53 protein-coding genes (2 of these 53 running past the window's edge) are annotated in these 57,671 nt (G+C 68.7%); 2 read left to right on the top strand and 51 right to left on the bottom strand.

Going from position 1 to position 57,671, the window contains the following annotated elements:
• From ACPW96_RS17605 to ACPW96_RS17370, 48 genes are all read right to left on the bottom strand, one after another.
• Positions 1 to 1,414, bottom strand: partial view of a mechanosensitive ion channel domain-containing protein gene (locus tag ACPW96_RS17605; RefSeq protein ID WP_425884562.1) — the 5' portion only. Its footprint begins 32 nt before the window's first position; 1,414 of the gene's 1,446 nt are visible here — the first part of the coding sequence; its start codon is at positions 1,412 to 1,414; its stop codon lies beyond the left edge, outside the window.
• A 30-nt stretch (positions 1,415 to 1,444) separates the two neighbouring features.
• On the bottom strand, positions 1,445 to 3,619 hold the full coding sequence (locus ACPW96_RS17600; RefSeq protein ID WP_425884560.1) for an adenylate/guanylate cyclase domain-containing protein: 2,175 nt from the start codon (positions 3,617 to 3,619) through the stop codon (positions 1,445 to 1,447).
• A 269-nt stretch (positions 3,620 to 3,888) separates the two neighbouring features.
• Positions 3,889 to 4,965 carry a GNAT family N-acetyltransferase gene (locus tag ACPW96_RS17595; protein WP_425884559.1) on the bottom strand — a complete coding sequence of 359 codons (1,077 nt, stop codon included), beginning with the start codon at positions 4,963 to 4,965 and terminating at the stop codon, positions 3,889 to 3,891.
• Positions 4,966 to 5,469: 504 nt separating this feature from the next.
• Positions 5,470 to 6,027 carry a 50S ribosomal protein L17 gene (gene rplQ / locus ACPW96_RS17590; RefSeq protein WP_425884557.1) on the bottom strand — a complete coding sequence of 186 codons (558 nt, stop codon included), beginning with the start codon at positions 6,025 to 6,027 and terminating at the stop codon, positions 5,470 to 5,472.
• 37 nt (positions 6,028 to 6,064) lie between these two features.
• Positions 6,065 to 7,054, bottom strand: a complete 990-nt coding sequence (locus ACPW96_RS17585; protein ID WP_425884556.1) for a DNA-directed RNA polymerase subunit alpha — start codon at positions 7,052 to 7,054, stop codon at positions 6,065 to 6,067.
• A 186-nt stretch (positions 7,055 to 7,240) separates the two neighbouring features.
• Complete coding sequence (gene rpsK, locus ACPW96_RS17580) at positions 7,241 to 7,639, bottom strand: 30S ribosomal protein S11 (RefSeq protein ID WP_325484782.1); 399 nt, start codon at positions 7,637 to 7,639, stop codon at positions 7,241 to 7,243.
• 37 nt (positions 7,640 to 7,676) lie between these two features.
• Complete coding sequence (gene rpsM, locus ACPW96_RS17575) at positions 7,677 to 8,048, bottom strand: 30S ribosomal protein S13 (protein ID WP_425823175.1); 372 nt, start codon at positions 8,046 to 8,048, stop codon at positions 7,677 to 7,679.
• Positions 8,049 to 8,318: 270 nt separating this feature from the next.
• Positions 8,319 to 8,435, bottom strand: a complete 117-nt coding sequence (gene rpmJ / locus ACPW96_RS17570; protein ID WP_005050492.1) for a 50S ribosomal protein L36 — start codon at positions 8,433 to 8,435, stop codon at positions 8,319 to 8,321.
• 90 nt (positions 8,436 to 8,525) lie between these two features.
• Positions 8,526 to 8,747: a translation initiation factor IF-1 gene (infA, locus tag ACPW96_RS17565; RefSeq protein WP_047544504.1), complete on the bottom strand. Its 222-nt coding sequence runs from the start codon at positions 8,745 to 8,747 to the stop codon at positions 8,526 to 8,528.
• Positions 8,748 to 8,948: 201 nt separating this feature from the next.
• Positions 8,949 to 9,632: a DsbA family protein gene (locus ACPW96_RS17560; RefSeq protein ID WP_425884555.1), complete on the bottom strand. Its 684-nt coding sequence runs from the start codon at positions 9,630 to 9,632 to the stop codon at positions 8,949 to 8,951.
• Positions 9,633 to 9,693: 61 nt separating this feature from the next.
• Positions 9,694 to 10,524 carry a type I methionyl aminopeptidase gene (gene map / locus ACPW96_RS17555; protein WP_425884553.1) on the bottom strand — a complete coding sequence of 277 codons (831 nt, stop codon included), beginning with the start codon at positions 10,522 to 10,524 and terminating at the stop codon, positions 9,694 to 9,696.
• Between the two features lies 1 nt (position 10,525).
• A complete protein-coding gene (locus tag ACPW96_RS17550; protein ID WP_425884552.1) occupies positions 10,526 to 11,167 on the bottom strand; it encodes an adenylate kinase in 642 nt (213 codons plus the stop codon).
• Positions 11,164 to 12,486, bottom strand: coding sequence for a preprotein translocase subunit SecY (gene secY, locus ACPW96_RS17545; protein ID WP_425823165.1), 1,323 nt, complete (start codon positions 12,484 to 12,486; stop codon positions 11,164 to 11,166). The genes ACPW96_RS17550 and secY overlap by 4 nt, the downstream gene beginning before the upstream one ends.
• 96 nt (positions 12,487 to 12,582) lie before the next feature.
• Positions 12,583 to 13,014: a 50S ribosomal protein L15 gene (gene rplO, locus ACPW96_RS17540; protein WP_425884607.1), complete on the bottom strand. Its 432-nt coding sequence runs from the start codon at positions 13,012 to 13,014 to the stop codon at positions 12,583 to 12,585.
• Between the two features lie 206 nt (positions 13,015 to 13,220).
• Positions 13,221 to 13,406: a 50S ribosomal protein L30 gene (gene rpmD / locus ACPW96_RS17535; protein WP_325484776.1), complete on the bottom strand. Its 186-nt coding sequence runs from the start codon at positions 13,404 to 13,406 to the stop codon at positions 13,221 to 13,223.
• Positions 13,406 to 14,095 carry a 30S ribosomal protein S5 gene (rpsE, locus tag ACPW96_RS17530; protein WP_425884551.1) on the bottom strand — a complete coding sequence of 230 codons (690 nt, stop codon included), beginning with the start codon at positions 14,093 to 14,095 and terminating at the stop codon, positions 13,406 to 13,408. The genes rpmD and rpsE overlap by 1 nt, the downstream gene beginning before the upstream one ends.
• 17 nt (positions 14,096 to 14,112) lie before the next feature.
• Positions 14,113 to 14,472: a 50S ribosomal protein L18 gene (rplR, locus tag ACPW96_RS17525; RefSeq protein ID WP_425823159.1), complete on the bottom strand. Its 360-nt coding sequence runs from the start codon at positions 14,470 to 14,472 to the stop codon at positions 14,113 to 14,115.
• 2 nt (positions 14,473 to 14,474) lie between these two features.
• Positions 14,475 to 15,011, bottom strand: coding sequence for a 50S ribosomal protein L6 (rplF, locus tag ACPW96_RS17520; RefSeq protein WP_425823157.1), 537 nt, complete (start codon positions 15,009 to 15,011; stop codon positions 14,475 to 14,477).
• Between the two features lie 6 nt (positions 15,012 to 15,017).
• Positions 15,018 to 15,416: a 30S ribosomal protein S8 gene (gene rpsH, locus ACPW96_RS17515; RefSeq protein ID WP_325484772.1), complete on the bottom strand. Its 399-nt coding sequence runs from the start codon at positions 15,414 to 15,416 to the stop codon at positions 15,018 to 15,020.
• Between the two features lie 85 nt (positions 15,417 to 15,501).
• On the bottom strand, positions 15,502 to 16,092 hold the full coding sequence (gene rplE / locus ACPW96_RS17510; protein WP_425823154.1) for a 50S ribosomal protein L5: 591 nt from the start codon (positions 16,090 to 16,092) through the stop codon (positions 15,502 to 15,504).
• Positions 16,092 to 16,451, bottom strand: coding sequence for a 50S ribosomal protein L24 (rplX, locus tag ACPW96_RS17505; RefSeq protein WP_425823152.1), 360 nt, complete (start codon positions 16,449 to 16,451; stop codon positions 16,092 to 16,094). The genes rplE and rplX overlap by 1 nt, the downstream gene beginning before the upstream one ends.
• A gap of 2 nt (positions 16,452 to 16,453) precedes the next feature.
• The gene (rplN, locus tag ACPW96_RS17500; protein ID WP_325484769.1) at positions 16,454 to 16,822 is read right to left on the bottom strand and encodes a 50S ribosomal protein L14; all 369 of its coding nucleotides are present in this window, start codon (positions 16,820 to 16,822) and stop codon (positions 16,454 to 16,456) included.
• A gap of 31 nt (positions 16,823 to 16,853) precedes the next feature.
• Positions 16,854 to 17,120 carry a 30S ribosomal protein S17 gene (gene rpsQ / locus ACPW96_RS17495; protein WP_425884605.1) on the bottom strand — a complete coding sequence of 89 codons (267 nt, stop codon included), beginning with the start codon at positions 17,118 to 17,120 and terminating at the stop codon, positions 16,854 to 16,856.
• 89 nt (positions 17,121 to 17,209) lie between these two features.
• Entirely contained in the window at positions 17,210 to 17,521 is a 312-nt protein-coding gene (gene rpmC / locus ACPW96_RS17490) for a 50S ribosomal protein L29 (protein WP_425823148.1), read from the bottom strand.
• Positions 17,521 to 17,940: a 50S ribosomal protein L16 gene (rplP, locus tag ACPW96_RS17485; protein ID WP_425823146.1), complete on the bottom strand. Its 420-nt coding sequence runs from the start codon at positions 17,938 to 17,940 to the stop codon at positions 17,521 to 17,523. Before rplP ends, rpmC begins: the two co-directional genes overlap by 1 nt.
• On the bottom strand, positions 17,940 to 18,710 hold the full coding sequence (gene rpsC, locus ACPW96_RS17480; protein ID WP_425823144.1) for a 30S ribosomal protein S3: 771 nt from the start codon (positions 18,708 to 18,710) through the stop codon (positions 17,940 to 17,942). The genes rplP and rpsC overlap by 1 nt, the downstream gene beginning before the upstream one ends.
• Positions 18,710 to 19,132: a 50S ribosomal protein L22 gene (gene rplV, locus ACPW96_RS17475; RefSeq protein WP_425823142.1), complete on the bottom strand. Its 423-nt coding sequence runs from the start codon at positions 19,130 to 19,132 to the stop codon at positions 18,710 to 18,712. Before rplV ends, rpsC begins: the two co-directional genes overlap by 1 nt.
• 21 nt (positions 19,133 to 19,153) lie before the next feature.
• Positions 19,154 to 19,435, bottom strand: a complete 282-nt coding sequence (rpsS, locus tag ACPW96_RS17470; RefSeq protein WP_325484763.1) for a 30S ribosomal protein S19 — start codon at positions 19,433 to 19,435, stop codon at positions 19,154 to 19,156.
• A gap of 12 nt (positions 19,436 to 19,447) precedes the next feature.
• On the bottom strand, positions 19,448 to 20,287 hold the full coding sequence (gene rplB / locus ACPW96_RS17465; protein WP_425823139.1) for a 50S ribosomal protein L2: 840 nt from the start codon (positions 20,285 to 20,287) through the stop codon (positions 19,448 to 19,450).
• A gap of 23 nt (positions 20,288 to 20,310) precedes the next feature.
• Complete coding sequence (gene rplW, locus ACPW96_RS17460; protein WP_425823137.1) at positions 20,311 to 20,631, bottom strand: 50S ribosomal protein L23; 321 nt, start codon at positions 20,629 to 20,631, stop codon at positions 20,311 to 20,313.
• Positions 20,628 to 21,290: a 50S ribosomal protein L4 gene (rplD, locus tag ACPW96_RS17455; RefSeq protein ID WP_425823135.1), complete on the bottom strand. Its 663-nt coding sequence runs from the start codon at positions 21,288 to 21,290 to the stop codon at positions 20,628 to 20,630. Before rplD ends, rplW begins: the two co-directional genes overlap by 4 nt.
• 3 nt (positions 21,291 to 21,293) lie before the next feature.
• Positions 21,294 to 21,953 (bottom strand): 50S ribosomal protein L3, encoded by a 660-nt coding sequence (gene rplC / locus ACPW96_RS17450; RefSeq protein WP_425823133.1) that lies wholly within the window; start codon positions 21,951 to 21,953, stop codon positions 21,294 to 21,296.
• An 8-nt stretch (positions 21,954 to 21,961) separates the two neighbouring features.
• Entirely contained in the window at positions 21,962 to 22,270 is a 309-nt protein-coding gene (gene rpsJ, locus ACPW96_RS17445; protein ID WP_030147986.1) for a 30S ribosomal protein S10, read from the bottom strand.
• Between the two features lie 467 nt (positions 22,271 to 22,737).
• A complete protein-coding gene (locus ACPW96_RS17440; RefSeq protein WP_425884549.1) occupies positions 22,738 to 27,408 on the bottom strand; it encodes a hypothetical protein in 4,671 nt (1,556 codons plus the stop codon).
• 207 nt (positions 27,409 to 27,615) lie between these two features.
• On the bottom strand, positions 27,616 to 28,809 hold the full coding sequence (gene tuf, locus ACPW96_RS17435; protein ID WP_425823129.1) for an elongation factor Tu: 1,194 nt from the start codon (positions 28,807 to 28,809) through the stop codon (positions 27,616 to 27,618).
• Positions 28,810 to 28,964: 155 nt separating this feature from the next.
• Positions 28,965 to 31,079 carry an elongation factor G gene (gene fusA / locus ACPW96_RS17430; RefSeq protein WP_425823127.1) on the bottom strand — a complete coding sequence of 705 codons (2,115 nt, stop codon included), beginning with the start codon at positions 31,077 to 31,079 and terminating at the stop codon, positions 28,965 to 28,967.
• Between the two features lie 155 nt (positions 31,080 to 31,234).
• Positions 31,235 to 31,705 carry a 30S ribosomal protein S7 gene (gene rpsG / locus ACPW96_RS17425; protein ID WP_425823125.1) on the bottom strand — a complete coding sequence of 157 codons (471 nt, stop codon included), beginning with the start codon at positions 31,703 to 31,705 and terminating at the stop codon, positions 31,235 to 31,237.
• Between the two features lie 5 nt (positions 31,706 to 31,710).
• Positions 31,711 to 32,079 carry a 30S ribosomal protein S12 gene (gene rpsL, locus ACPW96_RS17420; RefSeq protein ID WP_029145644.1) on the bottom strand — a complete coding sequence of 123 codons (369 nt, stop codon included), beginning with the start codon at positions 32,077 to 32,079 and terminating at the stop codon, positions 31,711 to 31,713.
• A 299-nt stretch (positions 32,080 to 32,378) separates the two neighbouring features.
• Entirely contained in the window at positions 32,379 to 32,873 is a 495-nt protein-coding gene (locus ACPW96_RS17415; RefSeq protein ID WP_425884547.1) for a hypothetical protein, read from the bottom strand.
• Positions 32,870 to 34,363: a DUF5684 domain-containing protein gene (locus ACPW96_RS17410; RefSeq protein WP_425884546.1), complete on the bottom strand. Its 1,494-nt coding sequence runs from the start codon at positions 34,361 to 34,363 to the stop codon at positions 32,870 to 32,872. The genes ACPW96_RS17415 and ACPW96_RS17410 overlap by 4 nt, the downstream gene beginning before the upstream one ends.
• Positions 34,360 to 36,864, bottom strand: coding sequence for a transglutaminase domain-containing protein (locus ACPW96_RS17405; RefSeq protein WP_425884544.1), 2,505 nt, complete (start codon positions 36,862 to 36,864; stop codon positions 34,360 to 34,362). The genes ACPW96_RS17410 and ACPW96_RS17405 overlap by 4 nt, the downstream gene beginning before the upstream one ends.
• Positions 36,861 to 38,219 (bottom strand): DUF58 domain-containing protein, encoded by a 1,359-nt coding sequence (locus tag ACPW96_RS17400; protein WP_425884543.1) that lies wholly within the window; start codon positions 38,217 to 38,219, stop codon positions 36,861 to 36,863. The genes ACPW96_RS17405 and ACPW96_RS17400 overlap by 4 nt, the downstream gene beginning before the upstream one ends.
• Positions 38,216 to 39,181, bottom strand: a complete 966-nt coding sequence (locus ACPW96_RS17395; protein WP_425823115.1) for an AAA family ATPase — start codon at positions 39,179 to 39,181, stop codon at positions 38,216 to 38,218. Before ACPW96_RS17395 ends, ACPW96_RS17400 begins: the two co-directional genes overlap by 4 nt.
• A gap of 53 nt (positions 39,182 to 39,234) precedes the next feature.
• Complete coding sequence (locus ACPW96_RS17390) at positions 39,235 to 45,201, bottom strand: Ig-like domain-containing protein (protein ID WP_425884542.1); 5,967 nt, start codon at positions 45,199 to 45,201, stop codon at positions 39,235 to 39,237.
• A gap of 1 nt (position 45,202) precedes the next feature.
• The gene (locus tag ACPW96_RS17385) at positions 45,203 to 46,345 is read right to left on the bottom strand and encodes a serine/threonine-protein kinase (protein WP_425884541.1); all 1,143 of its coding nucleotides are present in this window, start codon (positions 46,343 to 46,345) and stop codon (positions 45,203 to 45,205) included.
• Positions 46,346 to 46,478: 133 nt separating this feature from the next.
• Positions 46,479 to 47,138, bottom strand: coding sequence for a hypothetical protein (locus ACPW96_RS17380; RefSeq protein WP_425884539.1), 660 nt, complete (start codon positions 47,136 to 47,138; stop codon positions 46,479 to 46,481).
• Between the two features lie 59 nt (positions 47,139 to 47,197).
• Positions 47,198 to 47,620, bottom strand: coding sequence for a hypothetical protein (locus ACPW96_RS17375; RefSeq protein WP_425884538.1), 423 nt, complete (start codon positions 47,618 to 47,620; stop codon positions 47,198 to 47,200).
• Positions 47,621 to 47,705: 85 nt separating this feature from the next.
• Positions 47,706 to 48,788 (bottom strand): hypothetical protein, encoded by a 1,083-nt coding sequence (locus tag ACPW96_RS17370; protein ID WP_425884537.1) that lies wholly within the window; start codon positions 48,786 to 48,788, stop codon positions 47,706 to 47,708.
• Positions 48,789 to 48,926: 138 nt separating this feature from the next.
• Between ACPW96_RS17370 and ACPW96_RS17365 the strand changes: the two genes are divergently transcribed.
• Entirely contained in the window at positions 48,927 to 49,562 is a 636-nt protein-coding gene (locus ACPW96_RS17365; RefSeq protein WP_425884536.1) for a hypothetical protein, read from the top strand.
• A 17-nt stretch (positions 49,563 to 49,579) separates the two neighbouring features.
• Here ACPW96_RS17365 and ACPW96_RS17360 read toward each other — a convergent pair whose 3' ends face one another.
• The 3 genes from ACPW96_RS17360 to rpoB all read right to left on the bottom strand — a co-directional run bounded on the left by ACPW96_RS17360 (position 49,580) and on the right by rpoB (position 57,262).
• Positions 49,580 to 49,738: a hypothetical protein gene (locus tag ACPW96_RS17360; RefSeq protein ID WP_425823101.1), complete on the bottom strand. Its 159-nt coding sequence runs from the start codon at positions 49,736 to 49,738 to the stop codon at positions 49,580 to 49,582.
• Between the two features lie 121 nt (positions 49,739 to 49,859).
• A complete protein-coding gene (gene rpoC / locus ACPW96_RS17355; protein ID WP_425823099.1) occupies positions 49,860 to 53,735 on the bottom strand; it encodes a DNA-directed RNA polymerase subunit beta' in 3,876 nt (1,291 codons plus the stop codon).
• Positions 53,736 to 53,773: 38 nt separating this feature from the next.
• Positions 53,774 to 57,262, bottom strand: coding sequence for a DNA-directed RNA polymerase subunit beta (rpoB, locus tag ACPW96_RS17350; RefSeq protein ID WP_425823097.1), 3,489 nt, complete (start codon positions 57,260 to 57,262; stop codon positions 53,774 to 53,776).
• Positions 57,263 to 57,568: 306 nt separating this feature from the next.
• Between rpoB and ACPW96_RS17345 the strand changes: the two genes are divergently transcribed.
• Positions 57,569 to 57,671 carry the 5' portion of an ATP-binding protein gene (locus ACPW96_RS17345; protein WP_425884535.1) on the top strand. The gene runs 2,522 nt beyond the window's last position, so only the first 103 of its 2,625 coding nucleotides appear in the window; it begins with the start codon at positions 57,569 to 57,571; the stop codon falls past the right edge of the window.

The following is a 57,671-nucleotide window of genomic DNA, read 5'->3' as shown; positions in this document are numbered from 1 at the left end:
CCTCTCCCACCGCGGCGAGCGCCGCGCGAGCCAGCCGCACCCGATTCTCGCTCTCACGCACGATCTCGCGCGCGAGAAGCGGGTGCCCGCGCACGATCTCATCGAGCATGGCGACCGGCAGGGACACGACATCCACCTCGCTCAGAGCCACCGCGCGAGAGATCGTCGTCGTGCGGGTGAGCGCGGTGATGCCGATGGCATCGTCGCGGCCGAGCGTGGTCACCTGCGCGAAGCCCTGGTCCTCGGTCGGGATGCCGAGGACCACCCGGCCGTCGAGGATGAACCGGGTCGCATCCGGCACTGTGCCCGGTCGCAGGATCACCTCGCCCTGGCAGTAGCGTTCGAGGCGGGCCGAGCTCGCGAGCGCATCGGCCTCGCCGCCTCGAAGCCCGAGGATCGGCGCGATCTGGTGCAGCGCCTTCTGAAGCCGATCAGCCGTGCGCCACTCGTCGGTGTCGTCTCCGTCGAGGTGCAGCCCGGCCCTGCGGGCCGCGTACCAGAGCCGCGTCGAGAAGGCATTCAGCGCAACCGAACGGTCGCCGGGGTTCTGCAGCGGGATACCGACCGAGTACTTCGAGCCTTCGAGCGTCGCGGCCGTCGGCTCCCGATCGGGCGAGGAGACCGGGATGTCACGGGCCACCCGCACCAGCAGCTCCCGGACCCGCCCTGGGGGGTCATCCGTGCCGAACTCCACCTCTCGCTTGGCCAGATACGGCTCGGGGCTGCGCGACAGGTTCGTGAAGGAGCCATCGGCAAGCAGGGCCGTCGGAATGACGAGGATGCCGTTGCCGGTGTCGAGGTGCACCGCGCGCCAGTTCACCTCGACGATCTGGCCGTACGCGTAACCGGTGTCCTCGTTCGTCTCGATCCAGTCGCCCATCTCGAACGGCGACTCGAAGATCAGCAGCAGGCCGGAGATGATGGAGCCCACCGCGTTCTGCAGCGCGAGGCCGACGATGATGGACGTCACTCCGAGCGCGGCGAAGACGCCGGCCACATCGGCGCCCCACACCCACCAGAACAGCAGCGCGATCCCGACGATGATGAAGACGAACCGGATCAGGTCGCTGAAGATCGTCGGGAACCGGTCGCGCCAAGAGCCCTTCTCCGCCCGGTGGAAGACGAGGTGATCGACCGCGTTGATCACGACGAGGATGACGAGCAGCCCGAAGATCGTCGCGAAGACCTTGAACCAGGACTGCTCCTCGTCCCACGCCCCCGGCTGGCTGATCAGCACCATGATCGCCGCGACCGGAACGAGGTAGTTGCGCACCATCAGCACGATCGGCGCGGCCCGGCTGCCGCCGCGCACGAGCGCGTTGTACATCTCGGTGAGGCCGATCAGCAGGAGCGGCAAACCCACCGACACGAAGACGGCCGGCCAGAACCACGCCTGCGACACGATGTCAGCCATTCTTCGATGACCTTTCCCTCGCGGCCATCCTCAGCCTTCCACCATCACCGCGGGGGACTCGACCCGCCAGACGCGCTGGGTGCCGGTCTGGGTCTCCACGTCGCCGGCCGGCTGCAGCACGAGGCTGTCGGGGATGCGGTCGGCCACCCGCTGCGTGACGTAGATGCCGGCCTCAGCCGACTCCCCCTGCACCCGGAATGCCAGATTCACGGCATCCCCCCACATGTCGTAGACCACGCGCGCCCGCCCGATCAGCCCGCTCGTCACCTTCCCCGAATCGAGCCCGGCCCGAAGTCCCAGCTCGACTCCCTGCTGGTTGGAATAGCGCTCGAGGATCTCGCTGAGCTCGAGCGCGAACTCCACGGCGCGGCGGGCGTGGTCGACGCGCGGAGTGCCGAGGCCGCAGCTTGCCAGGTAGCTCTGCCGCGTCGTGCGCACCCGCTCGACGCCGTGCCGCTCCGCCGCCTCGTCGAAGGTGCGGATGAGGTCGTTCAGCCGGGCGATGGACTCCTCGCTCGTCATGGAGAGTGCGAGCTCTTCGAATCCCATGATGTCGGCGAAGATCACCGTGACGTCGTCGCTGTCCTGGGTGATCGCGTCGTCGCCTCCCTTGTACCTGCTCGCCATCCCCTCGGGCATGAACGACAGGATCAGTCGCTCGTTCGCCTTCTCCTGCTGCTCGATGAGGCTCGATTTGACCTGCAGGCTGCGGCTCATGTCGTTGAACGCCGTCGCCACATCGGCGAGCTCGTCGCTGGATCCGGCATCCACCTGCACGCCCTCCTGCCCGCCCGCGATCATGTGGGCGGCGAGCTTCAGGCGGCGAAGGGGTCGAACGAAGACCTGCGCCAGCACGAGCGAGAGCAGGCAGACGAACACGATCATCCCGGCGGTGGAGAGGATGAGGTTGCGCGTGAAGTCCTCCACCGGCACGAGCGCCTCGGCTGTTGCCTGCTGGGCGACGATGGCCCAGGGCAAGCCGTCGATGGCGAGCGGCGCGTATGCGGTCAGGCTGTCGCGCCCCAGGTAGTCGGGGGTCACCGTCGTGCCCCGCTCGCCGGCGAGCGCCTTCGTCACGGCCTCCGTCGAGACGGTCTGGCGCAGCAGGGTGTTGCCGTCGGCGACGCCCAGGGCGGCGGCATCCGGGGAGAGCCCCGCGGCGACGGCCGCCCGCTCGTACGCCTCCGGGTCTTCGAGGAGCGACCGCGACACGCTGCGCATCAGGGTGTCCTCGCCGACGAGATAGGTCTCGCCGGTGGTTCCGAGCCCGTTGTCCTGCCACTCCTCACCCACCGTCATCACCTCGTTGATGCGGTCGATCGGCAGCTCGATGGCCAGCGCCCCGATGATCGTGCCGTTCTCGGCGATGGGCGTGACGGCCCAGCCGGATGGCGCCCCGAGGCTGGGATTGTACGGATCGAAGTCCTCGAAGACGACGTTGCCGACCAGGTTCGCGCTCATCACCTCGCGATACGCATCGGCGAGGTTCGTGAGCCGGTAAGGGCCGTCGAAGAGGTTGGTGCCGAGGTCGACGCCCTTGAAGGCGGTGTAGATGACGTTGCCCTCGGTGTCGAGCATCAGAACGTCCTCGAAGCGCTGCAGCTCGGTCATGGCGCGGTAGTACTCGTGATACTGCGCGTGAGCCGCCGACCACGCGCTGCCGTCGCCGGCATCATCGACCTGGATCGCCTCCTCCCACGTGTCGTAGGGGATGACGTACCGCTCCTGCAGGTACGCCTGAGCCGGCGACTGGGGAACGAACGCGTCGCCGTCCACCTCCTCGCCGCTGACCTCGGCGAGCTGCGGAGCGAACACGTCGCGGTAGTACTCGGTCAGCTCTGCGGATGCCGCGGCATCCGGCTCGGCGCTCTGCAGCTCGCGGAAGCCGTCCGAGAACGCACGAGCGGCCTGGATGCTGGTCGCATTCAGCGAACCGAGACGGACGGAGTTCTCGATCGACGTGAACAGCTCATCCACCTCCCGCGCGCGGTTCTCGCGGATCTCGACGAGGCGCTCGTAGGCGATGGCGCGCAGCGCCTCGGTGCCGTTGATGTAGCCGATGACGCCCACGACGATGCTGGAGAGCACGCTCACGAAGAGCAGCATCATGAGCAGGATGGAGTAGATCGAGAGTCCGGGACGCCGCCGCGCGCGCGGAACGCCCACCCATTCGGCGGGTGCCGCCGCCGTGTCCGTTCCGGACATGCGCTCCCGATCCCACGCTTCGATGACCGGCCCCGCAGCCGAGGTCATTCGCCGCCGGCTCATGCCGGAATGCGCTCAGGATAGCGGTCCGGGATTCCGTGCGCATAGAGGCGCGTGCGGTTCGTGACATACGAGGCGCGCCGGTGTTTGAGGTGGTCGAGGCGGTCGTCTGAGACCGGGATGCGCACGGGATCGCCCGTCGAGAGGCGTTCAGGGGCGAGCGACGCCGGCTTCATACCCGCAGAGGCATGGATGGCGCAGGTTCGCGGTCAGAACTCCTCGACGAGGGCGACCGTGCGCTCCGTCGGTCGGAATCCCATCCCCTCGTACAGCGTGTGCGCACCGGTCGGGCTCGCCGTGTCGACATCCAAAATCGCCCGATCCAGCCCCGCGTCGCGCGCCGCGCGCAGGAGAGCGCCGATCGCGGCCGGCGCGAGTCGCTGGCGGCGACGATGGCGAGCGACGCCGATCAGGTCGATGTAGACGCTGGAGAAGCCCTGCACCTCCCAGTCCTCTTCGTTCACCGAGCCGAGGGCGAAGGCGACGATCCGCACCGGGACGCCGAGCACGTCCGTGACACCGGTGCCGCCGGCATCCGCCCTCTCGATGATCACGAACGAGAGGTCGTCACGGAACAGCTCACCGCCCACGAACTGCTGCCAGCGCTCCGGAGCACTGGGCTGGCTCCCCCAGTGGTCACGGAAGGCGTCGTTGCGGGCGGAGCGGGCGGCCTCGGCGAGGGCCGGGGTGTACCCGATCACGCGCACGTCGTCAGGAATCGGGATGTCGGGGATCGGGTCGGCGAGGACGCGCTCCATCGAGGTGAAGTACCGCTCCACCCGCATTCCCCGGCGCTCCGCCAGCCGGATCGCGGCCACGTTGGTCTCTTCGGCATAGGTCATCAGCCAGGCGGGCAGGGTGCTCCTGGTCTCAGCCATGCGCTGCAGGCAGCGCTGCGCCGACCATTCCATGACCTGTCGGCCGATTCCGCGCCCGCGCAGTTCGGGGTGCACGCCGCCGAACGCGTAGGCCTGTACGCGGGTCTCGCGTCCGGGGGCCAGCTCCGCCCAGGCAAGCGCGACGATGCGCCCGTCCCCGTCGAGCCCGATGAGCGAGTCGACGGCGGGATCGATGAAAGGCGTGTCGAACTGGTCGGCCACCTCTTCCCGGGCGGTCGTCCACGTCGGGTGATCCGCGGTGTCGAGCGCGCGCATCAGCACCATGAGCGCGTCGATGTCGTCCTCCGTCGCGGGGCGCCATTGGGCGACATCCGGATGCCGGGGCTCGGTCGGGCGCTCGGGGGCGGAGATGCGCTGATCCAGGGGCAGAAGCTCGCTCTCGGTCACGCGACGAGCCTATCCGCGGCGCCCTTTTCGCAGGGTCCCCGCCTCCGGCGGTTCGGCGGGCCCTGGGCGCCTTCGGATCCGTCGAGCCGGTCCGGTCCCGTGCACAACGGCGGATTTCGGCCGCGACACGCCGGCCGGGGCATCCATCACCCGGCGTGTCGCCGAGGATCCCCGCCGTTGTGCACGACGACGCTCGGTGGTGCACGCCGACGCACCGCCGAGCCCGGTCCACAGGCGTGGCCGCGGGTGGAACGGACCGGCGATCCCAGGCGCTCGCCCGTGCACAACGGCGGATTTCGGCACCGACACGCCGGCCGCGGCATCCATCACCCGGCGTGTCGCCGAGGATCCCCGCCGTTGTGCCCGCCGAGGATCCCCGCCGTTGTGCACGCCGACGCACCGCCGAGCCCGGCACCACCGCCCGCCGGCACCCCGGAAACGACGGAACCCGCGGCCCGCCCGAAGGCGTGGCCGCGGGTTCGCGGTGCGCAGATGCGAGGAGAACTACTCCGACTTGGGCTCGGCGGCGTCGGCCGCTTCGGCCTCGGGAGCCTCGGCAGCAGCCTCGTCGGTAGCAACGTCGTCCGAGACGACCTCGTCCGAAGCGGCGTCATCCGAAGCAGCGTCAGCGGCCGGAACAGCGGCCGGAGCCGCGGCGGCAGCGGCCGCAGCCGTCTTCTTGGCCGACTTCGCCTTGGGCTGGACCGGCTCGAGCACGAGCTCGATGACCGCCATGGGGGCGTTGTCGCCCTTGCGGTTGCCGATCTTCGTGATGCGGGTGTAGCCACCCTCGCGGTCGGCGACGAGCGGCGCGATCTCGGTGAAGAGAACGTGCACGACCTCCTTGTCGCCGATCACGGCGAGCACCCGGCGGCGGGCGTGCAGGTCGCCGCGCTTGCCGAACGTGATCAGGCGCTCGGCGAGCGGACGCAGGCGCTTGGCCTTGGTCTCGGTCGTCGTGATCGAGCGGTGCGTGAAGAGGGCGGCGGCGAGGTTCGCAAGCAGCAGGCGCTCGTGTGCGGGGCCGCCTCCGAGGCGGGGACCCTTCGTGGGCTTAGGCATTTTCGGATGTCTCCAGGATCAAAGTGGGAAGAGGGGCTCAGACGGTCTCGTCGTCGTATCCGCCGTAGAAGTGGGCGCCGTCGAAACCGGGCACCGAATCCTTGAGCGAAAGACCGAGCGAGATGAGCTTGTCGCGGACCTCATCCACCGACTTCTGGCCGAAGTTGCGGATGTTCATGAGCTGCGTCTCCGAGAGGGCGACGAGCTCGCTGACCGTGTTGATGCCCTCGCGCTTGAGGCAGTTGTACGAGCGGACCGAGAGATCGAGGTCTTCGATCGGCATCGACAGCTCGTTGGTGAGGACGGTCTCGACCGGCGCGGGGCCGATCTCGATGCCCTCGGCCTCGACGTTCAGCTCGCGGGCGAGACCGAACAGCTCGGTGAGCGTGCGGCCGGCCGAGGCGACGGCGTCGCGCGGGGAGATCGAGGCCTTGCTCTCGACGTCCAGCACGAGCTTGTCGAAGTCGGTGCGCTCACCGGCGCGCGTGGCGTCGACGCGGTAGCTGACCTTGAGCACCGGCGAGTAGATCGAGTCGATCGGGATCTGACCGGCCTCGGCGTACTCGTTGCGGTTCTGCGTGGCGGAGACGTAGCCGCGGCCGCGCTCGATCGTCAGCTCGAGCTCGAACTTCGCCGAGTCGTTCAGCGTCGCGATGACCAGGTCGGGGTTGTGCACCTCGACACCGGCGGGGGCGGAGATGTCGGCAGCCGTGACCTCGCCGGCGCCCGTCTTGCGCAGGTAGGCGGTGATGGGCTCGTCGCGCTCGCTCGAGACGACGAGCTGCTTGATGTTGAGGATGATCTCGGTGACATCCTCCTTCAAGCCCGGGATGGTGCTGAACTCGTGCAGCACGCCGTCGAGACGGATGCTCGTCACGGCGGCGCCGGGGATGGAGGAGAGGAGGCTGCGGCGAAGCGCGTTCCCGATCGTGTAGCCGAAGCCGGGCTCCAGCGGTTCGATGACGAACCGGCTGCGGAACTCCGCGATCTTTTCCTCGGTGAGTGTGGGACGCTGTGCGATCAGCACTATGTGTTCCTTTCGATCAAGTGCCCGCTATATGACACTTGCGTGATGTGAGGTGTTGAGTTTTCGTCGGCGGATGTCTCGTGCCGAGTCATCCGGATGTCGTAGTGGTCGCTGCGCGACCCGGCTCGCGCGAGCGCGCGGGCCTGCGGGCGAAGGCGTCCTGCGGCGGACGCCCTCGCACCGGGATCAAACGCGGCGGCGCTTGGGGGGACGGCAGCCGTTGTGCGCCTGCGGCGTCACATCGTTGATCGAGCCCACCTCGAGGCCGGCGGCCTGCAGCGAGCGGATCGCCGTCTCGCGGCCCGAACCCGGGCCCTTGACGAAGACGTCGACCTTCTTGACGCCGTGCTCCTGCGCCTGGCGGGCGGCCGACTCCGCGGCCATGCCGGCGGCGTAGGGCGTCGACTTGCGCGAGCCCTTGAAGCCGACGCCACCGGAGGACGCCCAGCTGATCACAGCGCCGGACGGGTCGGTGATCGAGACGATCGTGTTGTTGAACGTCGACTTGATGTGGGCCTGGCCCAGCGCGATGTTCTTCTTTTCCTTGCGACGCGGCTTGCGCGCGGCGGTCTTGGGTGCAGCCATGTGCGGTTCTCCTGAATCCTGTAGCGCAGGCGGAGGCCTAGCGCGCCTTCTTCTTGCCGGCGACGGTGCGCTTGGGACCCTTGCGCGTGCGGGCGTTGGTCTTCGTACGCTGACCGCGCACGGGGAGGCCGCGACGGTGGCGGATGCCCTCGTAGGAGCCGATCTCGACCTTGCGGCGGATGTCGGCGGCGACCTCGCGGCGGAGGTCACCCTCCACCTTGTAGGTCTCGATGTTGTCGCGAAGTGCGATGAGCTGGTCGTCGGTCAGATCCTTGACGCGGACATCGGGGCTGATGTCGGTGGCCTTGAGGATCTCGACGGAGCGGGTGCGCCCGACGCCGTAGATGTAGGTGAGGGCGATGACCACGCGCTTGTCGCGCGGGATGTCGACGCCGGCAAGACGTGCCATGCGGTTCTCCTGGGAGTGGTGTGGAGGTGTGGAGCAGAATCGGTGCCCGGGCCTCCAGCCCGGGGTGTCCCCCGCTCACGTGGAGAGCGGGTTCTGAAACTGCCGTGTATGTGTTGAGTTGTGTGGTTCGACAGGCTCACCAACAGCCCGATCCCTGAGCAACAGCCCGGTCCCTGAGCAACAGCCCGATCCCTGAGCAACCGCCCGGTCCCTGAGCAACAGCCCGATCCCTGAGCAACAGCCCGGTCCCTGAGCCTGTCGAAGGGCGGTCTAGCCCTGGCGCTGCTTGTGGCGCGGGTTGGACTTGCAGATGACCATGACGCGGCCGTGGCGGCGGATCACCTTGCAGTGATCGCAGATCGGCTTGACGCTGGGGTTTACCTTCATGATGTTTCCTTATCGCTGTCTTCGTGCCCGTGCGCATGCGCGGCGGTGGGCCGCGGCATCCGGATCACGGGCCGTTACTTCTCGACCGGTCTAGCGGTAGCGGTAGACGATTCGTCCGCGCGTGAGGTCGTAGGGGCTGAGCTCCACGACGACGCGGTCTTCCGGGATGATGCGGATGTAGTTCTGCCGCATCTTGCCTGAGATCGTGGCGAGCACCTTGTGTCCATTGGAGAGCTCGACGCGGAACATCGCGTTGGGCAGCGCCTCTGAAATAGTGCCTTCGATCTCGATGACACCGTCTTTCTTCGCCATACACTCGCTAACGCTTGTGCAGACCGGTCGGTCTGCGGTGGGTTGGGTTTGTGGTGCCGACTTCCGCGGATCGAATCCGCGGACACGCCGAAAGAGGCGCAAGGCACCAAAGATCAATAGTACGTGATAGTGGATGCCTCGGCAACTCGGCGGCGCGGCCACGTGTCGCCGAGTTCGCCCGCGTGGATGTCTCGCCCGGCGTCAGCCCTGAAGGCGGGCGACGAGGTCCGCCTGCGGGTCGCCGGTGAGGGTGAGCACCTCGTCGTTCAGCACGACCGTCGGAGTGCCGATGCTCTGGGCGCCGGGCGCCACGGGTGTCAGCGGCGTCATGTCGGTGACGTATTTCGAGTACGTGCCGTCGTTCACGCACGCGTCGATGTCGGTGACCCCGACGCCGTCGGCGATCGCCAGGATCTCCTCGTTGCTCAGTCCGGGCGTCGTCTCGGGCGGCTGGTTCTCGTACATCGCCTTCATGAAGGGCAGCGACGCGTCCGCGTCGGCCACCGCCACGCAGTACATGGCGTTGGCGGCGCGCGTCGAGAACTGGGTGCCCTGCGACGCGCGGTCGAGGATCGATATGGGGTGGATGTCGAGGGTGATGGTGCCGTCGTCGATGAGCCCGTCGATGGTGGGTCCGTAGGTCTGCTCGAAGCTGTTGCAGATCGGGCACATGAAGTCGATGTAGGTGGCGAGAGTGTCCGGCCCGTCGCCCACGTGGATCGCCCCGGTCTCGGAGTCGATGTTCGACGCCGACGGCGCTTCGCCGGGCGCCGTCGCCTGGTTGTTCACCACGGCCACGACGATGCCGACGACGACCAGCACCACCACCACGGCCACGCTCACCCAGATCGCGAACCAGTTCGTCTTGCGTCCGTTGGCTACCATCGCTATCCGACCTTCGCTCTGCTGTTCAACGCGTTCATTCTCGCCGCCGTCGTCTCGGCCATCACTGGATGGGAGCCGGAACGACGCCGAACGGCGCCAGCCCCGCTGCCCCGCCGTCGGGCGCCGTCAGCACCCATATCCCGCCATCGTGCACGGCCACGCTGTGCTCCCAGTGGGAGCCGACGGATCCATCGAGGGTCGAGACCGTCCAGTCGTCGTCCTCCACGAACGTCGCGTCGCTTCCGGCGACGACCATGGGCTCGATCGCGAGCACGAGGCCCGGCCGCACCTCCGGCCCCGGATCGGAGACCCGGTAGTTGAACACGGACGGGGATTCGTGCATCTTGCGGCCGATGCCGTGGCCGACATACTCGCGCAGGATGCCGTAGGTGCCCGGCTGATCCTCGATGTAGCCCTGCACGGCGGCACCGACATCCGCCACGTTCGCCGCCGATGCCAGCGAGGCGATGCCCGCCCAGAGCGACCCCTCGGTCACGCGGGAGAGCTCGCGTCGCTCCGCGACCAGTTCGGGCCGCGTCGGGTCATCGAGCACGAAGGTCACCGCCGAGTCGCCGTTCCAGCCGGCGAACTCCGCCCCGCAGTCGATCGAGACGATGTCGCCCGCCTCAAGAGCGCGGTCGCCCGGGATCCCGTGCACCACCTGCTCGTTGATCGAGGCGCAGATGGTGTGGCGGTAGCCGCGCACGAGCTGGAAGTTCGACCGAGCGCCCCGGCCGGTGATGACGGCGGATGCCGCGGCATCCAGTTCGATCGTCGTCACGCCGGGGGCGACCAGCGCGCGCACCGCGTCCAGCGCGGCGGCGGTGATCAGGCCGGGTTCGACCATCGACCGCAGCTGGGCGGGCGACTTGTAGATCGAGCGACGGAGCACGTCAGGCGGCGGCCCGGCGGACGAGCCCGCGGGCCTCGAGCGCCGCGATGATCCGCGTCGTGATGTCATCGAGCGAGCCGACGCCGTCGACGGTGTCGACGATCCCCTGCTCGCGGTAGGCCGCGAGGATGGGGGCGGTCTCCCGCTCGTAGATGTCGAGCCGGCGCGCGATCGCGGCCTCGGAGTCATCGGTGCGGCCCTGCTCGGCGGCGCGGAGCTTGAGGCGCTCGATGCTCTCCTCGCGAGGCACGGCCAGTTCGATCACGGCATCCAGTGCGTCGCCCCGCCCGGCGAGGAAGTCCTCGAGGTGACCGACCTGCGTGGTGTTGCGAGGGTAGCCGTCGAGGAGGAAGCCGTGCGCCGCGTCGTCCTGCGACAGGCGATCGCGCACGATCTCGCTGGTCAGCTCGTCGGGGACGAGGTCTCCCCCGTCCACGATCTCCTTGACCTGCTTGCCCAGGGGCGTTCCTTCCGCGATGTTCGAGCGGAAGACATCGCCGGTGGAGACCACCGGGATGCCGAACTCCTCCGCGATGCGGACACCCTGGGTTCCCTTGCCGGAGCCCTGCGGCCCGACGATCAGGAGCCTGGCGGCCGTCGGGGCCTTGACCTGCCCGGGTTGCTGAGCGTGCCGAACCGTCATCGCAGGAGGCCTTCGTAGTGCCGTTGCTGAAGCTGGGCGTCGATCTGCTTCACGGTCTCGAGGCCGACGCCGACGATGATCAGGATGGACGCCCCGCCGAACGGGAAGTTCTGGTTCGCGCCCACCGCTGCCAGCGCGATGAGCGGGAGCAGGGCGATGAGGCCGAGGTAGATCGAGCCGGGCAGCGTGATGCGGGTGAGCACGTAGTCGAGGTACTCGGCCGTGGGACGACCAGCACGGATGCCGGGGATGAACCCGCCGTACTTCTTCATGTTGTCGGCGACCTCGACCGGGTTGAACGTGATCGCGACGTAGAAGTAGGTGAAGCCGATGATGAGCAGGAAGTACACCGCCATGTACACGGGCGAGTCGCCCGTGGTGAGGTACTGCGACACCCACGTGACCCATCCGGCCGGCTGCTCACCTGGCTGTGGCTGGTTGAACTGCGCCAGCAGGGCCGGGATGTACAGCAGGGACGAGGCGAAGATGACGGGCACGACGCCGGCCATGTTCACCTTGATCGGGATGTACGTGTTGGTGCCGCCGTAGGTGCGGCGGCCGACCATGCGCTTGGCGTACTGCACCGGGATGCGGCGCTGCGACTGCTCGACGTAGACCACGAGCGCAACGACGACGATGCCGACGGCGAGCACGAGGAGGAAGACCTCGAAGCCGCGGGCGGCCCAGATGGCGCCCATGGCACCGGGGAAGGTGGCGGCGATCGACGTGAAGATGAGGAGCGACATGCCGTTGCCGATGCCGCGCTCGGTGACGAGCTCGGCGAACCACATGATCAGGCCCGTGCCGGCGGTCAGCGTGATGATCATGAGCAGCTGCGCCCACCACACGTCGTTGGTGAGCAGCTGATCGCACGCGGGGATGCCGGTGTTGCCGAACAGCTGGCCGCTGCGGGCGACGGTGACGAGCGTCGTCGACTGCAGGAGCGCCAGCGCGATCGTGAGGTAACGGGTGTACTGCGTCAGACGCGACTGGCCCGCCTGACCCTCCCGATAGAGGGTCTCGAAGTGCGGGATGACCACGCGCAGCAGCTGCGTGATGATCGTCGCCGTGATGTAGGGCATGACGCCCAGAGCGAAGATCGAGAGTTGGAGAAGCGCGCCACCCGAGAACAGGTTGACGAGTGAGAGCAGACCATCGGTGGTCGAGCTGGCGCCGATGCACTCCTGCACGTTCGGGAAGTCCACGAACGGAGCCGGGACGTGCGCGCCCAGTCGGTACAGGGCGATGATCGCCAGAGTGAAACCGATCTTCCGACGGAGGTCCGGGGTGCGGAAGATCCGCGCGATAGCGCTAAACAAAAACGTGCCTCCTGACGGACGAGCGGGTGGCTCTCTGAGCGGCCGGAGTTTCGCACTCCGGCCGCTCAGGAAGCTTCACGGGATTCACCCGAAAGCTCAGCCTACTGAGCCCCCAGCTGCCACGATCTTCTGCTCGGCAGAGCCGGAGACCTTGTCAACTGCGACATTCAGCTTAACTGCGATGTCTCCGGTACCGAGAACCTTGACCTTCTCGTTCTTGCGAACGGCGCCCTTGGCCACCAGGTCGCCGACGGTCACGTCGCCGCCCTGCGGGTAGAGCTCGGCCAGCTTCTCGAGGTTGACGACCTGGTACTCGACGCGGAACGGGTTCTTGAACCCGCGCAGCTTCGGGGTGCGCATGTGCAGCGGCATCTGCCCACCCTCGAAGCCGACCCGCACCGTGTTGCGGGCCTTCGTGCCCTTGGTGCCACGGCCGGCGGTCTTGCCCTTGGAGCCCTCACCGCGACCCACGCGGGTCTTGGCGGTGTTGGCACCGGGGACGGGACGCAGGTGGTGGACCTTCAGCACGCCGGGGCGCGCCACGGGGGCGTCGCCCTTCTTCGCCGCGTCCTTCTTGGCGGGGGCCTTCTCGGCCTTGTCCGCGCTGTCGGCCTTGGCGGCCGGCTCCTTGGCGGGCGCCTTGTCGGCGGCCTTCTCCGAAGCCTTCTTGGCAGTCGCCTTGGGGGCCTTCTCCTCCGCCGGGACGGCGGTCTTCTTCTCAGCCTTGTCGGCCATTAGTCGATCTCCTCAACCTTCACGAGGTGGGCGACGGTCTTGACGTAACCGCGCGTCTGCGCGTCGTCGGGACGGACGACCGAGTCGCCGATCCGCTTGAGACCGAGGCTGCGCAGCGTGTCGCGCTGGTTCTGCTTCTCACTCACCTTGGACTTGATCTGCGTGACCTTCAGACGGTCAGCCATCAGGCACCTACCTTCTGGGCGGCAGCGGCGACAGCGTCGGCCTCCGCGCGAACGAGACGCGGCGGTGCGACCTGGTCGAACTCGAGACCGCGACGAGCGGCGACCGCACGGGGCTCCTCGAGCTGCTTCAGGGCGTCGACCGTCGCGTGCACGATGTTGATCGTGTTCGACGAACCGAGCGACTTCGAGAGCACGTCGTGGATGCCGGCGCACTCGAGCACGGCGCGGACCGGACCACCGGCGATGACACCGGTACCGGCGGCCGCGGGGCGCAGCAGCACCACACCGGCGGCGGCCTCACCCTGCACGGGGTGCGGGATGGTCACGCCGACGCGGGGCACGCGGAAGAAGTTGCGCTTGGCCTCTTCGACACCCTTCGAGATCGCGAGGGGAACCTCGCGAGCCTTTCCGTAGCCCACCCCGACGACGCCGTTTCCGTCGCCGACGACGACGAGTGCGGTGAAGCTGAAGCGACGACCGCCCTTGACGACCTTCGAGACGCGGTTGATGGTGACGACGCGCTCCAGGAACTGGCTCTTGTCGGCGTCTCGCGAACCGCGGTCGCGGTTCGGGTTGCGCTCGCGACCACCGCGGCGGGGCTCGCGCTCCGGCTGGGTCTCGGCTGCGGCCTGCGCCTCGGGCGCAGTCTGCTCGGCAGTGCCTGCCACTTCTGTCTCTCCGTTGCTCACGTTATCCACTGCTCCACTCACAGGTTCAGCCCCCCTTCGCGGGCGCCGTCGGCGATCGCCGCGACACGTCCCGCGTAGCGGTTGCCACCGCGGTCGAACACGACATCCGAGATGCCGGCGGCCTTCGCACGCTCGGCGACGAGCTCGCCGACCTTGCGGGCCTTTGCGGTCTTGTCACCGTCGAACGAACGCAGGTCCGCTTCGAGGGTGGACGCCGATGCAAGGGTGAACCCCTTGGCGTCGTCGACCAGCTGGACGAACACGTGACGCGCGGAGCGGGTCACGACGAGACGCGGACGCGCATCGGTGCCGACGACCTTCTTGCGAAGGCGTGCGTGGCGACGCGAACGAGCGTCGGACTTCGACTTGACAGCCATGGTTACTTACCACTCTTTCCGGCCTTGCGACGAACGACCTCGCCGGCGTACCGCACACCCTTGCCCTTGTAGGGCTCGGGCTTGCGGATCTTGCGGATGTTCGCGGCCGCCTCGCCGACGGCCTGCTTGTCGATGCCACTCACGGTCAGGCGGTTGTTGCCCTCGACCGTGAAGCTGATGCCCGCGGGCGGGTCGACGAGCACGGGGTGCGAGAAGCCGAGGGCGAACTCGACCGAGCTGCCCCTCTGGGCCACACGGTAACCGGTGCCGACGACCTCGAGGCCCTTGGTGTAGCCCTGGGTGACGCCGATGATGTTGTTGTTGATGAGCGTGCGGGTGAGGCCGTGCAGCGAACGCGACTCGCGCTCGTCGTCGGGACGGGTGACGAGCACCTGGCCCTCTTCGACCTTCACCTCGATGGGGCTGGCAACGGTGAGCGCGAGCTCACCCTTGGGGCCCTTGACCGCCACATCCTGACCCTCGACCGACACGGTGACGCCGGCGGGGATGTCGATGGGAAGACGTCCGATACGAGACATGGCTGACTACCACACGTAGGCGAGGACTTCCCCACCTACGCCCTTCTGCTCGGCCTGACGGTCGGTGAGAAGACCGGAGGAGGTGGACAGGATGGCGACGCCGAGGCCTCCGAGAACACGGGGGATCTCGGTCGAACGTGCGTACACGCGCAGGCCGGGCTTCGAGACGCGCTTGATGCCGGCGATCGACCGCTCGCGGTTCGGGCCGTACTTGAGCGTCAGGGTGAGGCTCTGGCCGACACGGGCGTCTTCGACGGCCCAATCGGCGATGTAGCCCTCACGCTTGAGGATCTCGGCGATGTGCGACTTGAGCTTGCTCGACGGCATGTTCACGGAGTCGTGATGCGCCGAGTTCGCGTTGCGCAGACGGGTCAGCATGTCTGCGACCGGGTCTGTCATTGTCATGGTTCTATCCTTCGTTCACCAGGTTTCGACGGCCTTTCCGAGGCCGGCGACCTGTGGTGGTGGGTGCCTTGCGGCGGGTGTGCGACTACGCCTGGGCGTCGTCGCTGCGGAACGGGAAGCCGATGTGACGGAGTAGCGCGCGGCCCTCGTCATCCGTCTTCGCGGTCGTGACGATCGTGATGTCGAAACCACGGACCCGGTCGATCTTGTCCTGGTCGATCTCGTGGAAGACCGCCTGCTCCTGCAGACCGAACGTGTAGTTGCCATTGCCGTCGAACTGCTTCGGCGACAGGCCACGGAAGTCGCGGATGCGCGGCAGCGCCAGCGAGGTCAGACGGTCCAGGAACTCCCACGCGCGGTCGCCGCGAAGCGTGACGTGCGCGCCGATGGGCTGACCCTCGCGGAGCTTGAACTGGGCGATCGACTTGCGGGCCTTGGTCACGACGGGCTTCTGGCCCGTGATCTTGGTCAGGTCGTCGACGGCGCCATCGATCACCTTGCCATCGCGGGCAGCCTCACCGACACCGGTGTTGACGACGACCTTGACGATGCCGGGGATCTGGTTGACGTTGACGTACCCGAACTCGTCCTGCAGCTTCTGCTGGATCTCGGCCCGGTACTTCTGCTTCAGGCGCGGCTGGATCTTGCCAGCCGGCGCGGCAGTCGTGGTGCTCATCACAGGTCCTTACCTGACTTCTTGGCGTAGCGAACGCGAACGGTGCGCTTCACGCCGTCCTTCGTCTTCTCCTCGACGCGGTGGCCGACGCGGGTCGGCTTCTTGGTCGAGGGGTCCACGAGCTGGACGTTGGAGATGTGGATCGGGGCTTCGAAGGTCTCGATGCCGCCGGTCTTGGTGCCGCGCTGGGTCTGGCCGACGCGGGTGTGCTTGGTGACGTAGTTGACGCCCTCGACGAGAACGCGGTTCTGCTCGGTCAGGACCTCGAGGACCTTGCCCTGCTTGCCGCGGTCGCCGCCGCGCTCGGGCTTCGCGCCCGAGATGACCTGAACGAGGTCACCCTTCTTGATTTTCGCCATGACTAGATGACCTCCGGTGCCAGCGAGACGATCTTCATGAACTTCTTGTCACGAAGCTCGCGGCCGACCGGTCCGAAGATGCGGGTGCCGCGGGGCTCCCCGTCGTTCTTCAGGATCACGGCGGCGTTCTCGTCGAACTTGATGTACGAGCCGTCGGGACGACGTGTCTCCTTGACGGTGCGGACGATGACGGCCTTGACCACATCGCCCTTCTTGACGTTGCCGCCGGGGATCGCGTCCTTGACCGTTGCGACGATGGTGTCACCGAGACCGGCGTAGCGGCGGTGTGAACCACCGAGCACGCGGATGGTGAGCAGCTCCTTCGCGCCGGTGTTGTCGGCGACCTTGATGCGGGATTCCTGCTGAATCACTTCTACTCCTTAAGGGCAAGCGGGCCGGGGCCTACTTGGCCTTCTCCAGGACCTCGACGAGGCGCCAGCGCTTGGTGGCGCTCAGCGGACGCGTCTCGTTGATGAGCACGAGGTCGCCGATGCCGGCGGTGTTCTGCTCGTCGTGGGCCTTGACCTTCGACGTGCGACGGATGACCTTGCCGTAGAGAGGGTGCTTCACGCGGTCCTCGACCTCGACGACGATCGTCTTGTCCATCTTGTCGCTCACGACGTAGCCGCGGCGGGCCTTGCGGTACCCGCGGGCGCTCACGTCGCGCACGTCGTGGGCGGCCGACTCATGACCGGACTCGACGACGGGCGCCTCGACGCTCTCGGCGGCCGCAGCCTTCTTCTCAGTGGTCTCAGCCATCACTCGGCCTCTTCCTTCACGGCCTCGTCGGCATCCGCCTTCTTGGCCTTCGTCTTCTTCGCCTTCGTCGCCGTCTCCACGGGGGCGGGCGTGGCACGGATGCCGAGCTCGCGCTCACGGATGACGGTGTAGAGCCGCGCGATGTCGCGCTTGACGGCGCGGATGCGGCCGTGGCTCTCGAGCTGGCCGGTGGCCGACTGGAAGCGCAGGTTGAACAGCTCTTCCTTGGCCTTGCGCAGCTCCTCGACGAGGCGCTGGTCTTCGAACGTGTCGAGCTCGCTCGGGGCGAGCTGCTTGGTGCCGATCGCCATTACGCGTCGCCCTCCTCGCGCTTGATGATGCGTGCCTTCAGGGGCAGCTTGTGAATGGCACGGGTGAGGGCCTCACGAGCGAGTTCCTCGTTGACGCCAGCGACCTCGAAGAGGACGCGACCCGGCTTGACGTTTGCGACCCACCACTCCGGCGAACCCTTACCGGAACCCATGCGGGTCTCGGCCGGCTTCTTGGTGAGCGGACGGTCGGGGTAGATGTTGATCCACACCTTTCCACCGCGCTTGATGTGACGCGTCATCGCGATACGAGCGGACTCGATCTGACGGTTCGTCACGTAAGCGGGCGTGAGGGCCTGGATGCCGAACTCACCGAAGCTGACCTCGGTGCCACCGGTCGCCTGACCCGAACGGCCGGGGTGGTGCTGCTTGCGGTACTTGACCTTGCGGGGGATCAGCATTACGCCGGCGCTCCTTCTGCCACGGGGGCCTCGTTGCGGGGGCCGCGCGGGGGACGACGGTCGCCGCGGTCGCCACGGTCGTCACGACCGCGGGACTTCGGCGCGTTGGCCTGCTCGCGCGCGAGCTCCTTGTTGGTGAGGTCGCCCTTGTAGATCCAGACCTTCACGCCGATGCGGCCGAAGGTGGTCTTCGCCTCGTAGAAGCCGTAGTCGATGTTCGCGCGCAGCGTGTGCAGGGGCACACGACCCTCGCGGTAGAACTCGGACCGGCTCATCTCGGCGCCGCCGAGGCGGCCGGAGACCTGGATGCGGACGCCCTTGGCGCCTGCGCGCTGAGCACCCTGCAGGCCCTTGCGCATCGCGCGGCGGAACGCCACGCGGGCGCTGAGCTGCTCGGCGATGCCCTGGGCGACGAGCTGGGCGTCGGCCTCGGGGTTCTTGACCTCGAGGATGTTCAGCTGGATCTGCTTGCCGCTGAGCTTCTCGAGGTCGGCGCGGATACGCTCGGCCTCGGCTCCACGACGACCGATCACGATGCCCGGGCGGGCGGTGTGGATGTCGACGCGGACGCGGTCGCGGGTGCGCTCGATCTCGATGTTGCTGACGCCGGCGCGGTCAAGCGTCGTCTGCAGCAGCTTGCGGATCTTGATGTCCTCGGCGACGTAGTCGGCGTAGCGCTGTCCGGGCTTCGTCGAGTCCGAGAACCACCGCGACACGTGGTCAGTGGTGATGCCGAGGCGGAAGCCGTACGGGTTTACCTTCTGTCCCATTACTTGCTCGCCTTCTTGGTCTTGGTGCCTGCGGCTGCTGAGCTTGTCGACCCTTCGACAAGCTCAGGGACCGAAGGTGTTGCCAGCACGACCGTGATGTGGCTCGTGCGCTTCTTGATCTGGAACGCGCGACCCTGTGCGCGGGGGCGGAAACGCTTGAGCGTCGTGCCCTCGTCGACGTAGACGTTCGCGATGAAGAGATCGCGCTCGTCCAGGTACTCGCTGTCCTTGTCGGCCTTCACCCGTGCGTTCGCGATCGCGGACTCGACGAGCTTGTAGATCGGCTCGCTCGCGGACTGCGGCGCGAACTTCAGGATCGCCAGTGCTTCCTGGGCCTGCTTGCCCTTGATGAGCGCGATGACACGACGAGCCTTCTGAGGGGTCACGCGGATGTGTCGCACTCGTGCGATGGACTCCACCATTTCTCTCTCCTCCTCGGTCGCCTAGCGGCGACGGCCCTTCTTGTCGTCCTTCTCGTGGCCGCGGAAGGTGCGGGTGGGCGCGAACTCGCCCAGTTTGTGGCCGACCATGGTCTCGGTCACGAACACGGGGATGTGCTTGCGCCCGTCGTGCACGGCGATCGTGTGACCCAGCATGGCCGGGATGATCATCGAGCGGCGTGACCAGGTCTTGATGACGTTCTTGGATCCCGCCTCGTTCTGCGTGACTACCTTGCGAAGCAGGTGGTCATCGACGAAGGGGCCCTTCTTGAGACTGCGTGGCATCTTCCTCTACTCCTACTTGCGCTTCTTGCCGGCGGTACGGCGACGCACGATGTACTGGTCGCTTTCCTTGTTGGCGTGACGGGTGCGGCCTTCCTTCTGGCCCCAGGGGGTGACGGGGTGACGTCCACCGGACGTCTTGCCCTCACCGCCACCGTGCGGGTGGTCGACCGGGTTCATGGCGACACCGCGGACGGTCGGGCGGATGCCCTTCCAGCGGTTGCGGCCGGCCTTGCCCCAGTTGATGTTCGACTGCTCGGCGTTGCCGACCTCGCCGATCGTCGCGCGGCAGCGGGCATCGACGTTGCGGATCTCGCCCGAGGGGAGGCGCAGCTGCGCGTACGGGCCGTCCTTCGCCACGAGGCGAACCGACGCACCGGCCGAGCGGGCCATCTTGGCGCCGCCGCCGGGGCGGAGCTCGATCGCGTGGATCACGGTACCCGTGGGGATGTTGCGCAGCGGCAGGTTGTTGCCCGGCTTGATGTCGGCGCCGGAACCCGACTCGACGACATCGCCCTGCGACAGCTTGTTCGGCGCGAGGATGTAGCGCTTCTCGCCGTCGGCGTAGTGCAGGAGCGCGATGCGCGCGGTGCGGTTGGGGTCGTACTCGATGTGAGCGACCTTGGCGTCGATGCCGTCCTTGTCGTTGCGACGGAAGTCGATGACACGGTACTGGCGCTTGTGGCCACCGCCGATGTGGCGCGTGGTGATGCGGCCCTGGTTGTTGCGGCCACCGGTCTTCGGCAGCGGGCGCAGCAGCGACTTCTCAGGCGTCGATCGTGTGATCTCGGCGAAGTCAGCCACCGACGAACCGCGGCGACCCGGGGTCGTGGGCTTGTACTTGCGAATAGCCATTGTTTAGTCCTTCGTCCCGACCGTCAGCCGACTGCCGTGAAGATGTCGATGGTTCCCGAGCGGAGTGTCACGATCGCGCGCTTGGTGTCCTTGCGCTTTCCCGTGCCGAAGCGGGTGCGGCGGGCCTTGCCGACGCGGTTGATCGTGTTGACCGACGCGACCTTGACCCCGAAGATCTTCTCGATGGCGAGCTTGATCTCGGTCTTGGTGGCGCGGGGGTCCACGAGGAACGTGTACTTGCCCTCGTCGATGAGCCCGTAGCTCTTCTCGGACACGACCGGCTTCAGGATGACGTCGCGCGGGTCCTTGTTGAGAGCCGTGTGCAGGACGGAGTCGGTGCTCATTCGGAGACCTCCTGGCTGGTGACGGCCTTCGATGCGACGAACGCGTCGAAAGCGGCCTTGGTGAAGACGATGTCGTCCGAGACGAGCACGTCGTAGGCGTTGAGCTGGTCGAAGGGCAGCACGTGCACGTACGAGAGGTTGCGAACGCTCTTGACGGTGATCTCGTCGCCCCGGTCGATGACCACGAGAACGCGCTTGGTGGCGCCGACGCCGGCGAGGAACGTGGCCGCCGCCTTGGTGGAGGGAGCGTTCTCGATGCCGAACGAATCGACGATGTGCAGACGCTCGCCGCGGGCCCGGTCGCTGAGCGCGCCGCGCAGGGCGGCCGCGATCATCTTCTTGGGGGTGCGCTGCGAGTAGTCGCGCGGCTTGGGACCGTGGACGATGCCACCGCCCGTCATGTGCGGCGCGCGGATGGAGCCCTGACGGGCGTTACCCGTGCCCTTCTGCTTGAAGGGCTTGCGGCCGGCGCCGGAGACCTCGCCGCGACGCTTGGTCGAGTGCGTGCCCTGGCGAGCCGCCGCGCGCTGCGCGACGACGACCTGGTGGATCAGCGGGATGTTCGTCTTGGCGTCGAACACCGCGGCGGGGAGCTCTACCGAGCCCGCCTTCTTGCCGTCGGTGCCGCGGACGTCAAGCGCAAGAGTCTGGTCAGCCATGGACTAGGCCCCCTTCACTGCGTTGCGGACGTAGACGATGCGGCCGCGGGCACCGGGGACGGCGCCCTTGACGAGCAGCAGACCCTTCTCGGCGTCGACGGCGTGCACCGTGAGGTTGAGGACGGTGACGCGCTCGCCACCCATGCGGCCGGCCATGCGCATGCCCTTGAAGACGCGGCTGGGCGTCGACGAGGCACCGATGGAACCGGGCTTGCGGTGGTTGCGGTGCGAACCGTGCGACGCCGAGACGCCCTTGAAGTTGTGGCGCTTCATGACACCGGCGGTGCCCTTGCCCTTGCTCGTGCCGACGACGTCGACGAGCTGGCCGGCCTCGAACGTGGCGTCGACCGTGAGCTCCTGGCCCAGCGTGTACTCAGCGGCATCCGCGGTGCGGATCTCGGTGAGGTGACGACGGGGGGTCACGCCGGCTGCCTCGAAGTGGGCGGTCTGCGGCTTGTTCACCTTGCGCGGGTCGATCTGGCCGTACGCGATCTGCACGGCGTTGTAGCCGTCCTTCTCGGGCGTACGGATCTGCGTGACCACGTTCGGTGCGAGTTCGATGACGGTGACGGGAACGAGCTTGCCGTTCTCGTTCCACACCTGGGTCATGCCGAGCTTGGTGCCCAGCAGTCCCTTGGAGATCTTGGAGTTGATGTCAACCATGTCGAACCTCAGAGCTTGATCTCGATGTTGACATCGGCCGGGAGGTCGAGGCGCATCAGCGAGTCGACAGCCTTGGGCGTCGGGTCGACGATGTCGATCAGACGCTTGTGGGTGCGCATCTCGAAGTGCTCGCGGCTGTCCTTGTACTTGTGGGGCGACCGGATGACGCACACGACGTTCTTCTCGGTCGGAAGCGGCACGGGACCGACGACGGTCGCGCCCGCACGGGTCACGGTGTCGACGATTTTGCGCGCCGACGAATCGATGACCTCGTGGTCATACGACTTCAGGCGAATGCGGATCTTCTGTCCCGCCATTGTCTGCTCTCTCTCTTCTCGCGTCATACCGGCCCGGTCCTCCGACAAGCTCGGGACTTCGGGGGCATCGGACGCATGGTGGCGCTCGCGCGCCAGTGCACTCGTTTGCTGCACCACTGTTCTGCTGTCAATCCGAGCGCCGCGGGGCTCTCGGCAACCGGCTCCCCCGCACGCGGAAGTCTCTCCCGGAAGGAGGGTGTCGGTTGTGGCTTTGTTCTTGCTGCCCGCGGCCTAGGACCTCGCGCTCTCGCGCCGCCTATGCACTGCCCTGGCAGTGATCCGGTACACGCCGCGCTTGCACAGCACAGCGGCCACCGGAATGTGGAACCTGTCTAGTTTGCCATGCGCAGAACCACCATGCAAACCCGGGCGTGTCGCGACGGCGTGTTGCGGGGCAAGCTCACAGGATCGCACAGCCGGTGCGCGAAAGGGCGGTCGCCGTGCGGCGACCGCCCCTTCGACGTCACTCACTCACCGAGCAGCGAACCCGTGTCCGGTCGTCCTCGCCTTGTGCGCGACACGACCAGTGCGCTCAGTCCTGCCAGGAGCGCCAGGATGCCGAACGTCACCAGCGGAATCGACACCCCACCACCCGTCGCCGGCAAGCCGCCGAGCGTGACCACGGCATCGTCCGTGTCCCGTCCCGGGTCTCCGGGATCCCCGAATGTGTAGTAGTCCACGACGCCGACATTCGTGACGACCATCGCCGCCGAACCCGGGTTCACGGTGGCCGCCAGCGTGATCGTCGGCGCCGCCGACGTGCCCAAGCCGGCACCAGCGGGCTGCAGCACCCCGAACAGCTCGCACCTGAGTGTTCCGCCGTAGCCGAAGGCGCTCTGCCCCGTCACCCCGCACGTCGACCAGTTCGGGAACGCAGTCGCACTGCCCTCTCCCGGCCAGGAGACGTCGGTGATCTTCACATCCGCGGGAATGGCGTCCGTGATGACGACGCCTTCGGCTGCCGAGTCATCGCTGACGTTCTGGGCCGCCAGGGTGTAGGTGAACGACTTGCCGGGGTCGGTGCTCTTCACGCTGGCTGTCTTCTCGACCTGCACCTCGGTGTGCCGCGCGACGAAGCATTCCGGCGTCGCATCGGGGTATTCGACCTCGAACGTCATCTCGGGGTTGACCGAGATGGTCGCCGTGGTCGGGTTGCGCCATGCGTAGTTGAGCTCCGACGGGTCGAGGATGAGGCCGTTGAAGACGTTGTCCGCTCTCTCCTGCGGCGTCATCGGCAGCCCGGTCCCCGGCATGTAGAAGTTCAGCGGGCTGGACCCCGGGATCACGTCGGAGATTTCGATGGGTCGCCAGCCCGGGTAGTCGAGGCTCACCCCCGACGGGGTGAACGCCGTTCCGACCCATTCGATCTCGTCGCTCCACGTGTTTGCGGTGTCAGGCTGCTCGATCAGCACCTGCGCGGGATCCGTGTCCGCCGGCGCGGGATTGCCAGGCGTACCCGGCGTCCAAAGGAAGGTGAACGCCTCGTCCGACAGGGCGGCCGACTTGGATGCGACCCAGCCGAGCAGCGGCGCATCGCCCACGCAGCGCGTGTAGAGCACGACCGCGATATCGCGGACCGGGATCTCCAGGTCGTCACAGTCGTTCGTCGGATCGCCGTCGAAGTCGGCCTCCACGCACGCCGTGTTCGCGAGGCTTTCCAGCGGGTCGAGCGGCTCGGGGATCGCGTCAGGATCGGTTCCCGACGGAACCACCGGGGGGGCGTCAGCGGCCAGGAAGGTCACGGAGACGGTGATGGTCGCCGAAGCCCCGGGAGCGAGCGAGTCGATCGTCAGATCGACGACGTTGCCCGCATAGCCGGGAAGGGGACCCCAGGTGAGGGCCGGAGTCACCGTCAGACCGGTGATCTCGAGGCGATCGTTGAGGTCGTCGTCCGTGACCCGCACGTTGGTTGCGGCGCGGGATCCGTTGTTCGTGACGGTCAGGACATAGTCGAACGAGTCTCCCGGCTCCACCGAGCCGCCCGCCGGCAGGCCGGTCGCCGTCTTCACGATCCCGACGTCGTCGAAGAAGTCATCGTTGACGAACCGGTACACCGCTTGGTTCAGCGGGCCGACGGTGACCTGCCAGTCGCCGTCGGCGTCCTGCTGGGGATACAGCGCCGGGTCCGCGTTGGCCACCACATCGACCCACACTCCGCCCACGAACTGCTGCAGCTTCGCGAACTCGTACCCCGTGACGTCCGACTCGGTGAGCGTGTACACGTGGTTCGGTCGGACCTGGAACGTGCTGGCCGCAACCGGCGTCTCCGACCCGACGACCGTCGACGCGGTGAGACCCGTCAGCGGCGCGGGCGTGCCCGTCAGATCCCATGCGCTCGCGGACTCCGTCCCGCCGTCGTCGTTCACGACGTTCTTGAGGAGCGTCAGCGAGGCGGTCTGGTTCACGAACGTGCAGGCCACGCGGTAGCCGAGCGGCACGTTCACGCCGCCGTTGATGCCGTCGGAGTAGCCGCTGTTCGGGAACGGCGTGCCGTCCGCGTTGACGCGGATGCACGTCGCCGACCCGGTCGAGAGCGGGTTGGACTGCAGGCTGGTGCGGTTATCCGTCTGCACGTAGCGCGGGTCGCCGCCGTCCTCGAACAGCTGGTAGCGCGCGTTCGGCGTGACATCATCGGTCGTACCCGTAGGTCCGTCGAATCCGGGCAGGGCCGGGGCCGGCACGGGCGCATCGGCCAGGAACTGCGCATTCAGCGTCCAGCTGTCTGGAGTTGCTGCGCCGCCTTGAACCTGCTTCACGAGCGTGAGAGTGCTGCGGCACACGACCGTGTTCGTGATGGTTGCAGTGTTCTGCCCGGCGGACAGGATCAGCTGATACCCGGCACCCAGCGGACTGTTGGTAGCAGCTCCATTGACATTGGTCACCGTCGCGCTGTTCGTGCACATGGTCGGGTCGACAAGGCCCACTGGCTGCAGCTCGGAGATCGTGGCGGTGTCACCCTGCTCGTACCCGGTGCGGGTGACGCCCCACCCCTGGTCGGTCGCGCCGGCGGCACCCGGTCCCGTCAGCTGGAGCTGCGCGGAGAAGTCGCTGGGCTGAGCGCCGTTGGCGTAGGGGACTCCGTTGATGATCCAGTTCTTGTCGACGGTGAGGTCCGCGGGTGGAACAGGTGCACGGTTGTAAACCGTGCAGCTCACCGCTACGGAGCTCGGCACGTTCACCGTGAACCCGAGAGCTCCGGTATTGGTCACGGGTACGGGGGTGTTCGGGTCGGCCGTGATGTTGAGACACGTGGCGTTGAACCCGCCGACTGGCTGGAGGGTGAAGCCCGTCTGCTGCGCTTCCGCCACTGTGAGCGAGCCGCTGGTGACACCGCCCGCGAAGGTGAGCGGGAAGTTCACCGCCCCGGTGCCGTCCGCCGTCGTCGTCTGCACCGGCGCCGGCGTCGTGACGCCCGCGGTGTTGCTGGCGGTCGTGAACTCCCATCCTGCGCCTGCCGCGACCGCACCGTCGATGCTCCCTGCGGGGGCCGTGCTCGGAACGATCTGCTTCGTGACGGTCAGGGTGCCCTCGCAGTTGCCGAGGGCCAGATCGCGCAGCGCCTCGCCGGCGGCCGGGTAGTCCGTGGTCTGGAAGTAGTCAGCGTCGTTGACGTTCGTCCCGTTGTAGGCGGTCGGGCCGGAGATCGCTCGCAGGTTCAGCGCGGTCGACGTCCCCGTGGCCCCAGCGCCCACGCCGAAGGCGAGCACCCGCGTCGGCGCGGGCGCTGCGTCGGGGCCCTGCTTCAACCCGTTGGCGGAGAAGATGCCGTTCTCGATCTCGCGGAAGCGGTTGCCACCGAGACCCTGCGCGGGCTGGTTGTAGGCGGTGGGGTTGCCGTCGGTGATGACCACGGCGAGGTCGAAGTCGTTCACGGGGCTGTTCGCCGCGTCTGCTGCTCCAAGCCCCCGGTCCCAGTTGGTGTAGCCGCTCGCGGTCCATGCTGCGTAGCGGTTCTTGAAGTTCGTCGCCTGATCCGCCGTCGACACCGAGGTGAGGGCGGGGTAGTTCTGGGTGGCGCCGATCGCGGGAGTCGCCGTCGAGAACGAGAACAGGGCCATCCGCGAGGGCGTGCCCTGCAGGGCGTCGACGAAGGTGTCAGCCGCCTGCTTCAGCTGCGGGAGTGTTGGTGCGACGGATCCCGACAGGTCGAGGATCAGCGCGACGTTGATACCGCACGACTGCGCGATGGTGGGGTTGACGCGGGACTGCTGCCAGATGCCACCGGATGCGGTCGGAGTGGCACCCGAGGAGAGCATGAAGTCGTTCGCGTCCTGGGAGGAATAGACGTTGTTCGCACGAAGCTGCTGGCCGGTGCGGAACTGGTACGGCGTCGCGGTTCCGGCGCCCGAAGCGTCGCCCGTGCGAAGGACCGGGTTGGCGAAATAGCCGGCTGGTACGCCCGATTGGACGACCCAGTAGCGAGCGTCGCGATTGACGCCTGCGGGGTTGCCACCCCCGGCGGCCTGCGTGTTCGGAACGGTGAACGAGCAGTCGCCCTGCGCGTCCGAGGTGCACTTGGCCCACCCGTCAGCCACGCCGGCCACGCCGTCCGGCCGAGTGCCGCTCGGAGAACCGGTGCCGGTGTTCAGCAGCAGCACGACCCCTGCGAGCGGGGTGACTCCGGTGATACCCGAGCGGTCGGATCCGACCTTCACGGTGATGACGGCGGTCGTCGGACCGGGGTCCGGAACAGTCAGGATTCCGACGTCAGGCTCGTCAGCGGCGTCCAGAGTCGTCGCATCCGATGCGTCGGACTGGATCGGGGCGGGTGTGTCGGCGGGGTCACCGGCCGGCGCGGTCGCGTCGTCGGCGGGCGTCGTGGCGTCCTCGACGGGCGGAGCCGTCTCCTCGACAGGGGCGGGGCTCTCGGCCGGCGGTGCCGCCTCGTCGGCCGGGGGGCTCGACTCCGCCGGCGCAGGCGTGGGCGCGGACGAGTCGGTGGGAGCCGGCGAGGGAACCTCGTCGGCCACCGCGGGCGCGGTCACGCCGCCGAACAGGAGCGCGGCCGTGACCATCGTGGCGATTCCACCCGCAAACCACCGATGACGGACCACCAGCTCACGGTCCCTGGTGCGGCGCTGCCGCAACCCCTTGCGCGTCGAATCGGAGGAACCCTGAACGCCGTTGCTACTGGCCATGAAAACGCCACTCTCGCCGTCGAAGATGCGCGGTCGCCGGGATCGTGGCGGCCTCGTAATACGTGCATGCACCTGTGAGAAACCTGAGAGGTGACGCGTCTTGCGAATCTATCGCGCTGTCAAGGTTGGGTCAAGATGAGAGTTTTCTCACTGGATACGCCAAAAGGGGCCGGACCATTCGGTCCGACCCCCTCTGAACTGCGAGAACTACTTGATGATCTTCGTCACCGTTCCGGCGCCGACGGTGCGGCCACCCTCACGGATCGCGAAGCCGAGGCCCTCTTCCATGGCGATCGGCTGGATCAGCTCGACCGTCATGTCGGTGGTGTCGCCGGGCATGACCATCTCGGTGCCCTCGGGCAGCGAGATGACGCCGGTGACGTCCGTGGTGCGGAAGTAGAACTGCGGGCGGTAGTTCGTGTAGAAGGGGTTGTGACGGCCACCCTCCTCCTTGGACAGGATGTACGCCGTGCCCTCGAAGTTGGTGTGGGGCGTGACCGAACCGGGCTTGACGACGACCTGGCCGCGCTCGACGTCGTCACGCTTGGTGCCGCGAAGGAGCAGACCACAGTTCTCGCCGGCCCATGCCTCGTCGAGCTGCTTGTGGAACATCTCGATACCGGTGACGATCGTCTTCTGCGTCGGGCGCAGGCCGACGATCTCGACCTCGGAGTTGATCGCGAGCGTGCCGCGCTCGGCGCGGCCCGTCACGACGGTGCCGCGGCCGGTGATGGTGAAGACGTCCTCGACGGGCATGAGGAACGGCTTGTCCTTGTCACGCACCGGGTCGGGGATCGACTCGTCGACGGCTTCCATCAGCTCGACGATCTTCTCGGTCCACTCGGCGTCGCCCTCGAGCGCCTTCAGGCCCGAGACGCGGACGACGGGGGCGTTGTCGCCGTCGAAGTCCTGGCTCGAGAGCAGCTCGCGAACCTCGAGCTCGACGAGCTCCAGGATCTCCTCGTCGTCGACCATGTCGCTCTTGTTCAGCGCGACGAGCAGGTACGGCACGCCGACCTGCTTGGCGAGCAGAACGTGCTCACGGGTCTGGGCCATCGGGCCGTCCGTGGCGGCGACCACGAGGATCGCGCCGTCCATCTGAGCCGCGCCGGTGATCATGTTCTTGATGTAGTCGGCGTGACCCGGGGCGTCGACGTGCGCGTAGTGGCGCTTCGGCGTCTCGTACTCGACGTGCGAGATGTTGATCGTGATGCCGCGCTGACGCTCTTCCGGAGCCGAGTCGATCGACGCGAAGTCACGCTGCACGTTGGTGGCCGACGGGTACTTGTCGGCGAGCACCTTCGAGATGGCAGCGGTGAGCGTGGTCTTGCCGTGGTCGACGTGACCGATGGTTCCGATGTTTACGTGCGGCTTGGTCCGCTCGAACTTGGCCTTAGCCACTGGGTCCTCCTAGGACATTCGTGTAGATGCTCCGGGCGCTGGATTGCGACCGGTTCTCTACGGGGATTGGTTTCTACTTTAGTAGAGAGAGGTGATGCGAATCTGTGAAGTTGTGGATGCCGGTGCCCACAGCGCGGTGGGCACCGGCGGGAAGGCTATTCGCCCTTGTTCTTCTGGACGATCTCTTCGGCGACGTTCTTGGGAACCTCGGCGTAGCTGTCGAACTCCATCGAGTAGACGGCACGGCCGGAGGTCTTGGAGCGCAGATCGCCGATGTAGCCGAACATCTCGGAGAGCGGCACATTGGCGCGCACGACCTTGACGCCCGCGGCATCCTCCATGGACTGGATCTGACCGCGACGGCTGTTCAGGTCGCCGATGACGTCGCCCATGTACTCCTCGGGCGTGCGGACCTCGACGGCCATGATCGGCTCGAGGATCACGGGGCTGGCCTTGCGAGCCGCCTCCTTGAAGCCCATGGAGCCGGCGATCTTGAACGCCATCTCGGAGGAGTCGACATCGTGCGCCGCACCGTCGAGCAGGATCGCCTTGACGCCGACCATCGGGTAGCCGGCGAGCACGCCAACATTCATGGCGTCCTGGAAGCCCTGGTTGATCGAGGGGATGTACTCGCGCGGGATGCGCCCACCCGTGACCTTGTTGTCGAACTCGTACGTCGTCTCGGCGCCGAGGTCCATGGGCTCGAGGGCGAACTGGATCTTCGCGAACTGGCCGGAGCCACCGGTCTGCTTCTTGTGCGTGTAGTCGTGACGGTCGACGATCCTGCGGATCGTCTCGCGGTACGCCACCTGCGGCTTGCCGACGTTCGCCTCGACGCGGAACTCGCGCTTCATGCGGTCCACGAGGATGTCGAGGTGCAGCTCGCCCATGCCCTTGATGACCGTCTGACCGGTGTCCGAGTTCTGCTCGACGCGGAACGTCGGGTCCTCCTCGGCGAGCTTCTGGATCGCGAGACCCAGCTTCTCCTGGTCGGCCTTCGTCTTGGGCTCGATCGCGACCTCGATGACGGGCTCGGGGAACGTCATCGACTCGAGCACGACCTGGTGCTGGGAGTCGGAGAGGGTGTCGCCCGTGGTGGTGTCCTTGAGGCCGATGACCGCGTAGATGTGACCGGCGGTGACCGAGTCGACCGGGTTCTCCTTGTTCGCGTACATCTGGAAAATCTTCCCGATGCGCTCCTTCTTGCTCTTGGTCGAGTTGACGACCTGCGCGCCCGAGTCGAGGTGACCCGAGTAGACGCGGATGTAGGTCAGTCGACCGAAGAAGGGGTGCGTGACGATCTTGAACGCGAGGGCCGTGAACGGCTCTTCGCGGTCGGCGTGACGCGGGATGACGATCTCTTCGTTCTTCGGGTCGTGCGCCTCGATGGCGGGCACGTCCAGCGGCGAAGGCAGGTAGTCGATCACGGCGTCGAGCATCGGCTGCACGCCGCGGTTCTTGAACGCCGAGCCGCAGAGCACCGGGTAGAGCTCGCTGTTCACCGTCATCTTGCGGATGGCGGCCTTGATCTCGGCGACGGTGAGTCCCTCGCCGCCGAAGTGCTTCTCGAGGAGCACCTCGTCGGACTCGGCGACCGTCTCGAGCAGCAGCTCGCGGTACTTGGCGACCACGTCGGCCATGTCGGCCGGGATCTCCTGGATGTCGTACTTGGCGCCCATGGTGACATCACCCTTGGCGTCGCCCGCCCAGACCAGCGCGCGCATCTCGACGAGGTCGACGACGCCGACGAAGTCGTTCTCGGCACCGATCGGCAGCTGGATGACCAGCGGCTTGGCCTTGAGCTTGTTGATGATCGTGTCGACCGTGAAGTAGAAGTCGGCGCCGAGCTTGTCCATCTTGTTGACGAAGCAGATGCGCGGGACGTCGTACTTGTCGGCCTGGCGCCAGACGGTCTCGGACTGGGGCTCGACGCCCTCCTTGCCGTCGAAGACGGCGACGGCACCATCGAGCACACGGAGCGAACGCTCGACCTCGACCGTGAAGTCCACGTGGCCGGGGGTGTCGATGATGTTGATCTGGTTCTTGTCCCAGAAGCACGTGACGGCGGCAGACGTGATCGTGATGCCGCGCTCCTGCTCCTGCTCCATCCAGTCGGTCGTCGACGCACCGTCGTGGGTCTCACCGATCTTGTGGTTGGTGCCGGTGTAGAACAGGATGCGCTCGGTCGTCGTCGTCTTGCCGGCATCGATGTGCGCCATGATGCCGATGTTGCGGACCTTCGTGAGGTCGGTGAGCACGTCTTGTGCCACGGGCGTGTTTCCTTACTTGTGTTGTGCGGATGTCGCGGGGCCCTTCGACGGGCTCAGGGACCTGTTCGGTCGCCACGACCGATTCGGTCGCCACGACCGATTCGGTCGCCGCGACCGGTCTCCCGGTCGCTGAGCCCGTCGAAGCGCGGCTGGGATTACCAGCGGTAGTGCGCGAAGGCGCGGTTCGACTCGGCCATCTTGTGGGTGTCCTCACGGCGCTTCACCGCGGCACCCAGGCCATTCGAGGCATCCAGGATCTCGTTCTGGAGGCGCTCGGTCATCGTCTTCTCACGACGGCCCTTGGCGTAGCTGACGAGCCAGCGCAGGGCGAGCGTGTTGGCGCGGTGAGGCTTGACCTCGACCGGCACCTGGTAGGTCGAGCCACCGACGCGGCGGCTGCGCACCTCGAGGGTGGGGCGCACGTTGTCGAGCGCCTTCTTGAGGGTCGCGACGGCGTCCTGGCCGTTCTTCGTCTCGACGCCCTTGAGGGCGGTGTAGACGATCGACTCGGCGAGCGACTTCTTGCCGTCGACGAGGATCTTGTTGACGAGCTGGCTGACGATCGGCGCGCCGTATACCGGGTCGTTTACGACCGGGCGCTTCGGGGCGGGTCCCTTACGAGGCATGTTCCTTAACCCTTCTTCGCGCCGTAGCGGCTGCGAGCCTGCTTACGGTTCTTGACGGCCTGGGTGTCCAGGGCGCCGCGGACGATCTTGTAGCGCACGCCGGGGAGGTCCTTCACACGACCGCCGCGCACGAGCACGAGCGAGTGCTCCTGGAGGTTGTGGCCCTCGCCGGGGATGTACGCGGTGACCTCGGTGCCGTTGCGGAGCTTGACACGGGCGACCTTGCGCATCGCCGAGTTCGGCTTCTTGGGCGTGGTCGTGTACACGCGGGTGCAGACGCCCGCCTGCTGGGGGTTCGACTTCAGGGCGGGCGCCTTGGTCTTGCTGACCTTCGGCGTACGTCCCTTGCGAACCAACTGCTGAATGGTTGGCACGTTCTCTCCTTGTTGTGCTGCACGGTGACAGCGTTCGTGGTCTCTCCCCGACGGTTCGGATCTTTCGATCCGTTGCGTTCGGGTTCACGTTGATCCACCGGCGCGGGCACAATGAGTGACGCGGGTTGTGTGGTGGATATGCCGTGGGGGTGTCCTGTTCGCAGGCATGTCCCCGAGATGCGGCGCTGACGTCCCGTTGCGTGCCGAGGCACAGCGCAAGGCGCGCGTGGGCGCACACCCGATCAATGATACTCCGAGCGGGCAACTCGGTCAAACGAGCGGATGCCGTCCGCTGCGCCTCAGCCGCCGCTCGACACCATCACCACGAGCAGCGTGCCGGCGGTGATTAGGATCGCCGCTCCCGCGGTCGCGAAGGCGGCCGCCTGACGGCGTGCCTTGCGACGGATGCCGCGCGCGACCGCTTCGCGGTCGACGGCCTGCCCCGTGGGCGGGGAAGGCCGCGGTGAGCGGGATGCGAGCACCGGCGCGGTGCGGGGAGCGTACGGCGTCCGCAGCCGGTCGGCGTCCGGGCTGGAGGCCGCACGCGCCGATGGGTCGCGCGCGTCCTCGTCAACCGGGGTGGTGCGCTCCGCGGATGCCGCTCCCCGCCGCACGACGACGGTGTCGTCATCCGTCGGCTCCGCGGTCGACGCGACTCTGGCCGAAGGCACCGTCGCCTCGCGAGCAGAAGGCACCGTCGCTTCGCGAGCAGAAGGCACCGTCGCATCGCGCGCAGCGGGCACCGTCGCCTCGCCGTCCCACTCGGGCGGGGGTTCGGCGACATCGCCTGTCACCGAGTGTCCGCCCTCGCGATTCGCAGCTCTGCGTCGCCGAGGAGGAACCGCTCGCCGACGGGCTGCGGAACACCCGGGGTGGCCTCGGTCTCGGTGCCGTCGTCGCGGAACAGCACCACCCCGTTGGTGGAATCGAGATCGACGATCACCCATTCGTCGTCGAGCAGCTCGAGGCGGGCGTGCGTCTTGGACATCGTGCGCGTCTCGTCCGAGATCGGCACGAGCTGAGCGTCCGGGAAGTCGGGGTCGGCCGACGGCCGGCGGCCGATGATGAGGGCGTCGCTGGTGACGGCGATGGGCGCGCCGACGGGCGGTGTCAGCATCCATGTCGGACGTCGCCTGACGGCGATGATCGTCTCATCGAACGCCGACCCCGCGTCGGGGAGCTCTGGAACGTCGTGCTGGGCCGACACCGACCCGCGCGCCGCGAGGGGTTCGCCGAGCGTCGGCGCTCCGTGCACGGCCGACACCTCCGCCGACGTGTCGAAGCGTTGCTCTCGCGGGGCTCCGCCCCACACCCCCGGCTCGCTGACGCGCTCCCCCGGGCTCGGGGCCCACGACGCCCGCCGCATCGGCACGGGCGCTTCCACGGGCGCTGCGGCGGCCGGCGGAGCCCACCGGTCGGCACCGGCGGCACCGTCGCCCTCCGCACCGTCGCCGCCGGCAATGCCGTCGCCCTCGAGACGCGGAACCGAGGAGACAGGAGGCGTCGGTGCGAACAGCGCGCCACCCGTGCCGTCGTCATCCATGTCCTCGAAGGCGGGATTCACCCCCACCGCGGTGGAGCGGAAGGTGGGTGTGCCCGGCGGACCGCTGTCGTACTGGACCGCGGGCGGTGGCGCGAAGGACCACTGCTCGGCCGGTGCGTCACCGGGCCGGGCGGAAGCCGCGTAGGCCGTTCGGCCGCCGACGGGTCCGCCGGCGGCCGCGGGCGCAGGGGGCCGCGGAGGCACGAACGGCTCGGCCGAGTTCGGCGACTGCGAACGGCTCACGGGGGCGGTCCCGTCGATCGGGGCGGGGCTGTACACGGGGGAGTACGAAGGCTGGGCCCCGCCGGACCGCCCCGTGACGCGAGCATCGAGGAAGTCGGCCTCGCCGCGCCGCATCGGCCCGCCCGCCGAGTCCCGGCGATCCCCGAGCCAGCGCGCCGGGCCCCAGCCCAGGATGCTCGTCCAGACCGGGAACAGCAGGACGGCGACGACGGTCATGCCCGGCCCCACCCCGAACGAGCGGTTCAGACGCACGTACGCGATGATGAAGACGCCGAGCAGCGCGAGGGTCCCGAGGATCGGGACCAGCGCGAGCAGGAGGAACCAGCCCGACATCCCACCCAGCCTCAAAAGGACGATGGCGTTGAGGATCGGCACCCACGCCTGCCACGGCTCCTCCCCCGCTTTGCGGAAGACGGCCGACAGGCTCGCTGCGATCCACAGGTAGAGGGCGAGAGCGACGGGGATGGATGCGACTATCCAGGCGACGGGATCATTCATGGTGTGCGCGCGGCGTTCTCGGGGCGACGCCGCATCCTCCTCTCACTGCGCGCGGCGGATGGGATGCGTCCACGCGCCGGGCTCGGCGCGACGAAGCGCACGAACGACTTCAACGATACGGCTGCGCCCAGCCGGCGCCACATCGAAGCGTGCCTGTTGAATCGCCGGCGCTCCTCGTCGACGAGCGCCCAGAACCGGGCGGCGTCGTCGTCGGTGGGGCGTTCGCCGGAGAACACGGTGCGGTCCGCCCTCTCGGCCAGTGCGATGCCCGCGGGGGTGGCATACCTCGTGGCGAGCTCGGTGCGGGTCTCGGCGACCGGCGCGGGGAGCCCATGGTCGATGGCCGCATCCACGTACTCGTCCCATCCCCCGACCAAGCGATCGGTGACGTCTGCCGTACCGCGACGCGATCGACGGCGCATCGCCTTGGCCGCGATGACGAGGAGGAAGGGGCCAAGGCCCACGGCGAGCACGAGCGCCGTGACCCCGACCACCCGCAGTGCCGTCCACAGCACCGAGAGGTCGGGCGGCGCCTCGTCCTGGGGGTCATCCGTCACGGTGTCGCGCTGGATCGGGTCCGGCGCGACGACCTCTTCGGCCGTCTCCGGACGCACCTCGGTGACGTTCTCCGGGTCGCGCTGGCGGCGCGCATCGCTGTCGATGGGGACGGTGTGCTGCGGCGTCACGTCGACGGGCACCCAGTCGCCCTCCGCGGACTGCACCTCGATCCAGGCGGAGAGGTCGCGCCCGCGGCACCGGCCGTCCGGGCAGGCGCCGGGTGCCTCCGGCTCCGGCTCCACGCGCACGCCGACCACCACGCGAGAGGGGAAGCCCAGCTGGCCGGCGAGAAGGGAGGCGGCGACCGCGAACTGCTCGTCGTCCCCCACCGCCGCGACCAGCGACGAGTCCGGGCCGTCGGCCGCGGCATCCGTCTGCCGATCGAGCAGCTGCCGGAAGAGTGCGTCGATGCGAGCCAGGGAGTGGCCGGCCGCGCTGGGCTGGAATGAGTAGTCGCCCAGTTCGCTCGCCCACTCGGGTGGGGCGTCGCCGCCGGGTGCTGTGAGCGAATGGCTCAGGTATCCCCGCTCGCGGAGGAGCGTGATCGCGCGTTCCAGGCCTCTCCCGTCTGCCGGAACATCCTGCTCCTCGAGCCAGGTGAGCAGGCTGGCCGGAGGCTCGACGTCGCTGGTCGGAACCCCGGGAGCCGTGATATCGGCGAGAGCCGGGACGTCGGGCGCCACCGCCTCGAGCGTGTACGTGTCGCCCTCCGCGAGGCCGCCCCCCGAGATCTCCACGGCGGCCGCGGTGCTGCGGTTGTAGTAGAAGCCGTCGGCGAGAGCGCCGGCAGCCGCTCCTTCGAACGCGACCTGCGTCAGCTGCCCGGCCGTGGGCATCCAGATCCCGCGGAGCCGATCGATCGTGACGCGCACGCCGACCGGTTCGCCCGGCACGGGGGCCAGGCGCGAGGGAACCCGGGTGAAGCGCGCGTCGGCGGTGCTCGAGGCGACGTCCAGAGCGCGGAACAGCTCGCCGTCGTACGAGGTGAGCGTCGCGACGCGGATGCGCTCGGGCGGCGTGCCGACCGGGTCGACACGGAACAGCACCTCGTCGAGCGCGTCGTCGGAGAAATGCGCGCGGTATCCGGAGAGGGGACTGGTCGCCTGGGTGAGCACGAGCTCCGGACCGGTGCCGGAGCGGAGCACCTCGCGGGACTGGCCGGCGGCGGCCAGGGGGCCGGCGACGGCGGCGACGACGACGGCGACCGCCAGCATGCCGGCGGCCAGGATCGCCCGTCGCCGGTCCGACGATGACCGTCGCCGCGAGACGCGGACCCCGGTGGCGGCGGCGGCTCGGAGCAGCGCCTGCCGGCGCTCGTCCTGCGAGCGCCACGCCATCCAGCCGAGCGTGCACAGCAGCGCGGATGCCCCGACGGCGGTTTCGAGCGGGGCGGGAACGAGCCACGCTCCGATGCGGAGCGCCTCGCTCGTCACCGGGCGCCCGAACGCGAGTCCGAAGAAGACCATCGCGATGCAGACCACGGTGGCCGCCACCGCGACGCGGCCTCGCGCCCAGGCGAGGCGCAGGGCCAGCAGGGTGCCGACCAGGAAGACCATGAGTGCGGGCACCAGCAGGTTGCGGTACGACCCGACCGGCAGTTCGACCGTTATCAGGTCCTTCCATCCGGTCACCGCGCCCACAAGGACATCGCCGAGGGCGGCGGGGAGCCGTGCGGGGTCGGACCACCTCGCCGGCACCGCCACGAGCACTCCGAGCACGATCGTCGCGCCGGCCGCTGCGACGCCCGTGACGATGCCCGACCACGCCCAGCGGCGGGATGCGAGCGCCAGCGCCGCTCCCGTGAGCGCGGCCGACGCCACGACGAGCAGGTACCAGCCCGAGCGGTAGATCGGCCAGGCGGCGCTCGCCGCGACGACAACCATCGCGCCGACGTAGAGCGCACCGCCGACGATGCGGGCGGGGAGCCGCTTGCGGGCGTTCACGACTGCACCCCGCGCAGCAGCAGCGCCGGAAGGTCATCGATGAGACCGATGGTGAGCAGGGTCAGCGAGCCGACCGGCTGCACGCGGGGGTGTGCCCGTTCGTCGCAGAGGACGGCGAGCACCGCGGTGTCGGCCGGGAACGCGAGCGCTGCCTGCCGGATGCGGGTCAGCCCCACCTTCGACCCGCAGACGACGAAGGCGATGGAGAGCGCGTCGGATGCCTCCACGGCGAGCCGGCACACTTCTTCGACGGGCATCGTGTGCTCGAGGCCCTCCAGGGCCGAGAAGCCGTCGAGCAGGGCGCGCGGCGACGATGCCTCGAGGTTCTGGATGGCGCGGAGCCTGCCCTTCACCACGCGCGGGATGCTCGCACCGGTGACGATGTCGAGATCGCGTCCGTCGCGGATGGCCTGGGCGCCGAGCGACGCCGCGGCGCTCACACCGAGTTCGAACTCGTCGTCGTCGGCGTAGTCATCGAGGGCGAGACTGAGCACGACCGCCATGCGGGAGCGGCGGGACTCCTCGAACTGGCGGACCATCAGCTGGCCGGTCTTGGCCGTCGACTTCCAGTGGATCTGGCGCCGGGAATCGCCTGGTGTGTACGGCCGGATAGCGTGGAACGACATGTCCGCATCCACCAGGCGCCGGGTCGGGTTGCCCTCGAGGTCGCGCACCAGGCCGGCGCTCGTGGAAGGGACCGCGGCGGTTCGCGGATGCACGAACAGCTCGTGCACGTCGGGCCACGCGTGCTCGCGTCGCAGCAGGCCGATCGGGTCGGTGCGCACCGATGTCGGTGGGCCGACGGTGTGCACCCCGCGTCGAGGTGTCGGGATCGTCACGGGCTGCGACACGACATGCCGTGCCCGCAGGAGGGGGACGCCGAGCTCCACCAGGCCGCTGCCCACGGGCAGATCGATCCGTCCGGGCAGAGTCGCGCGCGCGCCGCGGTTGCGGATCTCGACCTCGCCGGCCACCTCGCCCCCCGCCACCACCCGCTCGTGATCGAGGCGCACCGCCACGTCGTAGGCGCGAGCGCCGAAGAGGAAGGGGATGCTCATCGCGAGCAGCATCACGGCGGCGAATCCGGCGACGAGCCACTCCACCCAGCCGAAGATCCACCCGACCGACACCCCGATGGTCGCCGAGGCGAGCACCAGCCAGCCGGCCGGCGTGACGACCTGGCCGACCCAGTCGACGGCCGCATCCACTCCGTCGCGCGTGCGACGGGCGGCCGAGAGCAGCGCCACCAGACCGCGCACCAGCGGCCCGCGCGACGCCGTCGTCACGCGGGTGTGGGCCGTCGCCGCCGACGCGGCGTCGAGGCGGGTCAGGCGCGGTTCGGCGTCGGTCGTCATACGGCCTCGCGCTGGGACGGCGGCGGAACATCGAGCAGGACCTGGCCGATGACGGCCTCCGGCGTGACGCCGTCGAACTCGGCCTCCGGGTGCAGGATGAGCCGGTGCGAGAGCACGGGCACCGCGAGGGCCTTCACGTCATCGGGGGTCGCGTAGGTGCGACCACGGGAGATCGCGCGGGTCTTCGCCGAGCGGGTGAGAGCGAGCGCACCGCGGATGCTGACGCCGAGGCGCACCTCGTCGGCCGACCGCGTGGCATCCACGAGCCGGGCGATGTAGTCCAGCACGAGCGCGTTGACGTAGACATCGTGTGCGGCATCCGCCATCCCGACCATCGACTGCGGACTGACGACCGCAGCCAGGTCGGCCGTGGGGACCGCCGCCCCGTCGAGGATGCGGAGGGTGGCGGCGTGATCCGGATATCCGAGCGACGTCTTCATCAGGAAGCGGTCCAGCTGCGCCTCCGGCAGCCGGTAGGTGCCCGCCTGCTCGATGGGGTTCTGCGTCGCGATCACGAGGAACGGAACGCCGACGGCGCGGGAGATCCCGTCGATCGTGACCTTCCCCTCCTCCATCACCTCGAGGAGCGCGGACTGGGTCTTGGGGCTCGCCCGGTTGATCTCGTCGGCGAGCACGATGTTCGCGAACACCGGGCCGGCGTGGAACTCGAACGTGCCGGTCTTCTGGTCGTACACCGTGATGCCCGTGATGTCGCCGGGCAGGAGGTCGGGGGTGAACTGGATGCGCGTGTTCGTACCCTCGACGGACTGCGCCAGGGCACGGGCCAGAGACGTCTTGCCGGTACCCGGCACATCTTCCAGGAGCACGTGGCCGTCGCTCAGCATCGCGGTGAGCACGAGCTCGATCACGTGTCGCTTGCCGAGCACGGCCCGCTCGACGTTGTCGGCCAATTGGGCGAACGTCGTCGCGAACCTGGTCGCCTGGTCCTGCGAGATGGTCATCGGTGGCCCTCCTGGGCGGTTCTGCGGTGGGGTGGCCGCGGGTCGTACGGCCGTCACGGCGTGACCGCCTCGACGGGCGGGCCGGGATCGCATTGGCCGCCGAAGGACGTGCTCGCCGGGGAGAGGCCCCAGCTCTGATCGCTCCAGTCCACCGTCACCCCTATGCCGTCGACACGCACGGCACCCGCCGGCACCAGGCCGGTGTCGGAGTCGACTTCGAGTCGCTGCCCGGCGGCATCGTAGTAGCGCGCGCCGTCGGTGCCGAACATGAAGGTCGCCTGGCGGCCGCCGGTGTCGGGCGTGGAGCGCCCGGTGGCCACGAGTGGCGAACCGGCGGTGCACGACGCGACCGCCCAGGATGCCCGCACCTGATAGGGCGCGGAGCCTGCTGCCGGCACGACCCGGGCCCAGTCGGTCGTGGGGCCCCACGACTGGTGCACGTAGCGCACCCGCATCTCGGGGTCCCTGTCGTACACGCTGGATGTCGGTCCACCAGCGAACTCGACCGTGTTGTACCGCGGGGTGGCTTCGGGCGATGTGGGCGTGTCGCGGATCATCCAGCGTGCCTCGGGGCCCGACACCGTAGGGGTCTCGTCGACGACGAACGTCCAGCCGGCCGGGGGCGCGGCGCTCTGCGTGGCTCGGACCTCTGCGGTCGCAGTACTGCGCCCGTATCGCTCACCCTTCCACCACGACTCGGCGCACGCGACGAAGGTGTAGACCTCGCCATCGGGAAGTGCGCCGAAGACGGCGGTCCCGCCCGCCGCTCGCGCATCGCACCTCTGGTCGGCGCGCACGATGCCGAACAGCGTCTCCGACCCGTCCCCACCGGACCCCGCGGCCGCCGATGCCGTCACGGTCGATGTGCCGTCGCCGTTGGAGACCGAGGTGAGCGTGAGCGTGGGGGAGGTCGGCTGGCCGATGCCGTTCGCCGAGATGGTCACGGCCGCACCGGAGACCGCGCCGGTGAACCCTGGCGGCACCTGGTACCTCGAGACGGGGGTGACGGTGAGCGGACTCGACGTGTTCGAGCCGATGCGGTAACGGCCGATGTCGACGGTGTCGCGACCCGGGTCGACGGGCACCCGGACCAGGTCGCCCATCGGGCTCGCGAGCTCGAGGAAGCCGGTGGCCGCGGCATCCACGCCCGTCACCCGCACGGCGATGAGGCCGCCCTCGCCGCCGGTGACGACCGGCACCGCGAGCACGGCGGCGGGGGCGGCGGGCACGTCGTACGCCCAGGCGGTGGTCGTCACCGCCGCGGTGGATTCGCCGAGGGCGTTGACCGCGACGGCGGAGTAGGTGCGCTCCTCGCCGTTCGGCGCCGCGATCTGCGGGCAGACGCCCGCGGGAGTGCAGTCGGCGACGACGGCTCCCTCGTACCGGAGAACGAAACCGCTGAGCGCCGGATACGCCAGCCGGGCCTCGCCCGGATCGACGCGGAGCGTGATGACGCCGTCGCCGTAGTCGGTCTGACGAAGCGATGCCGGGCCGCGGGGATAGCCCTGCAGATCAAGCAGCAGCGAGCCGTCGCGCTCGGCGTTCGTGCCCCGTCCCTGCGCATCGCGCACGGAGAAGGCCGCGGTGCACGTCGCACCGGGGGCGTCGGGCGCCCAGGACGCGAGGACCGTGGAGGCCGACACCACCTCGAACGAGACGCCGGTGCACGCGCCCGTCGGGCGCACGGCGGTCAGCTCGAGCGGGGTGCCGGGGAGCGGGTTGACCTCGCCGGGTGCGCCGATCACGCGGACCTCGCACGATGAGCCTGCCGCCTGCGAGCACTGCTGCGCGATGGTGCCGCCCTGGGGCAGCACGCTGGGTGCGGGCCCGACGCGGAGGGTCAGCCTCGCGGGCGCGACGCCGTCGTGGCTCACGACACCGACCAGCGCTGCTTCTTCGGTGCCCGGAACGGCGCGGTCGCCCGCCGAAACCGTGACCACGCCATTCTCGACCGCCGTCGAGAAGACCGAGCCCGCGAAGTCGACGCTGTAGGCGATGCTCTCATCGGCGACCTCGCGCTCCCAGGTGGTCATGTCGGCGAGCGGGAACGTGGCGCTCTCACCCGGGCTCACCGAGAGAGAGGCCGGCTGCAGCTGCGGCTGGGGGTCGAGCGCACGAACGCGGACCGGTACGGACAGGTAGGTCCAGTCATCCTGCCCCTCGATGCGAACCGGCACCGTGCAGGCATCGGTGTAGGGGGCGCCGAGACCGGCGTCGTAACGCACGGCGGTGCCCCCGTCGGCCGCGCAGACGGCCTCGCTCCTCGCACCGGATGCCGCGACCTCGGGTCCGACCTCGAGGCTCTCCCCCGCCGGCACGGCGACCAGGTCGTCGAGGTCGAAGGCGATCGATTCGCCCTCACCGACCTCCTGGGGCGGGATCCCGCCGCGCAGTGCGAGCGCCACGTCGCCGGCCGCCGGGATGCGGAGGAACGCGTAGCTCCTCACCGGCTCGCCGTCGCTGCCGGTGCCGGCGACTTCGAACGGGATGATCCGTGCGCTGCCCGTGAGGGTGCCCTCCAGCTCGCGACCCTGCACGCGCACGCCCGACGGCGACCCCCACGCCCGGAGTGTCAGGTCATCGATGTCGCCACCGGTCCACGAGACCTTGCCGCTGACGACATCCACCCCCCGCGCGAACCGCTCGCGCGTCTCGGAGGTCAGCACCGTGTCGGCGACGACGGGGTAGTCCGGCACCGCCTCGCGGACAACCTTGACGACGATGAGTCCACGCCCCGTGTTGCCGGACTCGCTCACCACGTCGTAGAGGAAGGACATCGTGCCGGGAGTCTCTCCGGCCTCGATCTCGATCGTCGCTCCGACCGCGTCGCCCACGCGACGCTGCAGCTGCAGGTACTGCCGGTTCGGAGAGCCGTCATCCAGCAGCTGGGGCGCGTCGGGGCGCACGTCGCCCAGCTCGAGGACTCCGCCGGTGGGGTCGATGTCGTTCGCCAGCGGACTCACGCGCACGGAGTTGCCGGCGCCCGCCTGCACGTACACGTAGTCCGTGAACGTCACCGGCGAAGGATTGGCCTCGCCGCCGAGCACACCGACGCGCACGGTGCCCTCGCCGGTGGCACCGGCGAGGTCGGTCACGCGGTAGCGGAACGACACCTGGCCGCGCTCGCCCGGCGCGCTCGTGTAGAGGATTCCCTCGCCGTCCGCGGAGATCGCGGCCGACCCGCTCTCGGGCTGGGTGGTGATCAGATCGAGTTCGACCGCATCCCCGTCCGGGTCGGCCCCGAAACCGTCGAAGGGGATCCTCGTCGCCTGTCCGCTGAGCACGCGACCCTCGAGGGTCTCCGGCCGCGGCGCCCGGTTCGACTCGTCCGAGACGACCGTGACGCGGGCCGTCGCCGTGTCGGCGAGCGCCGGTGAACCCGAGGAGTAGATGGAGTACTCGATCGGGTACACGCCGGGCTCGGTCGGCGCGAGGTAGCGCATCATCCCGCCTGACGCGAAGGCCAGCGAGTCGCTCCGGTCGGCTCCCACCGATGCGGGATCGAGCGTGATCGCCGTGCCGGAGGGCGCGACGTCGTTCTCGAGCACGGGGATATCGACCTGGGCGCCCGCGCGCACCACGACCGTGTCATCCACCGCGATCGGCGCGAGTTCGGGGGCCGGCGGCAGCAGGTAGACGGTCGCCTCGCCCCGGACGCTCGACCCGGCATCGTCGGTGCCGTCGCTGACGATGTAGTGCACGGTGCCCAGGATGCCGGGGGCACCGGTCGCCGTCGATCCGGTCACGCGCAGATAGTTCTGCCCGACGGTGTCCACCTGCAGGCTCGCGCCCTCCGCGGCATCCGCCTCCACCCCGCTCAGGAGCAGCACCCGGCGCGTGGGGTTCGCCACCGCGGCGAACACGTCGATCGTCGCGTCCTCCCTCGGGTGGACGAACGCGATCACGGGGGCCGTCGCGAGCTGTGCCGGAGCCTCCTGGGGCAGCAGGGTCACCCGCGCGGTCGCGGTCGCGGTCTTCTGGCTGACGTCGTCGGTCACCGTGTAGCTGATGCGGTAGGTGCCCGGTGTCTTCGCCGACACGTCGAACGCGGTTCCGCCGGCCGCGGCGACCGCCTCCACCGACGCGTCGTCGAGCACCCGGACCGACGAGAGGCGCAGGGTGCCCGCCGTGGCCGTGACGTGGGGCGCGACGTCCACGCTGAGCGCGCCGCCGAGCGTGTCCACGACCGTGAAGGACTCGGCCGACACCTCCGGATCCTCCGTCACCCGTACGACGAGGGGGCGGGTCGTCACGGCCCCCTGCGTGTCGGCGACCGTGGCGGTCAACTCGACGAGCTCCGGGCCGGGATCGGAGGCCACCGAGTGCTGGTAGACGATCTCACCGGCCGGTGTGGATGCGACGGCCCCCACACCGGAGTCGTTCCCGACGGAGAGGAGCATGAGGGGATCACCCTCGGGGTCCACCCATCCGGTGAGCACCGGGACGGACACCGTTCCCCCCGGCTGCACCTCCGGGGTCGGCCACTCGGCGAGGCACCCCGGTGTGCCGCACCACGCCGGCGCGGAGTTGCGGGCATCGGGGACGACGCTCAGCGTGATGGCGGCGGGCGCGGAGGTCAGCCCGTCCGCGCTCGTCCCATCGGTCACCCGGTACGAGAGCGTGGCCGAGCCGGAGGCATCCGGCGCGAGCTGCACGGCCAGCCTCCCTCCGCCGTCGGTGATGGTCACCGTGCCGAAGTCCGGATCCAGCCCCAGAACGGACGCGGGATCGATGCTCAGCACGTCCTCGTTCGGATCGTGGTCGTTCAGCAGCACGGGCAGCGTCGCCAGGCTCCCCGCCCGCACACCGAAGGCGTCCACCTCGGCGACCGGGGGCTTGGGATCGAGCAGCACCTCCGCCTGCACGTCGCTGGGCTCCGCCTCCGTGTCGGCCGAGTCCTCGAGCCCCCAGTTCTGGCTGGACGGGATCAGCTCGCCCTCCGGCACGCTCCACACCCAGCCGGAGCGCGTCTCGTTGAGGATCGCGGTCGACCCCGAGACGGTGAACACGGGTCGCCGAGGGTCCTGCAGCTGCTGCCCGCCGTAGTCCAGCGTCGACTCGCCGCCGCCCGACCGCCACAGCACGCCCGCGTCCTGGCCGAGCCACGCACCGTACACCTCTCCCTCGAGGATCAGGGGCCGGGCCGGCTGGCCGAACGTCCGGACCTCGCCTCCGGCCACCCGCTCGACGTCGCCGCCGTCCAGGGGAACGCGGAGCATGCCGACGTCGTCCGCGATGTAAACGGCCTCACCCACCGCGACCGGCTGCGACAGCGCGAGGGGCGAGGCGGAATCCAGATCTGCTGGCCCGTTCCCGTCGACCCGCCACAGCAGGCCCGCATCGGCATCGACGAGCACCCATCCGTCGCCGGCTGCCCCCAGCGCCGCGCCGGCACCGCTCGGGCCGTCGGGCACTTCGTCGCGCTCCTGCACGCGCGCATCGGCGATGCGGTACCGGATCACGGCGCCGTCGTCCGACGAATAGCTGAACAGCTCGCCGTCGGGGGTGACCTCGATGGCATCGGCGGTGTACTCGGGCGCATCGGCATCGTCCTCGGCCGAATAGGGGTCGACCTGGACGGGGTCGTCGTCGGCGAGCGCGCCGGCGAAGACGGCGCCCGAGTCGGTGAGGTAGGCCGCGTAGTCCCCCGCCACGGCGACCGAGACGGTGCCCGCCGGCGTCGTCGGCGAGCTGCGGAGCGCCTCTTCGTCCAGGTCGATGGGCAGGGATTCGTCGATGCGGGTAAGGCGCCCGAAGCTCTCGGAGAAGAGGTAGGCACCGTCCCCCGACTGGGCTATGGATGTCGGGTTGCTGACGCTGCGGACGGTGTCGAGCTCGTCGATGGCCGTGTTGACGCGGGCGTACCGGCGGCCCTCCGAGGTCTGCAGCGCCCACACGGATGTGTCGACGGGGGCGGTGCGCCGGGCATCGAGACCGGGCCATACCGCGCTCACGCCGATCACCGCTGCGACGGCGGTCACACCTGCGAGCACCGCGACGACGGCGCGACGGCGAGCCATATCAGAGCACCCCGCCGGTGAGCACGACCCATGCCGTCGCGATGCTGAGGATCAGCGCCGCCACCAGGCCGCCGATCAGCGCCCACTGCCGCGCGCGCCTCGGGGTGGTCGCCACCGCGGCCGGCCAGTCGGGCTCGGCGTCGCGGCGGCCGCCTGCGGATGTCGGCAAGGGCGCGGACTTGCGGATGGTGTCGTGCGGCACGCTCGTGCGCGCGGGCCCGCGCATCCCCGCGTCGGCGAAGTCGATGCCCGCATCCCGCGGAGCCCATTCCGAGACCGCGACCTCGAGCGGGGTCGGGGGCAGCCCGAGCAGGGTCTGCACCTCGCGCAGCCTCTCGGCGAAGGCGAGGGCGCTCGGGTGACGGTCAGCGGGTGCGCGGCTGAGCGCGACCGCGAGCACCTCCTGCAGGGCATCGGGCACGTCGGGACGCGGGATGCGGGTGTATGCCGCGCGCAGAATGCGCCGGCGGAGATGGTCGCGCGTGTTCTGACCGCGATCCATCCGCTCGAAGGGACTGTGGCCGGCGAGCAGCGAGTACACGGTCGCACCGAGCCCCCACACCTCGCTCGCGATCGTGCCCGAGGTCTGCTCGGACACCACCTCCGGGGCGCTCCACGGCACCGACATCGCGAACACCTCGTCGCTGGAGGCCCGCGCCAGCGAGGATGCGATGCCGAAGTCGGCGAGCACCGGCACGCCGAAGCTCGTGACCAGGATGTTGCTGGGCTTCACGTCCCGGTGGATGAGCCCGGCGCGGTGCGCGGACTCGAGCGCACTCGCCATCTTGACGCCGATCGTGAGCACCTCGGGCACGGGCAGGCGCTCGATCCGGTAGCGCTGGGCCAGCGATCCGGGGCAGTACTCCATGACGATGTACGGGCGGCCGTCGGCCGAGATGCCCGCTTGGTACACCGTCACGATCGACGGATGCGCGGAGAGGTGCGCGAGCACGTCGGCCTCGGCGTTGAACATGCGCACCAGGTCGGGGTCGCGCAGGTCGCCCGGCAGCACCTTCACGGCCACGGCGCGGCGCGGCATGTCCTGTTCGTAGAGGAACACATCGGCGAATCCGCCCGAGCCGAGCGGCCGCACATAACTGAGACCAGGCACGAGGGGAGGGGCTGACGGAAGGCGCTTTGCCACTCCCACTCCTTGCCTCGGCGTCGACACGATCGGGCCCCGGTCCGGGCACCATCGACGGGAGCTGCAGGGCTCCGCCCATGCTAACAAGCAGTCCTGAGCGTCGCCCCAGCGCCGGTGCCCGCCTGTGGATACGTCAGAGGACGGGCGGTGGGTCGTTCTGATCGAACGGCGCATCGAGCGTCTGGGCGAGCTCCTGCAGCATGGCCTCGATCTGGGGCTCCACATACTGCGCGATGGCGGCCTGGATGCGCAGGCGGTGGTGCAGCAGCACGGCGCAGACCTCGCGGCCCACCATGTTCGCGTAGTCGTCCGCGAGGCCGACCTCCTGGCGCAGAGCGGCCTTGGCGTCGTCGCTGAGCGGCGGCAGGTCGGGCACGTCGGCGTCCGCCGCGTCGGCGAGGCCGGAGATCGTGAAGAGAAACGGGGCACCCGGCACCGGATCCGGGTCGAGCGGAAGCCCCTCGAACTCCGGCTCGAGCCCCTCGGAGGGACGATAGCTGCGGGCGCGGTTGCGGGCCGCCTGCTGATCGAGCTCGGCCTGCAGCATCGGCAGGTTGCGGGCCGTGTAGTCGGCGACGGAATGATCGACGATCGTCTTGATGCGCGTCGAGAGCCCGTGCTGCACCCCGTGCGGAACGTCGGCGCCGAGACCGGCCGCCGAGAGAACGGGCGACCCGAAGCAGCGACGGCAGGGGGCGATGCGTCCGCGGTGGGTCGCCGGCTCCCAGCGGGGGAGCCACTTCAGCCAGGCGTCCACGGCCTGGCTGACTTGGGTCTCGAGCGACCGCTCCATCCCCCTACCGTAGTGCCGCCGACGCGGAATTCCGCGGCATCCGGACGTATTGACGGTGCTCAGCCCTCGGTGTCGTTGCGCTCCCACGGCCATCGAGGCGGGCGGGCTCGCGTGCGCAGAACCGCGATCGCCGCCCAGGCGGTGACGAAGGCGGCGACGGCCAGGACGGGCGCCGCCCAGCCCACCGCCAGGCGGCCGACCACCGACGCGGCCATGGCGGTATCGACTCCGGACGTCACGGCGGCGATCCAGACACCGGCGAGGTAGGCGACGGCGGCGGCAAGGGCGGCCCAGAGCGCAGTGTAGAACGACGGATGCGGCACCCTCAGTCCCGCGCCGAGCACGGCGGAGAAGCCGGCGGCCGATACGACGATGCCGGCGACGCCCGGCACCGCACTCAGGCCGGGGGTGTCGATGACGTCGGTGTTCGTGGCAAGGCTCGTCATCCCCAGGCCGAAGATGACCAGCGCGACGTACCCCACGGCGGAGAGGGCCAGCAGCGCCGGCCATCCGAGCCCGCCGCTCGGCTGAGGAGGCTGCTCGGACGTGTGCGTGCCTTCCCGCGAACTACTGGCGAACGAGCTTCGGGCCGGCCTCGAGCGTGCGCTCGTACTCGCGCTGAGCCTCGATGTTGAGTTCCGTCACGCGCTTGCCCCGCGCCGCGACCCAAGCCCCGAACCAGATGGTCAGCTCGCGCCCGATCACGAAGGCCGCGATCGCCAAGGGGGCGAGCAGCCGGTCCTCGACGAGCTCGGCGCCCTCTCGAGCGCTCAGCATCCAGAACGGCGCCTGGAAGAGCTGACCGAGGATGTATCCCACGTACGAGGCGACGCCGACGAGGAGGCCCCAGACCACCCAATGGCCCCATCGACCGCGATTGATGATGGCGCCCAGCAGCCAGAAGGCGATGAAGAAGACGACGACCGGAACCCAGAAGGCCCACGTGGTGAGGGCGGCGAGGGTGGCGTCGACCAGCCCCTCGGTGGAGACATCGCCGTTGATGAGGCCGAAGCCGATCCAGGCGAGCAGCAGCAGCACCGCGAACGACAGAGCGGCGAGCAGACCGATCGCGCCGGCAGCGGCGCGGTTGCCCCGCGGCAGCGGAGCCTCGGGCGCCTGCACGAAGATCGGCTGCGGGGCGGGCGTGGCGTACGGGGACTCCCCGTACACGGGCTCGCCGGCGGTCGCGCCGCCCGCTGCGGCGCCGGCCGCCGCGGCGCCCGCCATCGGAGCGACGGTCGTCGGTGTGTCGTCGGCGATCGGAGCCGTGGCGCCGGCCGGCTGCAGGTGCTCGGGTCGGTCGTACCAGGGGACGTCGTCCTGATCGCCACTCGTGGAGCTGGTGGATGCGGGCGCGACGACGGCCGTGTCGGCGTCGTGCCCAGGAACGGAATCGCGCTCGTCTGCCCCGGCATCGGGCCCGTAGGAGGCCTCGGCCACCGGCTCTTCGGCGCTCTCGTGCAGGGGCTCGGCCGGTACAGCGCTCACGGAGGTGTCATCGCGTGAGGCGTCTCCGGGGACGCCGTCGCGTGCGGCCTCGGCCTCTGCGAGGCTGCCGTTCGCGCGGTCGACCACGTCGTCTGTGTGCGTCGGCTCTGCGACGGGCTCGCCGACCGGGGCCTCTTGCTTCGAAGCCTGGGGATCACTCATCGGGGCGCACTCCTCACGCGGGGAACGTCCCCGCCCTGCGAGGGTACCCCGCGCTCCGGCGCCGTTCCGGGAGGCGTGCCGCCGTGTGTCGCCGCGGTTCTTCCGGATGCCGCCATCCCCCGGCGCTACTGTGAGCCCATGATCGGCACCCCCTCCGGACGACGACGTCCCGTCCGCTTCGTGCTCGCCCTCGCGGGCCTCACCCTCGTCCTCACCGCCGCCACGGCATGCGCCTCGGATGGTGGAGGAAGTCGGAGCGGATCGCCGTCGCCGGTCGACTCGCAGGCGCCGGGTGCCGCTGGTTCGCCCACAGCGACGCCGATGCCGACGCCGGCGCCATCGACCACGCCGAAGCCGCTGGTGGTGATCCCCACCGACTGCCGGGCGATGCTGTCGGCGGAGGTGCTGGCGCAGCTCGGCGCCACGCCGCTCAACGATCCCGCGGCCGGGAACTCCGGGCCGCAGGCCGACGGCGAGATGATCTGCATCTGGGCCGACCCCGCGGCCGGCACCGCGGGACTGAAGACGGAGATCACGCGGATGAACAGCGGTCCGGCACTCGAGATGCTGAACGCCCTCGCCGATGACGAGGGGTTCATCTGCTACACGCCCGATGACGGCACCCGGTGCGAAAAGGAGTTCCCGAATCCGCAGTATCCCGTCACCGACGGGCGCACGCTCTACTTCAGGGACGACGTGCTGATCGACACGACTTACTCGAACCTGGCTCCGACGGGCTATACGGGCAGCATCGTGGACCACATCTGGCCGTGAGATGAGTGCGGGTGCCGTCACTCCCGCCAGATGGCGCGGTCGACGTTGACGCTGATCCACTCCAGGGTCGCGGGTGCCAGGGGCGCGGCCAGGTAGGCCAGCCCCGCGAGCACGCTCACGCACATCAGCCCCGCGACGAGCGCGATTCCGGTGTTGCGTCCGCCGATGCGGGCCATGGGAGCCTCCTCCCACCACGGTAGAGCCGGTCCGAGCGGGCGCCCTCCCGGAACGCCGAAGGGCCCCGGGATTGCTCCCAGGGCCCTTCGGTTCCACGGGTCCTCGCCGAGGACCCGCGGATCAGTTGTACGTGCCCGGCGTGAAGTCGTCGGTCGAGAAGCTGTCGAAGTCGACGTAGCTCAGGTCCGCCTCGCTGTAGGCGCCGTCCGACGCGAAGATGCGGTTGGGGTACCGCTCGCTCTTCGCCTCTTCCGTCGCCTCGACCGTGACGTTGCGGTACTTCGCAAGGCCCGTGCCGGCGGGGATCAGCTTTCCGATGATGACGTTCTCCTTGAGGCCGACCAGCGGGTCGCTCTTGCCGTCCATCGCCGCCTGGGTCAGCACGCGGGTCGTCTCCTGGAACGAGGCGGCGGAGAGCCACGACTCGGTCGCAAGCGACGCCTTGGTGATACCCATCAGCTCCGGGCGGCCCGACGCGGGACGCTTGCCCTCGGCGACCGTCTCGCGGTTGATGGCCTGGTAGCGCTTGAAGTCCACCAGCTCACCGGGGAGCAGGTCGGTGTCGGCGTGGTCGACGACGGTGACCTTGCGCAGCATCTGACGGACGATGACCTCGATGTGCTTGTCGTGGATCGGCACGCCCTGCGAACGGTAGACGCCCTGGACGCCGCCCACGAGGTAGCGCTGCACCTCACGAGCACCCATGACGCGCATGACCTCCTTGGGGTCGAGCGTGCCGACGAGCAGCGGCTGACCGACGGTGACGTGCTGGCCGTCCTCGACGAGAAGCGTCGCGCGCTTCAGCACCGGATAGACGTGCGGCTCGTCGCCGTTGTCGGGCGTCAGGATGACCTTCTTCGCGCGGTCGGTCTCATCGATCGTGATGCGACCGTCCGACTCCGCGATCGGCGACGCGCCCTTGGGGGTGCGGGCCTCGAAGAGCTCCTGCACGCGGGGAAGACCCTGCGTGATGTCATCGGCCGAGGCCGAGCCACCGGTGTGGAAGGTGCGCATCGTCAGCTGCGTGCCGGGCTCACCGATCGACTGCGCCGCGATGATGCCGACGGCCTCGCCGATGTCGACGAGCTTGCCGGTCGCGAGCGAACGGCCGTAGCACTGCGCGCAGACGCCGACGGCCGAGTCGCAGGTGAGCACGGAGCGCACCTTGATCGTCTCGATTCCACCCTCGACGAGGCGGTTGATGAGCACATCTCCCACGTCGTCGCCGGCGACCGCGAGCACGGCGCCTGAGGCATCCACGACATCCGCCGCGAGCGTGCGGGCGAACACCGAGTTCTCGACGTTGTCGTCCTTGCGGAGCGAGCCGTCGGCCGCGGGTGCGGCGATCGGCAGCTCGAGACCCTTGGTCGTGCCGCAGTCATCCTCGCGGATGATGACATCCTGAGAGACGTCCACGAGACGACGCGTGAGGTAGCCCGAGTCGGCCGTACGGAGTGCCGTGTCGGCCAGACCCTTGCGGGCACCGTGCGTCGCGATGAAGTACTCCGCCACCGACAGACCCTCGCGGTACGAGGAGATGATCGGACGCGGGATGATCTCACCCTTGGGGTTGTTCACCAGGCCTCGCATACCGGCGATGTTCCGGATCTGCAGCCAGTTACCACGTGCACCCGACGACACCATGCGGTTGATGGTGTTGTCCTCGGGGAAGTTGGCGCGCATCGCGGCCTGGACCTCGTCTGTCGCCTCGGTCCAGATCTTGATGAGCTCCTGGCGACGCTCGGAGTCGGTCGTCAGACCCTTCTCGTACTGCGACTGGACCTTCGCGGCCTGCTTCTCGTAGCCCGCGACGATCTCGGCCTTGTTCGGCGGGGTCAGGACATCGCTCAGGGCGACGGTGACACCGGAGCGCGTGGCCCAGTGGAACCCGGCGTCCTTGATGCGGTCCAGCGTCGCCGCGACCTCGACCTTGGGGTACTCCTCGGCCAGCTTGTTGACGATCTGCGACAGCTTGCCCTTGTCGGCGACCTCGCGCACGAAGGGGTAGCCCTTCGGGAGCGTGTCGTTGAAGAGGGCCTGACCGAGCGAGGCGTCGAGAAGGCCGTGGCGCTCGTACCCGTCGGGCGCTTCGCCCTCGAGGAACGTGAGCCCCGGTACGCGGATCCGCGCCTTGGCCTGCAGGTCGAGCGTGCCCTCGTCCTTGGCCATGATGGCCTCCGACACCGAGCCGAACGCGCGGCCCTCGCCGATCGCACCGTCCTTGACCGTGGTCAGGTGGTGCAGGCCGATGATCATGTCCTGCGACGGCAGGGTGACCGGACGGCCGTCGGACGGCTTCAGGATGTTGTTCGACGCGAGCATCAGCACGCGGGCCTCCGCCTGGGCCTCGACCGACAGGGGCAGGTGCACGGCCATCTGGTCACCGTCGAAGTCCGCGTTGAACGCGGCGCAGACGAGCGGGTGCAGCTGGATGGCCTTGCCCTCGACGAGCTGAGGCTCGAAGGCCTGGATGCCGAGGCGGTGCAGCGTGGGCGCACGGTTGAGCAGCACGGGGCGCTCGCGGATGATCTCCTCGAGCACGTCCCAGACCTCGGGACGGGTGCGCTCGACGGCCCGCTTGGCGGCCTTGATGTTCTGCGAGTGACCGAGGTCGATCAGACGCTTGATCACGAACGGCTTGAAGAGCTCCAGGGCCATCTGCTTGGGCAGACCGCACTGGTGCAGCTTCAGCTGCGGGCCGACCACGATGACCGAACGGCCCGAGTAGTCGACGCGCTTGCCGAGCAGGTTCTGGCGGAAGCGACCCTGCTTGCCCTTGAGCATGTCGCTCAGGGACTTGAGGGCACGGTTGCCTGTTCCGGTGACGGGACGACCGCGGCGGCCGTTGTCGAACAGCGCGTCGACGGCCTCCTGCAGCATCCGCTTCTCGTTGTTGACGATGATCTCGGGGGCACCGAGGTCGATCAGGCGACGGAGGCGGTTGTTGCGGTTGATGACCCGGCGGTACAGGTCGTTCAGGTCGGAGGTCGCGAAGCGGCCACCGTCGAGCTGCACCATCGGGCGGAGCTCCGGCGGGATCACCGGGACGACATCCAGCACCATCGCGGCGGGCGACATGCCCGTCGTGAGGAACGAGTTGACGACCTTCAGTCGCTTGATCGCGCGGATCTTGCGCTGGCCCTTGCCCTCGGAGATCTGCAGGCGCAGCGAGTCGGACTCGGCCTGCAGGTCGAACGCCTCGAGGCGACGCTTGATCGACTCCGCACCCATGTGGGCCTCGAAGTACTGACCGAAGCGGTCCTGCAGCTCGTGGAAGACGTCGTCCTCGGGCTTGAGGGCGCCGACCTCGAGGGTGCGGAAGTCCTCCCACACGCGCTCGAGCTTGCCGATCTGCTCGTCCGCCTGCTTGCGGATGAGGGACATGTCCTTCTCGGCGGCGTCCTTGACCTTCTTCTTCTGGTCGGCCTTGGCGCCTTCCTCCTCGAGGACGGCGAGCTCCTCCTCGAGCTTCTGCAGGCGGGCGGCGATGCGCGAGTCGCGCCGGTCGCCGAGCGTCTTCAGCTCGAGACGGATGTTGTTCTCCTGGGTCGCGAGGTCGCGGTGACGCGCATCCTCATCGACCGAGATGACCATGTACGCGGCGAAGTAGATGACCTTCTCGAGGTCCTTCGGCGCCATGTCGAGCAGGTATCCGAGGCGCGACGGGACGCCCTTGAAGTACCAGATGTGAGTGACGGGCGCCGCCAGCTCGATGTGGCCCATGCGCTCGCGGCGGACGGAGGACTTGGTGACCTCCACGCCGCAGCGCTCGCAGACGATGCCCTTGAAGCGGACGCGCTTGTACTTGCCGCAGGCGCACTCCCAGTCACGGCTCGGCCCGAAGATCTGCTCTCCGAAGAGGCCGTCCTTCTCGGGCTTGAGCGTGCGGTAGTTGATTGTCTCGGGCTTCTTGACCTCGCCATACGACCAACGACGGATGTCGTCGGCGGTGGCCAGACCAATGCGAAGCTCGTCAAAAGTTGTTACGTCGAGCACGTGTTCTCCTGTGTCGAATCTTTGTGTCTGGGCCGGGCTTAGATCTCGTCGATGGACGACGACTCGAACCGGGTGGAGATGTTGATGCCGAGCTCCTCCGCGGCGCGGAAGGCGTCGTCGTCGGTGTCGCGGAGGTTGACAGCCGTGCCGTCGGCCGAGAGGACCTCGACGTTCAGGCAGAGCGACTGCATCTCCTTCATGAGCACCTTGAACGACTCGGGGATGCCGGGCTCCTGGATGTTCTCGCCCTTGACGATGGCCTCGTACACCTTGACGCGGCCGAGGATGTCGTCGGACTTGATCGTGAGGAGCTCCTGGAGCGCGTATGCCGCGCCGTAGGCCTCGAGGGCCCACACCTCCATCTCGCCGAAGCGCTGGCCACCGAACTGCGCCTTACCACCCAGCGGCTGCTGCGTGATCATCGAGTACGGGCCCGTCGAACGCGCGTGGATCTTGTCGTCGACGAGGTGGTGCAGCTTCAGGATGTACATGTAGCCGACCGAGACGGGAGCCGGGAAGGGCTCACCGGAGCGGCCGTCGAACAGGAGGGCCTTTCCGCTCGAGCCGATCAGGCGCTCGCCGTCGCGGGTGACGTTGGTCGAGTCAAGGAGTCCCTCGATCTCGGCCTCGGCCGCGCCGTCGAACACCGGGGTGGCGACCTTCGTGCCGGGGGCGGCCTCGAGGGCCTCCTGCGGCAGGCCCTTGGCCCACGCCGGCTTGCCATCGACCTTCCAGCCCTGCTTCGCGATCCACCCGAGGTGGGTCTCGAGCACCTGGCCGAAGTTCATTCGACCCGGGATGCCGAGCGGGTTCAGGATGACATCGACTGGCGTGCCGTCCGCGAGGAACGGCATGTCCTCGACGGGGAGGATCTTCGCGATGACGCCCTTGTTGCCGTGGCGGCCGGCGAGCTTGTCGCCCTCGGTGATCTTGCGCTTCTGGGCGATGTAGACCACGACGCGGCGGTTGACGCCCGAGCCGAGCTCGTCGTCGCCGTCCTCGGCGTTGAACTCCTTGACGGCGATGATCGTGCCCTGCTCGCCGTGGGGCACCTTCAGCGACGTGTCGCGGACCTCGCGGCTCTTCTCGTTGAAGATCGCGCGCAGCAGGCGCTCCTCGGCCGACAGCTCGGTCTCGCCCTTGGGCGTGACCTTGCCGACGAGGATGTCGCCGGGGCGCACCTCGGCGCCGATGCGGACGATGCCTCGCTCGTCGAGGTCCTTCAGCAGCTCGGGGCTGACGTTGGGGAGGTCACGGGTGATCTCCTCCTTGCCCAGCTTGGTGTCGCGCGCGTCGACCTCGTACTCCTCGATGTGGATCGAGGAGAGCGTGTCGCCCTTCACGAGCTCCTGGCTCAGGATGATCGCGTCTTCGAAGTTGTGACCCTCCCACGTCATGAACGCCACGAGGAGGTTCTTGCCCAGCGCCAGCTCACCGTTCTCGGTGGCCGGGCCATCGGCGATGACCTCGCCCGCCTCGATGCGCTCGCCTTCGCTCACGATGACGCGCTGATTGTAGCTCGTGCCCTGGTTGGAGCGGTCGAACTTGCGCAGGAAGTACTCCTGGGTGCCACCCTCGTCGAGCTGGATGGTGACGACATCCGCCGAGACGGATGCGACGACGCCGGCCTTCTCTGCGGTGACGACGTCACCCGCGTCGATGGCGGCGTAGCCCTCCATGCCCGTGCCGACGACCGGCGACTCGCTGCGCAGCAGCGGGACGGCCTGGCGCTGCATGTTCGCACCCATCAGGGCGCGGTTCGCATCGTCGTGCTCGAGGAAGGGGATGAGCGAGGTCGCGACCGACACCATCTGGCGCGGCGAGACGTCCATGTACCCGATCTCGTCGGCGTGGAAGAGGTCGACCTCGCCGCCCTTCTTGCGGGCGAGGACGCGGGCCTCCTGGAAGTGACCGTCGGCCTTGAGCGGCGCGTTGGCCTGGGCGACGATGAAGTCGTCCTCCTCGGACGCCGTCAGGTAGTCGATGTCCTCGGTCACGCGACCGGCGACGACACGGCGGTACGGGGTCTCGATGAAGCCGAAGGCGTTGATGCGGGCGAACGATGCGAGCGATCCGATGAGGCCGATGTTCGGGCCTTCCGGGGTCTCGATCGGGCACATGCGGCCGTAGTGCGAGGGGTGGACGTCACGGACCTCGACGCCGGCGCGCTCACGCGAGAGGCCGCCGGGGCCGAGCGCGGAGAGGCGGCGCTTGTGGGTCAGGCCCGCGAGCGGGTTGTTCTGATCCATGAACTGCGACAGCTGGCTGGTTCCGAAGAACTCCTTGATCGCGGCGACGACGGGGCGCACGTTGATCAGGGTCTGCGGCGTGATGGCCTCGATGTCCTGGGTCGTCATGCGCTCGCGGACGACGCGCTCCATGCGGCTGAGGCCGGTGCGCACCTGGTTCTGGATGAGCTCGCCGACCGCGCGGATGCGGCGGTTGCCGAAGTTGTCGATGTCGTCGGTGTCGAGGCGGATCTCGGCCGGCTTGCCGGCGCGGATGCCGTCGAAGGTCGTGTCGCCGCGGTGCAGGCGCACGAGGTACTTGATCGTCGCGACGATGTCCTCGGTCGTCAGGACCGAAGCCGACAGGGGTGCGTCGAGGCCGAGCTTCTGGTTGATCTTGTAGCGACCCACCTTGGCCAGGTCGTACCGCTTCGAGTTGAAGTAGAAGTTGTCCAGCAGCGCACGGGCGGCCTCGGCGGCGACCTGCTCGCCCGGACGGAGCTTGCGGTAGATGTCGCGGAGCGCGTCTTCCTTGGAGAGGATCGTGTCCTTGGCGAGGGTCTCCTCGATGGAGACGAAGCCGGCGAACTCGGAGAGGATCTCCTCGCTCGTCAGGCCGAGGGCCTTGAGGAACACGGTGACCGACTGCTTGCGCTTGCGGTCGATGCGGACGCCGACCTGGTCGCGCTTGTCGATCTCGAACTCGAGCCATGCGCCACGGCTCGGGATGATGCGAGCGGAGACGATGTCCTTGTCGGACGTCTTGTCGGGGGTCTTGTCGAAGTAGACGCCCGGCGAGCGGACCAGTTGCGACACGACGACACGCTCGGTGCCGTTGATGATGAACGTGCCCTTGCCGGTCTGCAGCGGGAAGTCGCCCATGAAGACCGTCTGGGTCTTGATCTCACCGGTCTGGTGGTTCATGAACTCGGCCTCGACGTACAGGGGGGCGGCGTACGTCTTGCCGCGCTCCTTGCACTCCTCGATCGAGTACTTCTCCGGCTCGAGGTAGGGGTTGGTGAACGAGAGCTGCATCGTCTCGCTGAGGTCTTCGATCGGGGAGATCTCCTCGAAGATCTCCTCCAGACCGCTGATCTCGGGCACGTCGGTGCGGCCGATCGCCTTCGCGTCGGCGACGCGGGCCTTCCAGGCCTCGTTGCCGACCAGCCAGTCGAAGGACTCGGTCTGAAGCGCCAGCAGGTCGGGGACCGTCAGCGTGTCGGAGATCTTGGCGAACGAGAGGCGGGAAGCTCCGCGGCCGTTCTTGATGGTGGTGGATGCGTTGCGCGCAGCAGCCAAGGGAATAACCTCCATGAGCCCGTGCAGGGCTCGTGATTCCTTGTCGTCGGGGTGGGATGCTCGATTCTTCCCCGGTTGCCTACGTGTCACACGCCGTTCTTTCGAACGGGGGCGCGCAGGCACAGCCGACCACCATATGAGGGCAGGGGGAATCTAGGAGCGCAAACATCAACTATATGCCGGATGACGCGCCGTGTCCAGTCCGGTTCTTGACGAGTTTTGGATCCTGCTGTATAACCGCGACCGAAACGGCGAAATCCGCCGATACTGTGGCAGAGATCCGGTCCTGCGCGCAATGATGTCGTCATGACCGGGGGCCCATACCCTGCGATCCGCACTCCCGATCAGCGGATCCGGGTGTTCATCAGTTCCACCCTGCGCGAGCTGGCAGACGAACGGCTGGCCGTTC

Origin of the sequence: Micromonospora sp. DT81.3 (assembly GCF_049847225.1) — a bacterium.
GTDB lineage: Bacteria > Actinomycetota > Actinomycetes > Actinomycetales > Microbacteriaceae > Microbacterium.
The sequence above is the reverse complement of the archived record's forward strand: the minus strand, read 5'-3'. Positions and strand labels throughout refer to the sequence as shown.

What these genes read in the sequence shown, in the direction of transcription:
- rplR (WP_425823159.1), bottom strand. Translation starts at nt 14,472, where the DNA reads ATGGCTGTCAAGTCGAAGTCCGACGCTCGTTCGCGTCGCCACGCACGC.
- rplQ (WP_425884557.1), bottom strand. Translation starts at nt 6,027, where the DNA reads ATGCCTAAGCCCACGAAGGGTCCCCGCCTCGGAGGCGGCCCCGCACAC.
- ACPW96_RS17410 (WP_425884546.1), bottom strand. Translation starts at nt 34,363, where the DNA reads ATGAATGATCCCGTCGCCTGGATAGTCGCATCCATCCCCGTCGCTCTC.
- rplV (WP_425823142.1), bottom strand. Translation starts at nt 19,132, where the DNA reads ATGGTGGAGTCCATCGCACGAGTGCGACACATCCGCGTGACCCCTCAG.
- rpsK (WP_325484782.1), bottom strand. Translation starts at nt 7,639, where the DNA reads ATGGCTGCACCCAAGACCGCCGCGCGCAAGCCGCGTCGCAAGGAAAAG.
- rpsC (WP_425823144.1), bottom strand. Translation starts at nt 18,710, where the DNA reads ATGGGACAGAAGGTAAACCCGTACGGCTTCCGCCTCGGCATCACCACT.
- ACPW96_RS17560 (WP_425884555.1), bottom strand. Translation starts at nt 9,632, where the DNA reads ATGGTAGCCAACGGACGCAAGACGAACTGGTTCGCGATCTGGGTGAGC.
- rplB (WP_425823139.1), bottom strand. Translation starts at nt 20,287, where the DNA reads ATGGCTATTCGCAAGTACAAGCCCACGACCCCGGGTCGCCGCGGTTCG.
- rplE (WP_425823154.1), bottom strand. Translation starts at nt 16,092, where the DNA reads ATGAGCACCACGACTGCCGCGCCGGCTGGCAAGATCCAGCCGCGCCTG.
- rplP (WP_425823146.1), bottom strand. Translation starts at nt 17,940, where the DNA reads ATGCTGATCCCCCGCAAGGTCAAGTACCGCAAGCAGCACCACCCCGGC.
- ACPW96_RS17600 (WP_425884560.1), bottom strand. Translation starts at nt 3,619, where the DNA reads ATGTCCGGAACGGACACGGCGGCGGCACCCGCCGAATGGGTGGGCGTT.
- rplX (WP_425823152.1), bottom strand. Translation starts at nt 16,451, where the DNA reads ATGGCGAAAATCAAGAAGGGTGACCTCGTTCAGGTCATCTCGGGCGCG.
- ACPW96_RS17440 (WP_425884549.1), bottom strand. Translation starts at nt 27,408, where the DNA reads ATGGCCAGTAGCAACGGCGTTCAGGGTTCCTCCGATTCGACGCGCAAG.
- ACPW96_RS17400 (WP_425884543.1), bottom strand. Translation starts at nt 38,219, where the DNA reads ATGACGACCGACGCCGAACCGCGCCTGACCCGCCTCGACGCCGCGTCG.
- rplF (WP_425823157.1), bottom strand. Translation starts at nt 15,011, where the DNA reads ATGTCTCGTATCGGACGTCTTCCCATCGACATCCCCGCCGGCGTCACC.
- rplW (WP_425823137.1), bottom strand. Translation starts at nt 20,631, where the DNA reads ATGAGCACCGACTCCGTCCTGCACACGGCTCTCAACAAGGACCCGCGC.
- rpmD (WP_325484776.1), bottom strand. Translation starts at nt 13,406, where the DNA reads ATGGCTGACCGTCTGAAGGTCACGCAGATCAAGTCCAAGGTGAGTGAG.
- ACPW96_RS17380 (WP_425884539.1), bottom strand. Translation starts at nt 47,138, where the DNA reads ATGGAGCGGTCGCTCGAGACCCAAGTCAGCCAGGCCGTGGACGCCTGG.
- rpmC (WP_425823148.1), bottom strand. Translation starts at nt 17,521, where the DNA reads ATGGCGATCGGCACCAAGCAGCTCGCCCCGAGCGAGCTCGACACGTTC.
- infA (WP_047544504.1), bottom strand. Translation starts at nt 8,747, where the DNA reads ATGGCGAAGAAAGACGGTGTCATCGAGATCGAAGGCACTATTTCAGAG.
- rplD (WP_425823135.1), bottom strand. Translation starts at nt 21,290, where the DNA reads ATGGCTGACCAGACTCTTGCGCTTGACGTCCGCGGCACCGACGGCAAG.
- ACPW96_RS17370 (WP_425884537.1), bottom strand. Translation starts at nt 48,788, where the DNA reads ATGAGTGATCCCCAGGCTTCGAAGCAAGAGGCCCCGGTCGGCGAGCCC.
- ACPW96_RS17360 (WP_425823101.1), bottom strand. Translation starts at nt 49,738, where the DNA reads ATGGCCCGCATCGGCGGACGCAACACCGGAATCGCGCTCGTCGCGGGG.
- rpmJ (WP_005050492.1), bottom strand. Translation starts at nt 8,435, where the DNA reads ATGAAGGTAAACCCCAGCGTCAAGCCGATCTGCGATCACTGCAAGGTG.
- rpsS (WP_325484763.1), bottom strand. Translation starts at nt 19,435, where the DNA reads ATGCCACGCAGTCTCAAGAAGGGCCCCTTCGTCGATGACCACCTGCTT.
- rpsH (WP_325484772.1), bottom strand. Translation starts at nt 15,416, where the DNA reads ATGACAATGACAGACCCGGTCGCAGACATGCTGACCCGTCTGCGCAAC.
- ACPW96_RS17365 (WP_425884536.1), top strand. Translation starts at nt 48,927, where the DNA reads ATGATCGGCACCCCCTCCGGACGACGACGTCCCGTCCGCTTCGTGCTC.
- rpsM (WP_425823175.1), bottom strand. Translation starts at nt 8,048, where the DNA reads ATGGCACGTCTTGCCGGCGTCGACATCCCGCGCGACAAGCGCGTGGTC.
- ACPW96_RS17390 (WP_425884542.1), bottom strand. Translation starts at nt 45,201, where the DNA reads ATGGCTCGCCGTCGCGCCGTCGTCGCGGTGCTCGCAGGTGTGACCGCC.
- ACPW96_RS17395 (WP_425823115.1), bottom strand. Translation starts at nt 39,181, where the DNA reads ATGACCATCTCGCAGGACCAGGCGACCAGGTTCGCGACGACGTTCGCC.
- ACPW96_RS17550 (WP_425884552.1), bottom strand. Translation starts at nt 11,167, where the DNA reads ATGACGGTTCGGCACGCTCAGCAACCCGGGCAGGTCAAGGCCCCGACG.
- rplC (WP_425823133.1), bottom strand. Translation starts at nt 21,953, where the DNA reads ATGGTTGACATCAACTCCAAGATCTCCAAGGGACTGCTGGGCACCAAG.
- rpsJ (WP_030147986.1), bottom strand. Translation starts at nt 22,270, where the DNA reads ATGGCGGGACAGAAGATCCGCATTCGCCTGAAGTCGTATGACCACGAG.
- rpsG (WP_425823125.1), bottom strand. Translation starts at nt 31,705, where the DNA reads ATGCCTCGTAAGGGACCCGCCCCGAAGCGCCCGGTCGTAAACGACCCG.